The 57,671-nt window shown below is 63.3% G+C and carries 39 protein-coding genes, 2 tRNA genes and 2 pseudogenes; 22 read left to right on the top strand and 21 right to left on the bottom strand.

The features are described 5' to 3' along the window. The first annotated feature begins 675 nt into the window (after positions 1-675). Positions 676-1,098, top strand: coding sequence for a tetratricopeptide repeat protein (locus tag APH44_RS01530; RefSeq protein WP_054890932.1), 423 nt, complete (start codon positions 676-678; stop codon positions 1,096-1,098). Between the two features lie 168 nt (positions 1,099-1,266). Then, positions 1,267-2,640: a DNA recombination protein RmuC gene (rmuC, locus tag APH44_RS01525; RefSeq protein ID WP_177339363.1), complete on the top strand. Its 1,374-nt coding sequence runs from the start codon at positions 1,267-1,269 to the stop codon at positions 2,638-2,640. Here rmuC and APH44_RS01520 read toward each other — a convergent pair. Then, positions 2,612-6,088, bottom strand: a complete 3,477-nt coding sequence (locus APH44_RS01520; RefSeq protein ID WP_054890930.1) for a NahK/ErcS family hybrid sensor histidine kinase/response regulator — start codon at positions 6,086-6,088, stop codon at positions 2,612-2,614. The two genes, rmuC and APH44_RS01520, sit on opposite strands and share 29 nt — an antisense overlap. Positions 6,089-6,201: 113 nt before the next feature. Continuing rightward, positions 6,202-7,386: an MFS transporter gene (locus APH44_RS01515; RefSeq protein WP_054891090.1), complete on the bottom strand. Its 1,185-nt coding sequence runs from the start codon at positions 7,384-7,386 to the stop codon at positions 6,202-6,204. 163 nt (positions 7,387-7,549) lie between these two features. Here APH44_RS01515 and APH44_RS01510 point away from each other — a divergent pair, with 163 nt between their 5' ends. The 4 genes from APH44_RS01510 to APH44_RS01495 all read left to right on the top strand — a co-directional run bounded on the left by APH44_RS01510 (position 7,550) and on the right by APH44_RS01495 (position 11,892). Continuing rightward, positions 7,550-8,689 carry a TDT family transporter gene (locus APH44_RS01510; RefSeq protein WP_054890929.1) on the top strand — a complete coding sequence of 380 codons (1,140 nt, stop codon included), beginning with the start codon at positions 7,550-7,552 and terminating at the stop codon, positions 8,687-8,689. Positions 8,690-8,897: 208 nt separating this feature from the next. After that, complete coding sequence (locus APH44_RS01505; protein WP_054890928.1) at positions 8,898-9,629, top strand: GntR family transcriptional regulator; 732 nt, start codon at positions 8,898-8,900, stop codon at positions 9,627-9,629. 129 nt (positions 9,630-9,758) lie between these two features. Continuing rightward, the gene (locus APH44_RS01500; protein WP_054890927.1) at positions 9,759-11,033 is read left to right on the top strand and encodes an MFS transporter; all 1,275 of its coding nucleotides are present in this window, start codon (positions 9,759-9,761) and stop codon (positions 11,031-11,033) included. 16 nt (positions 11,034-11,049) lie between these two features. Then, positions 11,050-11,892: an amidohydrolase gene (locus tag APH44_RS01495; protein WP_371105621.1), complete on the top strand. Its 843-nt coding sequence runs from the start codon at positions 11,050-11,052 to the stop codon at positions 11,890-11,892. Positions 11,893-12,003: 111 nt separating this feature from the next. Here APH44_RS01495 and APH44_RS30600 read toward each other — a convergent pair whose 3' ends face one another. Together APH44_RS30600 and APH44_RS30595 are read right to left on the bottom strand one after the other, a co-directional pair. Continuing rightward, a complete protein-coding gene (locus tag APH44_RS30600; protein ID WP_371264423.1) occupies positions 12,004-12,867 on the bottom strand; it encodes a methyl-accepting chemotaxis protein in 864 nt (287 codons plus the stop codon). Continuing rightward, positions 12,859-13,923 (bottom strand): annotated as a pseudogene (locus APH44_RS30595) (methyl-accepting chemotaxis protein); the annotation flags it as partial. The pseudogene APH44_RS30595 and the gene APH44_RS30600, both read right to left, overlap by 9 nt. A gap of 268 nt (positions 13,924-14,191) precedes the next feature. On the opposite strand from APH44_RS30595, the gene APH44_RS01485 reads away from it, so the two are divergent. After that, positions 14,192-16,066: an MFS transporter gene (locus tag APH44_RS01485; RefSeq protein ID WP_054890924.1), complete on the top strand. Its 1,875-nt coding sequence runs from the start codon at positions 14,192-14,194 to the stop codon at positions 16,064-16,066. A gap of 16 nt (positions 16,067-16,082) precedes the next feature. Here the strand turns inward: APH44_RS01485 and sugE are convergent, their stop codons facing one another. From sugE to rdgC, 3 genes are all read right to left on the bottom strand, one after another. Beyond that, positions 16,083-16,400, bottom strand: a complete 318-nt coding sequence (gene sugE / locus APH44_RS01480; protein WP_054890923.1) for a quaternary ammonium compound efflux SMR transporter SugE — start codon at positions 16,398-16,400, stop codon at positions 16,083-16,085. Positions 16,401-16,628: 228 nt separating this feature from the next. Continuing rightward, positions 16,629-17,594: a bile acid:sodium symporter family protein gene (locus tag APH44_RS01475; RefSeq protein WP_054890922.1), complete on the bottom strand. Its 966-nt coding sequence runs from the start codon at positions 17,592-17,594 to the stop codon at positions 16,629-16,631. Between the two features lie 108 nt (positions 17,595-17,702). Next, complete coding sequence (gene rdgC, locus APH44_RS01470) at positions 17,703-18,623, bottom strand: recombination-associated protein RdgC (protein ID WP_054890921.1); 921 nt, start codon at positions 18,621-18,623, stop codon at positions 17,703-17,705. Positions 18,624-18,808: 185 nt separating this feature from the next. On the opposite strand from rdgC, the gene APH44_RS01465 reads away from it, so the two are divergent. Both APH44_RS01465 and APH44_RS01460 read left to right on the top strand, forming a co-directional pair. Next, positions 18,809-18,884 (top strand) — tRNA-Val (locus tag APH44_RS01465). A gap of 13 nt (positions 18,885-18,897) precedes the next feature. After that, positions 18,898-18,974, top strand: a tRNA-Asp gene (locus APH44_RS01460). 130 nt (positions 18,975-19,104) lie between these two features. Here APH44_RS01460 and APH44_RS01455 read toward each other — a convergent pair. Then, on the bottom strand, positions 19,105-19,485 hold the full coding sequence (locus APH44_RS01455; protein ID WP_054890920.1) for a hypothetical protein: 381 nt from the start codon (positions 19,483-19,485) through the stop codon (positions 19,105-19,107). A gap of 267 nt (positions 19,486-19,752) precedes the next feature. Here APH44_RS01455 and APH44_RS01450 point away from each other — a divergent pair, with 267 nt between their 5' ends. Further along, the gene (locus APH44_RS01450) at positions 19,753-21,459 is read left to right on the top strand and encodes a molecular chaperone HscC (RefSeq protein ID WP_054890919.1); all 1,707 of its coding nucleotides are present in this window, start codon (positions 19,753-19,755) and stop codon (positions 21,457-21,459) included. Here APH44_RS01450 and APH44_RS01445 read toward each other — a convergent pair whose 3' ends face one another. The 4 genes from APH44_RS01445 to APH44_RS01430 all read right to left on the bottom strand — a co-directional run bounded on the left by APH44_RS01445 (position 21,460) and on the right by APH44_RS01430 (position 25,873). Continuing rightward, entirely contained in the window at positions 21,460-24,138 is a 2,679-nt protein-coding gene (locus APH44_RS01445; protein WP_054890918.1) for a DUF805 domain-containing protein, read from the bottom strand. Next, positions 24,135-24,827, bottom strand: coding sequence for a DUF1266 domain-containing protein (locus APH44_RS01440; RefSeq protein WP_054890917.1), 693 nt, complete (start codon positions 24,825-24,827; stop codon positions 24,135-24,137). The genes APH44_RS01445 and APH44_RS01440 overlap by 4 nt, the downstream gene beginning before the upstream one ends. A gap of 69 nt (positions 24,828-24,896) precedes the next feature. Beyond that, a complete protein-coding gene (map, locus tag APH44_RS01435; protein WP_054890916.1) occupies positions 24,897-25,673 on the bottom strand; it encodes a type I methionyl aminopeptidase in 777 nt (258 codons plus the stop codon). Continuing rightward, on the bottom strand, positions 25,670-25,873 hold the full coding sequence (locus APH44_RS01430; RefSeq protein WP_054890915.1) for a ParD-like family protein: 204 nt from the start codon (positions 25,871-25,873) through the stop codon (positions 25,670-25,672). Before APH44_RS01430 ends, map begins: the two co-directional genes overlap by 4 nt. Before the next feature lie 334 nt (positions 25,874-26,207). On the opposite strand from APH44_RS01430, the gene APH44_RS01425 reads away from it, so the two are divergent. The 3 genes from APH44_RS01425 (at position 26,208) to nirD (ending at position 33,471) form a co-directional block, all read left to right on the top strand. Then, positions 26,208-30,236, top strand: coding sequence for a bifunctional nitrate reductase/sulfite reductase flavoprotein subunit alpha (locus APH44_RS01425; RefSeq protein WP_054890914.1), 4,029 nt, complete (start codon positions 26,208-26,210; stop codon positions 30,234-30,236). 320 nt (positions 30,237-30,556) lie between these two features. Beyond that, a complete protein-coding gene (gene nirB, locus APH44_RS01420; protein ID WP_054890913.1) occupies positions 30,557-33,109 on the top strand; it encodes a nitrite reductase large subunit NirB in 2,553 nt (850 codons plus the stop codon). Further along, positions 33,109-33,471, top strand: a complete 363-nt coding sequence (nirD, locus tag APH44_RS01415; protein WP_054890912.1) for a nitrite reductase small subunit NirD — start codon at positions 33,109-33,111, stop codon at positions 33,469-33,471. The genes nirB and nirD overlap by 1 nt, the downstream gene beginning before the upstream one ends. A gap of 561 nt (positions 33,472-34,032) precedes the next feature. Here the strand turns inward: nirD and APH44_RS01405 are convergent. The 5 genes from APH44_RS01405 to APH44_RS01385 all read right to left on the bottom strand — a co-directional run bounded on the left by APH44_RS01405 (position 34,033) and on the right by APH44_RS01385 (position 40,705). Then, a complete protein-coding gene (locus tag APH44_RS01405; protein ID WP_054890910.1) occupies positions 34,033-34,530 on the bottom strand; it encodes an Imm42 family immunity protein in 498 nt (165 codons plus the stop codon). Positions 34,531-34,898: 368 nt separating this feature from the next. Next, positions 34,899-35,168 carry a hypothetical protein gene (locus APH44_RS01400; RefSeq protein WP_054890909.1) on the bottom strand — a complete coding sequence of 90 codons (270 nt, stop codon included), beginning with the start codon at positions 35,166-35,168 and terminating at the stop codon, positions 34,899-34,901. Between the two features lie 6 nt (positions 35,169-35,174). Beyond that, positions 35,175-35,612, bottom strand: coding sequence for a hypothetical protein (locus APH44_RS01395; protein ID WP_054890908.1), 438 nt, complete (start codon positions 35,610-35,612; stop codon positions 35,175-35,177). Between the two features lie 19 nt (positions 35,613-35,631). After that, entirely contained in the window at positions 35,632-40,251 is a 4,620-nt protein-coding gene (locus APH44_RS01390) for an RHS repeat-associated core domain-containing protein (protein WP_082420913.1), read from the bottom strand. Positions 40,252-40,279: 28 nt separating this feature from the next. Beyond that, on the bottom strand, positions 40,280-40,705 hold the full coding sequence (locus tag APH44_RS01385; RefSeq protein ID WP_054890907.1) for a DcrB-related protein: 426 nt from the start codon (positions 40,703-40,705) through the stop codon (positions 40,280-40,282). 150 nt (positions 40,706-40,855) lie between these two features. Between APH44_RS01385 and pcaQ the strand changes: the two genes are divergently transcribed. From pcaQ to APH44_RS01360, 5 genes are all read left to right on the top strand, one after another. After that, positions 40,856-41,788 (top strand): pca operon transcription factor PcaQ, encoded by a 933-nt coding sequence (gene pcaQ, locus APH44_RS01380; RefSeq protein ID WP_054890906.1) that lies wholly within the window; start codon positions 40,856-40,858, stop codon positions 41,786-41,788. Positions 41,789-41,932: 144 nt separating this feature from the next. Next, positions 41,933-42,667, top strand: a complete 735-nt coding sequence (locus APH44_RS01375; RefSeq protein WP_054890905.1) for an FKBP-type peptidyl-prolyl cis-trans isomerase — start codon at positions 41,933-41,935, stop codon at positions 42,665-42,667. Positions 42,668-42,958: 291 nt separating this feature from the next. Further along, on the top strand, positions 42,959-43,399 hold the full coding sequence (locus APH44_RS01370; protein ID WP_054890904.1) for a YkvA family protein: 441 nt from the start codon (positions 42,959-42,961) through the stop codon (positions 43,397-43,399). A gap of 89 nt (positions 43,400-43,488) precedes the next feature. After that, the gene (locus tag APH44_RS01365) at positions 43,489-43,848 is read left to right on the top strand and encodes a helix-turn-helix transcriptional regulator (RefSeq protein WP_054890903.1); all 360 of its coding nucleotides are present in this window, start codon (positions 43,489-43,491) and stop codon (positions 43,846-43,848) included. Continuing rightward, positions 43,845-44,222 (top strand): hypothetical protein, encoded by a 378-nt coding sequence (locus APH44_RS01360; protein ID WP_054890902.1) that lies wholly within the window; start codon positions 43,845-43,847, stop codon positions 44,220-44,222. The genes APH44_RS01365 and APH44_RS01360 overlap by 4 nt, the downstream gene beginning before the upstream one ends. 2 nt (positions 44,223-44,224) lie before the next feature. Here APH44_RS01360 and APH44_RS01355 read toward each other — a convergent pair whose 3' ends face one another. Beyond that, positions 44,225-45,979 (bottom strand): bifunctional diguanylate cyclase/phosphodiesterase, encoded by a 1,755-nt coding sequence (locus APH44_RS01355; RefSeq protein ID WP_054890901.1) that lies wholly within the window; start codon positions 45,977-45,979, stop codon positions 44,225-44,227. Between the two features lie 120 nt (positions 45,980-46,099). Further along, on the bottom strand, positions 46,100-48,181 hold the full coding sequence (locus APH44_RS01350; protein ID WP_172964815.1) for a carboxy terminal-processing peptidase: 2,082 nt from the start codon (positions 48,179-48,181) through the stop codon (positions 46,100-46,102). Positions 48,182-48,322: 141 nt separating this feature from the next. On the opposite strand from APH44_RS01350, the gene APH44_RS01345 reads away from it, so the two are divergent. The 4 genes from APH44_RS01345 to APH44_RS01330 all read left to right on the top strand — a co-directional run bounded on the left by APH44_RS01345 (position 48,323) and on the right by APH44_RS01330 (position 55,480). Then, positions 48,323-49,285, top strand: coding sequence for an NAD(P)H-quinone oxidoreductase (locus APH44_RS01345; protein WP_054890899.1), 963 nt, complete (start codon positions 48,323-48,325; stop codon positions 49,283-49,285). 206 nt (positions 49,286-49,491) lie between these two features. Further along, the gene (locus tag APH44_RS01340; protein WP_054890898.1) at positions 49,492-50,751 is read left to right on the top strand and encodes a hypothetical protein; all 1,260 of its coding nucleotides are present in this window, start codon (positions 49,492-49,494) and stop codon (positions 50,749-50,751) included. Positions 50,752-50,842: 91 nt separating this feature from the next. Continuing rightward, complete coding sequence (locus APH44_RS01335) at positions 50,843-52,858, top strand: hypothetical protein (protein ID WP_054890897.1); 2,016 nt, start codon at positions 50,843-50,845, stop codon at positions 52,856-52,858. A 177-nt stretch (positions 52,859-53,035) separates the two neighbouring features. Next, positions 53,036-55,480 carry an autotransporter outer membrane beta-barrel domain-containing protein gene (locus tag APH44_RS01330; RefSeq protein ID WP_156343709.1) on the top strand — a complete coding sequence of 815 codons (2,445 nt, stop codon included), beginning with the start codon at positions 53,036-53,038 and terminating at the stop codon, positions 55,478-55,480. Positions 55,481-55,521: 41 nt separating this feature from the next. On the opposite strand, the gene APH44_RS01325 is transcribed toward APH44_RS01330, so the two are convergent. Then, on the bottom strand, positions 55,522-56,679 hold the full coding sequence (locus tag APH44_RS01325) for a hypothetical protein (protein WP_054890895.1): 1,158 nt from the start codon (positions 56,677-56,679) through the stop codon (positions 55,522-55,524). A 12-nt stretch (positions 56,680-56,691) separates the two neighbouring features. After that, a pseudogene (locus APH44_RS30000) lies at positions 56,692-57,671 on the bottom strand (hypothetical protein); the annotation flags it as partial.

Below are 57,671 nucleotides of genomic sequence, written 5' to 3'. Positions count from 1 at the left end.
GGTCCTGGTTTCAGCGGTGCTACCCGGGGAGGGTGGCCATTCGCAAGGACGTTGCGGCCAGAATTGACGTTCAGCTTGGTACTAACGGCGGCCACACTACTGGAAGGTTTGCGGCATGGCAAGCGTTTTTTGATTTTTCTTCAGCGAAGCCGATCATTATCTCTGTTTGCAGGTCATCTGTGAAGAAGTGAATTGCGGCGAAACGGCGCTGTTTTCCCGCCGTGGTGCAAGCCCGCGCACTTTGTTGGCGCACTTGTGCACACTTGGAGCATGACTTGTAACTGTTCTGCAACGTCTTCGCCGGGCGCCGCCAATGACTTGACTGAGCCCTTAAGTCAATGAAAAAAAACACTTATTTAGGCTGGTGAAAAAATCGTCAGTTTGACTGTAAGCCCCATTCCACAGGGGTTTGCGGGCGCCAAGGGGGGGTTGTCCACCGAGTTATCCACAGGTTCTGTGGATTGTCCCTAGGGCTTGCTCTAGGACGGGCGTGCCAGCTGTTTTCGGAAGGGTCCGACACCTAGCCATGGAAAATACTTACCGCCTTTCTCTGGGGTGAAAACGTCAAGAAAAGAACCATGAAATATTTTTTTCCGACGCCCCAATGTTGCCCCGGGCCTTTGTCAAAAAAATCGAGTAGAGTGGCGCGCCTCTCGAATCACCATCGCTGTTGTCATGAAGTTTCGTGGTAAATCCCCCGCCGGTTCCCCCGCCATTGCGCCGTTGGTTTCTCCCAAGCGCTTTTCCCTGAAAGTTGCCCTGTGGCTGCTCGACAACCCGCGCCTGGCTGACAAGCGCAGCGTCAAGCACCTCGCTGGGCGCATGCTCAAGCAACCCGCCCGGCAGGGCGTGGTGGTAGCGCAGAGTCGCCTGGGGCAGATGCTCTGCCGTGATTGTGGCACTGCGCGGGATCGGCGTATCGGCCATGAGCTGCTGCGCCAGGCCGCCCGCGCCGGTGACAGTCGGGCTCAGCTCGAATATGGCCGGTTGTGCCAGGCGCAGGATCCCGAGCAAGCGCGGTACTGGCTGGAGCTGGCGGCGGGGCAGGGTTCGCAGGAGGCGCGGCGGTTGCTTGGCCTGCTGCCTTCGGTGCAATAGCAGCGGCAAAAAACCTGTAAGCTGCGCACAATCTAAGCGTTGACCGGAGCAAGCATGGCAGTGGACCTGGCCAGTATTCTATTGGGCATCGTGGCTGCCGCGGTGCCGTGCCTGGGGTGGGTGTTGCAGGTCCAGCGTCGGCTCGCCGCCCGCCAAACCGAAACCGGCCTGATGCAGGAACGCCTGAGTGCCGCGCAGTTGGCCCAGGCTGGCCTGCAGGCGCAGCTCGAAGCCTGCCGCGACGAGATCAGCGACCTCAGCGAAGCCAACAGCCACAAACAGGCGACGCTTGCCGCGCAGAATCGCGAGCTGGAACTGTTGCAGATCGAGCGCGACAACGCGCGCGATGCCGCCCATGCCTGGAACCTGGAGCGCGCTACCCGCGAAGCCGAACTGCGTCGCCTGGAGGCTCAGGTTGCGCGGCTGGACGCCGAACTGCGCGAGCAGCAGGAAAGCCACGCCCAGCGCCTGGACGACTTGCAGGAAGCCCGCGATACGCTACGTGCCCAGTTCGCCGAGATGGCCACCAAGATTTTCGACGAGCGCGAGCAGCGCTTCGCCCAGACCAGTCAACAGCACCTGGGACAATTGCTCGATCCGCTCAAGGAGCGCATCCAGGCCTTCGAAAAGCGTGTGGAAGAGAGCTACCAGCAGGAGGCCCGCGAGCGCTTCTCGCTGGGCAAGGAGCTTGAGCGCCTGCAGCAACTCAACCTGCGTCTGTCTGATGAGGCCACCAATCTCACCCAGGCGCTCAAGGGCCAGAAGACCCAGGGCAACTGGGGCGAGTTGATTCTCGAGCGGGTACTGGAGCATGCGGGCCTTGAGAAAGGCCGCGAGTACCAGACCCAGGTCAGCCTGAAGAGCGCCGATGGCGAGCGTTTCCAGCCCGATGTGCTGATCATGCTGCCGGGGGACAAGCAGGTGGTGGTCGATGCCAAGGTCAGCCTCACCGCCTATCAACAGTTCGTCTCCGGCAATGACGAGGCGGCGCTCAAACAGCACGTGCAGTCCTTGCGCAGTCACGTCAAAGGCCTCTCCAGCAAGGATTACAGCCGGCTGGATGGCTTGCACAGCCTGGATTTCGTATTGCTGTTCGTACCCATCGAAGCGGCCTTCTCGGCAGCGCTGCAAGCGGAGCCGGGCCTGTTCCAGGAAGCCTTCGACCGACAGATCGTCATTGTCAGCCCCACCACCTTGCTCGCGACCCTGAGGGTCATCGACAGCCTGTGGAAGCAGGAGCGTCAGGGCCAGAACGCCCGCGAGATCGCCGAGCGTGCGGGTTGGCTGTACGACAAGTTCGTGCTGTTCATCCAGGACCTGGACGAGCTCGGTGCGCGCCTGCAGCAGGTCGACAAGGCCTACGCCGCAGCGCGCAACAAACTGTGCGAAGGGCGCGGCAATCTGATCAGCCGCAGCGAGCAGCTCAAGCTGCTGGGCGCGCGCGCCAGCAAGAGCTTGCCTGCCGACCTGCTGGAGCGTGCGCTGTCGGATGAGGCGCTGGCCGATGCAACGCTTACTGAACCAGGCTCAGATGCCGATTGAGCAACGCACGCAGGGCGGCGGGCTTGACCGGCTTGGCCAGGTAGTCCAGCCCTGCAGCATGCACCTGGGCGATGGTTTCGTTGCGCCCGTCGGCACTGATCACCACGCCTGGAACGGGTTCGCCCAGGCGCGTGCGTAGCCAGGCCATCAGGCCAGTACCGGTTTCGCCGTCGTCCAAGTGGTAGTCCACCAGCGCCAGGTGCGGGCGCATGCCCTTCAATAGCAGCGCCTCGCACTCGGCCTGGTTGCGTGCGGTCCAGACCTGGCAGCCCCAGCGCCCGAGCAGGCTGTTCATGCCGATCAGGATGCTGTCTTCGTTGTCCACGCACAGCACCTGCAGCCCGGCGAGCGGTTGCCCGCCCGGTTCCACGGGCGCTGCGGGCGCTGCCACCGGATGCCTGGCGATCGGCACGCTGACCCGGAACACGCTGCCCTTGCCTGGCCATGAGCGCACTTCCAGTCGATGCCCGAGCACCCGGCACAGGCCATCGGCGATTGCCAGGCCCAGGCCCAGGCCTTTTTCGGCGCGGGTCTGATGGCTGTCCAGGCGTTTGAACTCCTGGAAGATCACCTGCAGTTTGTCGTCGGCGATGCCCGGACCGCGGTCCCAGACCTCCAGCCAAAGGTGCTCGCCTTCGCGTCGAGCGCCCAGCAGGATCGGGCTCTTGCCGTAACGCAGGGCATTGGTGAGGAAGTTCTGCAGCACCCGGCGCAACAGTTTCATGTCGCTGGCGACTTGCAGCCGGCTGCCGCGCAGGCGGAATTCCAGGCCTTTCTCGGCCGCCAGTACCTTGAACTCGGCGCCCAGGGTGTCGAACAGTTCGTTGAGCGCGAAGGGTTTGATGTCGGGGGTGACCTTGCCGTTCTCCAGGCGCGAGATGTCCAGCAGGTCGCTGATCAATTCCTCTGCCGAGCGCAGCGAGCTGTCCATGTGCTGCACCAGTTGCTGGGCCTCTTCACTCAGGCCCTCGGCCTGTTGTGACAGGGCGGCGGAGAACAGCCGCGCGGCATTCAGCGGTTGCATCAGGTCGTGGCTGACGGCAGCGAGGAAGCGGGTCTTGGACTGGCTGACCGCCTCGGCATGGCTCTTGGCTTCCGACAACGCCTGGTTCAGTTGCGACAGCTCGTGGGTGCGTTCGGCCACGCGCTGCTCCAGGCCCTCGTTGGCGTCCTTGAGCGCCTGTTCGGCTTCGCGGAACGGGGTGATGTCGGTAAAGCTCATGACGAAGCCACCGCCGGGCATGGGGTTGCCGATCAGTTCGATCACCCGTCCGTTGGGGAACAACCGTTCCGAGGTGTGCGCCCGGCCCTGGCGCATCCAGTGGAGGCGCCTCGCCACGTGCACCTGCGCCTCGCCCGGGCCGCACAGGCCGCGCTCGGCGTTGTAGCGGATGATGTCGGCGATCGGTCGGCCGACACTGATCAGCCCGTCGGGGTAATTGAACAGTTCGAGATATCGACGGTTCCAGGCCACCAGATGCAGGTTCTGGTCGACCACACTGATGCCCTGGTTGATGTTCTCGATGGCGCCTTGCAGCAGGGCGCGGTTGAATTGCAAAACCTCGCTGGCTTCGTCGGCGATACGCACCACGTCTTCGAGCTGCATGTCGCGGCCTTCGATGGCGGCCTTGACCACCGCACGGGTGGAGGAGGTGCCGAGCACGCCAGCGAGCAGACGCTCGGTGTGTTCGATCCAGTCGCCGTCGGCGTTCTGGTTGGGGTTGAAGCCCTTGCCCTGGCGGTAGGCGAAGCGGATGAAGCTCTGCCGCGCGCGTTCCTCGCCGACGAAACGCGCGGCAAGGTTGAGCAGATCGTCGATCTGCACGGCCAGCAGGGGGCGGCTGCTGGGGCGGGCGCTGGTTTGCTGGCCGATGAAGCGCCCGGCCTGCCAGTGCTCGGAAACCCGGGTGCGCGACAGAATCGAGACCCAGGCAAAGAGCATGAAGTTGCCCGCCAGCGACAGCACCACCCCTTGTGTCAGCGGGGTGATCGGCAGGTCCAACGGGTTGCCGTGCAGCCAGGCAAGGCCGGGGAACAACTGCAGTGACCAGCCCAGGCTATGGGCGGCGATCGGCAGCACCAGGGTGTAGAACCACAGGAAGATGCCCGCAGCGAGGCCGGCGAACACGCCGCGGCGGTTGGCCTGCTTCCAGTACAGGGCGCCGAGCATCGCCGGGGTCAGCTGGGTGACTGCGGCGAAGGCGATCTGGCCGATGGTCGCAAGGCTGGCGGTGGAGCCGAGCAGGCGATAGCTGACGTAGGCCAGCAGCAGGATGACCACGATGGCCACCCGGCGCACCGAGAGCATCCAGTGGCGGAACGCCTCGAACGGGCGCTCGGCGTTGGTGCGTCGCAGCAGCCAGGGCAGCAGCATGTCGTTGGAGACCATGGTCGACAGCGCCACCGCCTCGACGATCACCATGCCGGTAGCGGCCGAAGCGCCGCCGATGAAAGCCAGCAGGGCCAGGCTCGGGTGGGCTTCGGCCAGCGGCAGGCTGATGACGAAGGAGTCGGAAATCACCGTGCCCGGCAGCAGCATCTGCCCGGCCAGGGCGATCGGCACCACGAACAGTGCCGCCAGCACCAGGTACAGCGGGAACACCCAGCGGGCCAGGCGCATGTCCTGAGGCTCGATGTTCTCGACCACGGTGACGTGGAACTGCCGCGGCAGGCAGATGATCGCCATCATCGCCACGGCGGTCTGCACCACCATCGATGGCCAGTTGATCGTCTCCTGCCAATAGCTTTCCAGGTGCATCGACTGGCGCGCCTGGCTGAACAGGTCGTCGAAGCCGTCATACAGGTTGAACACCACGAAGGCGCCCACGGCAAGAAACGCCAGCAGCTTGATCAGGGACTCGAAGGCGATGGCCAGCACCATCCCGCGATGGTGCTCGGTGACATCCAGGCTGCGCGTGCCGAAGACGATGGCGAACAGCGCCAGCACTAGCGACACCACCAGCGCCGTGTCCTGCACCCGGGTGCCGGTAGCGTCGGGAGTGGCCCCGATCAGCAAGTTGACGCCGAGCACGATGCCCTTGAGCTGCAGGGCGATGTAAGGCAGCACGCCGACCAGACAGATCAGTGCAACCACCACCGCGAGCGTCTGCGACTTGCCGTAGCGGGCGGCAATGAAGTCGGCGATCGAGGTGATGTTCTGCTGCTTGCTGATCAGCACCATCTTCTGCAGCACCCAGGGTGCGAAGATCAGCAGCAGCACCGGGCCCAGGTAGATCGGCAGGAACGCCCAGAGTTGCTCGGCCGCCTGGCCGACGGCGCCGAAGAAGGTCCAGCTGGTGCAGTACACCGCCAGCGACAGGCTGTACACCCAGGCGCGCAGGCGCGGCGGCAACGGCGTGCTGCGACGGTCGCCGTAGAAGGCGATGGCGAACATGACGGCCATATAGGCCAGGGCGACCACGGCGATCAGCCCGCTGGACAACGACATGCAAACTCCGGAGCAAAAATGAAAACGCGGTCCCGATCAATCAGTCTGGCACGCGGGCGCGGGTTCGTCAGCGCAGACGATGGTCGCAGTGGCAGGTGGTCGCAGGGGGCGCTCTAGACCTTCGCCCCCCGCGTCCCCAGGTAATAGAACAGTGCTGCCAGCACCACCGACAGCACCAGCAGGTAGAACACTGCCACCGGCACTACATACCCCAGGGCAAACCCGACCAGTACCGGCCCCAGTGCCGCGCCGAGGTTGGAGAGGTTCTGCGCGCCATAGTAGACGCCGCGCAGATGCTCCGGTGCGATCAGGTCGATGAACATGTACTCCGCCGGGATCACGATGATCTCGCCGAGGGTGAACACCAGCATTGCCAGGCACCAGCCCAGCACCGAGCCTGCCAGCGAGAAGCCCAGTAGCCCGGCGATGAACAGCGCCATCCCGGCCATCAGCCAGGGCATCAGGTACTGACGGCTGATGCGTCTGCCGATCAGGTATTGCAGGGCGATCACCGTCACGGCGTTGGTCGTCACCAGCACCCCGACCAACCGCGCCGCTTCGCTGGCGTGGGCCGTCACCACCAGGTATTGCGACAGGTAGGCGGTGAACTGGCCGAACACCACTGCACTGAGGGCGCCGCCCAGGGTGAAGCACACCAGGCGCCGGTCACGCGCCAGCCCGATAGCCACTTGCATGAAGCCGGCGCCGGGCAGTTGCGGCTCGCTGGGGCGTAACTGCCGATCGCCCAGACGCTGGTAGACCAGGCACATGAGCAGGCCGATCAGCGCCGAGACCAGGAACGGCAGATGGCCATCGAGCTCGATCAGCGCCACCCCCAGCAGCGGGCCGACGGCATAGCCGATGTTGCTGAGGGTGTACTTGATGGCGAACACCTCGGCGCGCTCCTCCACCGGCAGCAGGGCGCAGAATCCGGCCTTGCTGGCGATGTCGACCACCGCCAGGGCGAGGTTGATCAGCACCAGGCACAGGAAGAACAGCGCCACCGAGGGGCTGAACATGGCGACGGCGAACGACAGCGTGAACACCAGGGTTGCGACGATGATCACCGTATGGTTGCGCAGCGTGTCGACCAGATGACCGCCATACAGGCTCAACAACGAGGCGACGATCAGTGCCCCGCCGATCAGCAGGCCGATATGGCTGACCGACATCTGGAAGCTGTCCGACAGATAGACGACCAGATAGGGGAGGGTGATTGCGCGCGCCAGGGTCAGCACGAAGGTGGTGAGTAGCAGCAGGCGGACAGCGGAGGGGTAGCGTTTGAGTGCGGCGAGCATTGCCACGTCCTTGTTGTTGGAGTTGTCGCAGGCAGCAAGCATAAGCCACCGGCTCTGGCTTACGCTATATCTGCAAAATAGATAACAGATAGAGAAAATAACCGTTATATGGATATTCTTTGCAGGCATAAGATAATTCCACCTTACACGAGGAATCTTTGCCATGACCTGCCCACAGACTCGCGCTGCGTCCTTGCGGCCCTTCCACCAGTTGGCCCGCCCGCTGGAAGTGATCCGTCAGTTCACCCCGAACTGGTTTGCCGCGACCATGGGCACCGGCGTTCTGGCCCTGGCCTTGCGACAGTTGGAGATTCCGGCTCTGCACGGCGCGGCAGAGGGTTTGTGGTGGCTGACCATCGGCCTGTTCATCTTGTTCTGCGTCCTGTACGGCGCGCGCTGGCTGCTGTTCTTCGACGAGGCACGGCGGATCTTCGCCCACTCCACGATCTCGATGTTCTTCGGCACCATCCCCATGGGCCTGGCGACCATCCTCAATGGCGCGCTGGTGTTTGGCCTCGAGCGCTGGGGCGACGGCGTGGTGCCTTGGGTCGAGGCGCTCTGGTGGGTTGACGTGGCGCTGGCATTGCTGTGTGGCGTGGCAATCCCTTATCTGATGTTCACCCGCCAGGAGCACAGCATCGACCAGATGACTGCAGTGTGGTTGCTGCCGGTGGTGGCGGCCGAGGTGGCGGCGGCCAGTGGTGGCCTGCTGGCGCCGCACCTGGCGGATGTCCATGCGCAGTACCTGGTGGTGGTGACCAGCTACGTACTGTGGGCGGTGTCGCTGCCGGTTGCGTTCAGCATCCTGACCATCCTGATGCTGCGCATGGCGCTGCACAAGCTGCCGCCGGCCAACATGGCCGCATCCAGCTGGCTGGCGCTGGGCCCGATCGGCACCGGGGCGCTGGGCATGCTGCTGCTGGGCGGCGATGCACCGGCGGTGTTCGCGGCCAATGGCCTGGGGAACCTGGGTGAAGTGGCACGCGGGTTGGGGCTGGTGGCCGGGATGGTGTTGTGGGGAGCCGGCCTGTGGTGGCTGCTGACCGCGGTACTGATCACCCTGCGCTACATGCGCCAGGGCATGCCGTTCAATCTGGGCTGGTGGGGTTTCACCTTCCCGCTGGGGGTGTACAGCCTCGCCACCTTGAAGCTGGCGGCCTGGCTGGGCCTGGGTTTCTTCACGGTGTTCGGGCAGGTGCTGGTGGTGATGCTGGCGCTGCTCTGGCTGGTGGTGGCGAGCCGCACACTCAAAGGCGCTTGGCGTGGTGAGCTGTTCACCTCGCCCTGTATCGCAAATCGTTGAATGTGCTGACCTTTTAGTGGGTGGTCGCGCTCCCCGGTTACCTGGCAGTGCTTGAGAACGCTGCGTACCTGTGGGAGCGGTTTACCCGCGAAGAAGCCACCGTGGCTTTCAAGCCGATAGGCGGAGGATTGACAGCGTTCAGGGCAGCAGGAATACTCTCGGAAAAATTCATATATATGTTTATATAACAAGACGAGAGACAGGCCCCATGAACACACTGCCCGGTGATGCGCGTCTGCCCCGCTACCAACAGCTGCGCGACCATATGGTCGAGCAGATCGCCAACAACCGCTGGCGCCCCGGTGAGGCCATTCCCACCGAAGCGGCCCTGGCCAGCGAGTTCGACATGTCGGTCGGCACCGTGCGCAAGGCCGTCGATGTGCTGGTGACCGAGGGCGTGCTGGAGCGCCAGCAAGGCCGCGGCACCTTCATTCGTCGGCCGCAGTTCCATTCCTCGCTGTTCCGCTTCTTCCGCTTCGAGTCGGCCAACGGCGAACGTGCCGTGCCCGAGAGCCGCATCCTGTCCATCGAGCCAGTCCCGGCGCCCTCGGCGGTTGCCAGTGCCCTGGGCTTGGCGCCGGAAGCCGACGTCATTCACATCGTGCGCGTGCGTCTGCTCGGTGCCCAGCCGGTGTTGGCCGAGGAAATCTGGCTGCCACGGCAGACGTTCCAGCCACTGCTTGAGGTCGAGCTGGACCGCAAGGGCCCGCTGCTCTACCCGATCTACGAAGAGCTGTGCGGTCAGGTGGTGGCCTATGCCGAGGAGACCCTCACGGCCGAGTCGGTCGATGCCGTTCACGCGCGCCTGCTGCAGCTGCCGGAGGGCAGCCCGGTGGTGGTGATCGAGCGTCTGGCCCGTGACTACGCCGGCAAACTGTTGGAATGGCGCCGTTCGCGCGGCCATGCCGAGCACTTCCGCTACCGCATCGATATTCGCTGACCGGGCGTTTCACGCCCCGTTGTGACGTCCGGCGCCGTGCCAGCACGGCGCCGTGGCTCTGCCTGCCTGGCCGGCGTGCGTCCGGCTGCCCCCTGACCTCGCACACACGACATAGAAGGATAAGAAATAATGTTCAGTTGGTATCGCGAAATCACCTCGCGCGAACGCAAGACGTTCTGGGCCTGCTTTGGTGGCTGGTCGCTCGACGCCCTTGAAGTGCAGATGTTCGGCCTGGCCATCCCGGCGCTGATCGCCGCGTTTTCCCTGACCAAGGGTGATGCTGGGCTGATCAGTGGGCTGACGCTGGTCACCTCGGCGATCGGTGGCTGGCTTGGCGGTACGTTGTCCGACCGCTACGGCCGGGTGCGTACCCTGCAATGGATGATCCTCTGGTTCTCCTTCTTCACCTTCCTGTCGGCCTTCGTCACCGGCTTCTACCCGCTGCTGTTCGTCAAGGCCATGCAGGGCTTCGGCATTGGTGGCGAGTGGGCCGCAGGCGCGGTGCTGATGGCCGAGACCATCAACCCGAAATACCGCGGCAAGGTCATGGGTACGGTGCAGAGCGCCTGGGCCGTGGGCTGGGGCCTGGCGGTGGGGCTGTTTGCGCTGATCTATTCGCTGGTGCCGCAGGAGTTCGCCTGGCGGGTGATGTTCTTCGTCGGCCTGCTGCCGTCGCTGCTGATCATCTGGGTGCGGCGCAACGTACCCGAGCCGGACAGCTTCCAGCGCTTGCAGAAGGAAAAGGCCATTCCCGTCAGCTTCACCAAGTCCATGGCCGGCATCTTCCGTCCTGAACTGCTGCGCGTGACCCTGCTGGGCGGGCTGCTGGGTTTGGGTGCCCATGGTGGTTACCACGCGGTGATGACCTGGCTGCCGACCTTCCTCAAGACCGAGCGCAACCTCTCGGTGCTCAACTCCGGCGGCTACCTGGCGGTGATCATCTTCGCCTTCTGGTGTGGTTGCGTGGTCAGTGGCTTGCTCATCGATCGTATTGGCCGGCGCAAGAACATCCTGTTGTTCGCCCTGTGCTGCGTGCTGACGGTACAGGCCTATGTGTTCTTCCCGCTGAGCAATACGCAGATGCTGTTCCTCGGCTTCCCGCTGGGCTTCTTCGCCGCCGGCATTCCCGCGAGCCTGGGGGCGTTCTTCAACGAGCTGTACCCGGCCGATGTGCGCGGTGCCGGGGTGGGCTTCTGCTACAACTTCGGCCGGGTGCTGTCGGCCGTGTTCCCGTTCCTGGTCGGTCACATGAGCGAATCCATGTCGCTGGGGGCCGCCATCGGCATCGATGCCGGCATCGCCTACGGCGTGGCGGTGATCGCCGCACTGTGTCTGCCGGAAACCCGTGGTCGCAACCTCGAGGCCCCGGTCTCGCCGCAGGTTGCGGGTGTGGTCGCCAAGTAACCTTCAATCTTCCCGAATGAGCATCATGCCGCAAACCCCTGTATCCCCATTCACCGCGATCGACAGCCACGCCCACGTGTTCAGCCGTGGGCTGAACCTGGCAGCAGAGCGCCGTTACGCACCCACCTACGATGCGCCGCTAGGCGACTACCTGGCCCAGCTGGCCGGGCACGGTTTCAGCCATGGCGTATTGGTGCAGCCGAGCTTTCTCGGCACCGATAACAGCTACCTGCTGGCGGCGTTGCAAACCGCGCCCAGGCAATTGCGCGGCGTGGTGATGCTCGAGCCTGGCGTTGCGCGCGACACCCTTGAGCAGATGGCGCGCCTCGGTGTACGCGGTGTGCGCCTGAATCTGATGGGGCAGGCCCTGCCTGATCTGCGCGACGCCGATTGGCGGCCACTGCTGGAGCTGATCGGCGATCTGGGCTGGCATGTCGAGCTGCATCGACAGGTGGCCGATATACCGGCACTCGTGCGTGCCTTGCAGCCATATGGTGTGGATATCGTGATCGATCACTTCGGCAGGCCGGATGCGCGCCTGGGGTTGGGGCAGCCGGGATTTGCCGAGCTGCTGACCCTCGGCGGGCAGGGCAAGGTATGGGTGAAGGTATCGGGGATCTATCGATTGGGCGGCGCGCCTGGGCAGAACCTGGATTTCGCCCGCCAGGCCCTGTGCGCCCTGGAGGCGCACTATGGCGCGGACCGGTTGATGTGGGGCAGCGACTGGCCGCATACCCAGCATGAATCGGTGATGAGCTTTACCGCGGCGGTCGAGCAGTTCGATGCCCTGGGCTGCTCGGCGTCGCTGCGTCGGGCGCTGTTGGTGGACACCGCGCGGGGGTTGTTCGGGTTCGCGTGACCAGCCCGCTCCTACAGGGATTGGGCTGGTCTTTCGATTTTGAGCAGGACAGTTGCTCCTGCAAGCGTGTTTTTCGCGGGCAAGCCCGCTCCTACAAGGGAGCTCGGGCTGTCAGAGTTGGAACCGGCTGATCATCTGCTGCAAATGCCCACCCAGCCGTGCCAGTTCGACGCTGGACACCGAGGTCTGCTCACTGGCCTCGGCGGTCTGCTCGGAAATGTCCCTCACCGTCACCACGCTGCGGCTGATCTCCTCGGCCACGGCGCTCTGCTGCTCGGAGGCGGCGGCGATCTGCTGGTTCATCAACTGGATGCCCGACACCCGCTGAGTGATGCCCTCCAGCGCAACGCCGGCCTCGCGTACCAGTGCCACGCTGCTTTCGGTCAGGCTCTGGCTTTCTTCCATCAGGTCGCTGACCGAGCGCGTGCCTTGCTCCAGGCTGCTGATCGCCGATTCGATTTCTTCGGTCGAGGCCAGGGTGCGCTGGGCCAGGCTGCGTACCTCGTCGGCGACCACGGCAAAACCACGACCGGCCTCGCCAGCGCGGGCGGCCTCGATGGCGGCGTTGAGCGCCAGCAGGTTGGTCTGCTCGGCCACGGCCTTGATCACGTCCATCACCTTGCCGATGCGTTGGCTTTCGTTGCGCAGGGCGTCCATCGCCTCATTGGTGGCGTCGACCTGGCTGGCCAGGCGGCCGATCTGGGTCACGGCGCGGGTGACCACACTGTCGCCTTCGCGAGCCTCGAGATCGGTGGCGCTGGCGGCCACCGAGGCTTCGCCGGCATTGCGCGCGACTTCCTGCACGGTGGCGGCCATTTCCTGCATCGCAGTAGCGACCTGGTCGGTCTCCTGGCGCTGGCTGCTGGCGCCGGCGCTGGTTTGCGCGGTGATCGCCGAGAGCTCTTCGGTGGCACTGGCAATCTGCGAGATGCCGTCGCGCACGCCGCCGATCAGCTGGCGCAGCTTGGCAGTCATGCCATGCAGGCTGTTCTGCAACTGGCCGAGTTCATCGCGGCGATTGCTGCTGGGTTGTTCGCCCAGGTTGCCGTCGGCCACCTGCTCCATGGCGCGCAGCACCCGTTGCAGCGGCTGGCTGATCTGCCGGGCGATCAGTATCGCCAGCAGGGCACCGAGCAGCAGGGCGAGGGCGGTGGTGGCGAACTGCAGCGTCTTGGCGAACTGACTGTCATTGACCACGGCCACTGCCTGGCTGTCGAGCAATTGGCCGATCAGGGTGGTGAGGGTCGCGACGTCATTGCCCATGCTGGCGCGGTAGTCCATCAGTTTGCGGGTTTCGCCGCGGAAGGCCTCGACGGCGGCGGCGTAGGCGCGCACCTGTTCGTTCAGTTGGCGGAATTGTTCGGCGAATTGGCCATCGAATACCGCGGTCAGGGCTGGCAGGTCGTTCACCGTGGTGGTGATCTGTGCATTCATCGCCTGCTCGGTGTCGGTGTTGGTGTTGCCGGTGTAGCCACGCACCTGGTAGCGCAGCAGGATCAGGTTCTCGCGGATCTGATTGATCGCTTCGCTGCGCACGTAGCGCTGTTCGGCATCGGGCAACGCGCGGACCTGCTTGCGGATGCTGTCGATCGTGGCGAACGACTGGGTGGCAAGCCCACCCATCTCCTTTTGCGCGGCGCGCATGGTGCGGTACGACTGCAGGCTCTGTTCCTGGTTGCGGGCGTAGGCCTGCAGGGCCTGCTCGGCCTTGTCGAGGGTCTGCAGGTTGGTCGCGTTGCGCAGGATGCCGTGGAGTTTCGCCAGGGGGGCCTGGAAGGCCGCCAGTGTCTGCTGCAACGCCTTGCCTTGTTCTTCGTCACCATTGGACATGGCGTGGCGCAAGCGCGCCTCGCGCAGATCGCCCAGGGCATCGTTGAGTGCGGAGACGTCGCTGACCACTTCGCTGCGCCGCACCAGGCTGCCCAGGGCGTCCCAGCCGATCAGCGACTGGGCCAGGGTCAGCACGAGGACCAGGCCAAAACCGAGGCCGAGTTTGTGTGCGATCTTCAGATCGCCGAACCAGGTGAACATCTGCTGCTGTGCTCCTTTTCTTGTGCGTTGGAGGAGAGCCGAAGGCTGATCCTGTTACCGGATGTAGTCATCTATATGAATTATCGGCAGCCTTGCAACATTCTGAAAAGGGGTTGCAGAAAAAATAATGGCATATAGCCATTAATTGGTTCGTCGGCGTGATGCGCTTCGCAGGCCTGTTGCCAGGGGTGGGCAATCGCGTGCAGATTTGTGGCTTCTCGCGATGAGCGGACCTCCAATTGACAACGCCCTCTCAGGAACAAGGACGATGAGTCATTCCTCGCAATTCACCTTGCTCGGCAAGCGGCGCTTCCTGCCGTTCTTCATCACCCAGTCGCTGGGTGCCTTCAACGACAACCTGTTCAAGCAGTCGCTGATCCTGGCGATCCTCTACAAGCTCAGCCTGGAGGGCGACCGGTCGATCTGGGTCAACCTCTGCGCGCTGCTGTTCATTCTGCCGTTCTTCCTGTTCTCGGCGCTGGCCGGGCAGTTTGGCGAGAAGTTCGCCAAGGATGCGTTGATCCGTGCGATCAAGCTGGCTGAAGTGGTGATCATGTTGATCGGCGCGGTGGGCTTTCTCAGTGATCACCTGGAACTGATGCTGCTGACATTGTTCGCCATGGGCACTCATTCGGCGCTGTTCGGGCCGGTGAAGTACTCGATCCTGCCTCAGGCCTTGCGCGAAGACGAACTGGTCGGCGGCAACGGGCTGGTGGAAATGGGCACCTTCCTGGCGATTCTGGCCGGCACCATCGGTGCCGGGGTGATGATGTCCTCGGGCAACTACGCCACGGTGGTGGCCGGTGGCATCGTCGGCACTGCGGTGCTCGGCTACCTGGCCAGCCGCTGGATCCCGCGGGCGGCGGCGGTGGCGCCGCAGATGAAGCTGGATTGGAATATCTTCAAGCAGTCCTGGGCCACCCTGCGCCTGGGCCTGGGGCAAACCCCCGCGGTGTCGCGCTCGATCGTCGGCAACTCGTGGTTCTGGTTCCTCGGGGCGATCTACCTTACGCAGATCCCGGCCTATGCCAAGGACTGGCTGCACGGCGACGAGACCGTGGTCACGCTGGTGCTGACGCTGTTCTCGGTGGGCATTGCCGTCGGTTCGTTGCTGTGCGAACGCCTGAGTGGGCGCAAGGTGGAGATCGGCCTTGTGCCGTTCGGCTCTTTCGGCCTGACCCTGTTCGGTCTGCTCTGGTGGTGGCATTCGGGTGACGTGCCGGCCGCTGCTGCGCCGCACGATTGGCTGAGCCTGTTGGGCATGAGCCAGGCCTGGTGGATCATGGTCTCGATCGTCGGGCTTGGTGTGTTCGGCGGTTTCTACATCGTGCCGCTCTACGCCCTGATCCAGGCGCGTACGCCTGAAGACCAGCGCGCCCGGGTGATCGCCGCGAACAACATCCTCAATGCCCTGTTCATGGTGGTCTCGGCGATCGTCACCATCGTCCTCTTGAGCCTGGCCGACCTCAGCATCCCGCAGCTGTTCCTGGTGGTGTCGCTGCTCAACATTGCGGTCAACGCCTACATCTTCCGCATTGTTCCTGAGTTCACCATGCGCTTCCTGATCTGGTTGCTCAGCCATTCGATGTACCGCGTCGAGCACCGCGATCTCGATCGTATCCCTGACGAGGGGGCGGCGCTGTTGGTGTGCAACCATGTGTCGTTCGTCGATGCGCTGCTGATCGGCGGTGCGATCCGTCGCCCGATCCGTTTCGTCATGTACTACAAGATCTACAACCTGCCGGTGCTCAACTTCGTGTTCCGCACTGCCGGGGCCATTCCGATTGCCGGGCGCAGCGAGGACGAGGCGACGTACGAGCGGGCCTTTGCGCGCATTGCCGAGTACCTGCAGGCCGGTGAGGTGGTGTGCATCTTCCCGGAAGGCAAGCTGACCGCCGATGGTGAGATCGATGTGTTCAAGGGGGGCGTCAGCCGGATTCTCCAGGAAACGCCGGTGCCGGTGATTCCGCTGGCCTTGCAGGGGTTGTGGGGGAGTTTTTTCAGCCGTGATCCGGCCAAGGGCTTCCTGCGTCGATTGTGGTCGCGGGTGACCCTGGTGGCGGGTGCCGCCATCCCGGTGGAGGCGGCCCAGCCTGAAGCGCTGCGCGAGGAAGTCAGTGCCTTGCGCGGCGACTTGCGTTGAGGGAAGGGGTGGAAGGTCAGCTGGCGCTGACCTTCAGGCCGATCAGGCCGGCGACGATCAGCGTAACGCTGATCAGGCGCACCAATGCCATGGATTCGCCGAACAGGATGATGCCGGCGATTACCGTGCCGACTGCGCCGACGCCGGTCCAGATGGCGTAGGCAGTGCCCAGCGGCAATTCCTTCATGGCCAGGCCCAGCAGGCCCAGGCTCACGGCCATGGCGGCGACGGTCAGTGCAGTGGGGAGTGGGCGAGTGAAGCCATCGGTGTATTTGAGGCCGATAGCCCAGCCGACTTCGAACAGGCCGGCGAAGAACAGGATGATCCAGGACATGATGATTCTCCATCGTTGAAAGATGGGGCCGTCCCCGGATTGGTCACGCCTTGCGTCGTGAGGTCGTCCTCACAGTGCGCACTATATTGCACATCTGCCGGGTGACAAGCAAGTGGCGCCTGTCCGGGCCTCTTCGCGGGCAAGTCGCGGCGGCGAACCGCCGCTCCCAAACTCAAGACAGCTGTATACCTTGTGGGAGCGGGCTTGCCCGCGAAGAGGCCCGCTTGCTCAGCGCCCGACCTGCGCCTGTTCCTCCCCGGCACCGCGAGGCTCTTCCATGCGCCTGAACCAGGTCGAGAGCAAGGCCCCGGAGATGTTGTGCCAGACGCTGAACAGCGCGCTGGGCACCGCCGCCAGCGGTGAGAAATGCGCCGCTGCCAGGGCCGCGCCCAAGCCTGAGTTCTGCATCCCCACCTCCAGCGCCAGCGACTTGCGCTGGGCCAGGGGCAGCTTGCACAGCTTGCCGGTCAGATAGCCCAGCAGGAAGCCGAAGCTGTTGTGCAGGATCACCACCGCCATGATCAGCAGGCCGGACTCGGCGATCTTCGCCTGGCTGGCCGCGACCACCGCGCAGACGATCATCACGATGCTCACCACCGACACCAGTGGCAGCACCTGCACCGCCAGTTGCACCCGCGCACCGAGCAGCTTCTGCGCCAGCACGCCGAGCACGATCGGCAGCATCACCAACTGCAGGATCGACCAGAACATGTCCATGAACGAGACCGGCAGCCAGGCCGAGGCCAGGAACCAGATCAGCGCCGGGGTCAGCAAGGGCGCGAGCAGGGTGGTGACTGCGGCGATGGCCACGGCCAATGCCAGGTCGCCCTTCGACAGCCAGACCATCACGTTCGAGGCGGTGCCGCTCGGGCAGCAGCCGACCAGGATCACGCCCACGGCGATTTCCGGTGGCAGGTGAAACAGTTGGCACAGCAGCCAGGCAACGCCCGGCATGATCACGAAATGCGCCACCACTCCCAGCGCCACGCGCCAGGGTTGACGGGCGAGGGCGGCGAAGTCGTCGAGCTTGAGCGTAAGGCCCATGCCGAACATCACCAGCCCCAGCAGTGGCACGATGGCTACCTTCAGGGCGATGAACCATTGCGGTTGCAGGAAGGCCAGGCAGGCGAACACCAAGACCCAGAGGGCGAAGGTGTTACCGACGAAACGGCTGAAGGCGGCGAGGGCGCGCATGGGGGATTCCTTTTCTATTTATAGCTTTGTGAAATTCACTGGCCCTTTCGCGGGACAAGTCGGTGCTGGCGACCGCACAACCACCCAGCACCGGCTTTTCAACCTGAATCAGACCCCCTGCGGAATCTCTTCCCCACCCAGGGCTTCGAACAGCACCGGCAGGAATTCGTTGAGGGTCATCATCATCAGCAGGAAGCTTGCGTCGAACTGTTGCGCGGCTTCGTCGCCACCATCCTGCTCGGCCTGCTCCTGCAGCAATTCCTCGAACTTCAGGCGCTTGATCACCATCTTGTCGTCGAGCACGAACGACAGTTTGTCTTGCCAGGCCAGGGCCAGTTGCGTGACCAGCTTGCCGGTGCTCAGGTGCAACTGGATTTCCTCGCTGGCCAGGTCCTGGCGCTTGCAGCGCACGATGCCACCGTCTTCGGCGGTGTCGCGCAGCTCGCATTCATCCAGTGGATAGAAGCCTTCGGCAGGCTGCTGCGACTTGACCCAGTCGGTCATCGTCGCGGTCGGGGCGATCTTCACGGTGGCCGGGCGCACCGGCAGCGAACCCATGACTTCACGCAGCGTGGAGAGCAGGTCTTCGGCGCGCTTGGCGCTGGCCGAGTTGACCAGGATCAGGCCTTGGCGCGGGGCGATGGCAGCGAAGATCATCGAGCGGCGGATGAAAGCACGCGGCAGGAAGGCCTGGATGATCTCGTCCTTGATCTGGTCGCGTTCCTTCTTGTAGACCTTGCGCATCTGCTCGGTCTCGATCTCCTCGACCTTCTCCTTGACCGCATCGTTGACCACGCTGCTGGGCAGGATGCGTTCTTCCTTGCGTGCGGCAATCAACAGGAATTCACCGCTGACGTGTACCAGGGGAGCGTCTTCGCCCTTGCCGAACGGAGCGACGAAGCCGTAAGTGGTCAGCTCCTGGCTGGCGCAGGGGCGGGCCGGCTTGCTGGCCAAGGCGGTCTCCAGCGCTTCAGGCTCGAACGGGACATCCTGGGTCAGGCGGTAGGTCAGCAGGTTCTTGAACCACATGAGGGGGAATCTCTCCTTAATACATAAGGCGGGCATTATTCTCCGAGCAGTGGTTGCAGGCCAACCCTGTCAGAGGGCCAGCAGTGACTTATTCATAGGTCTTTGAAAGATCAGATAAAAAATTTGAAAAAAGTGCTTGCCAGGGTACAGGGTCCTCCGTAGAATGCGCGCCACACCGAGACGAAGGGTGATTAGCTCAGCCGGGAGAGCATCTGCCTTACAAGCAGAGGGTCGGCGGTTCGATCCCGTCATCACCCACCACTCGATGTATAGCGCAGCGGTAGTTCAGTCGGTTAGAATACCGGCCTGTCACGCCGGGGGTCGCGGGTTCGAGTCCCGTCCGCTGCGCCATATTCCAGCTTCCAGGGCCCACTGAACACCCGGAAGCCACAAAGAAAGCGACCTTAGGGTCGCTTTTTTTGTTTCTGTCTTGCACAAACACCACGGGGCTGTCCATCGATAGCCCCGTGGTGTTTCAGCTTCAGGGTTTGGCCACGTGCCAGACCTGGCCGACCCCTTCGCCGGTGGTATCGCCCGGCTTCTGGTCCTTGACCCAGCCGTACAGCGGCTGGTCTTTGTAAGCCCACTGCTTGCTGCCATCGTCGCGGGTAATCACGCTGTAGCCATCGGCGGCCTTTGCGTAGGGGCCGGCGGCCAGTGGCGGCCAATTCTGCGCACATTGACCGTTGCACGCCGACTTGCCAGCGCTGTCCTTGGTGAAGGTGTAGAGGGTCAGGCCTTTGCTGTCGACCAGGACCTTGCCCAGGGCGCTGTCGCCGACCTTCGCGGGGGCATCAGCCAAGGCCAGGCCAGACACGCAGGTCAGAGCCAATGAAAGAACGAGTGCGCTTTTCTTCAACATGAGAGATTCCTCTGGCGGTTATCCGAATCCGTTCGGGGGAATGATGGCCTTATGCATCGGCCATGCAGGGACAACGCCCCGGTGTCGGCTTCTATTCCCGTGTTCGATGAATATTTTTTCCGTCCCTGGTGCCGCCCTGGGTCAGCAGGCACGCCGGGTTCGCATCTACGCCTTCAACTCGCTGGCTCATTGCGTCAGAATCCCCCTACACGCCGGATGCAGCCAGCAGGCCGCGCGCCGGCTCTACCTTGCAAGCAGAGACCGACCATGCAGGATGCCAGCACCTCTCCAACGCCCACGCCGTCGACCCCACTGCTGGGTATCGACCTTGGGACCACCAACAGCCTTATCGCGGTCTGGCAGGACGGCAAGGCGCAGCTGATCACCAACGCCGTGGGCGAGGTGCTGACGCCGTCGGTGGTCAGCGTCGACGACGACGGCAGCATCCTGGTGGGCAGCGCCGCCCGCGCCCGCCTGACCACCCACCCCCATCGCACCGCTGCGGCCTTCAAGCGCTTCATGGGCAGTGACAAGCGCTTCGAGCTCGGCGAGCACCGCTTCACCCCGGAAGAACTCTCGGCTCTGGTGCTGGGCGCGTTGAAGCAGGATGCCGAGGCGTATCTGGGGTGCCCGGTCAGTGAAGCGGTGATTTCGGTGCCGGCCTATTTCAGCGACGAACAGCGCAAGCGCACGGTCTTCGCTGCGGAGCTGGCGGGGCTGAAGGTGCAGCGCCTGATCAACGAGCCGACCGCGGCCGCCATGGCCTACGGGCTGCACGAGCAGAAGTTCGAGCGCACCCTGGTGTTCGACCTGGGCGGCGGGACCTTTGACGTCACTGTGCTGGAATACGCCTTGCCGCTGATCGAGGTGCATGCCTCAACCGGTGACAACTATCTGGGGGGCGAGGACTTCACCGAGGCCTTGCTCAATGCCTGCCTGCGTGACTGGAACCTCAGTGCCGAAACCCTGGAGCCCCAGGCGCTGTCGAGCCTGCATGATGCGATCGAGCAGCTGAAACGCGAGGTGGGCGAGGGCAGTCGCACCCTGCACTGGAGCGGCGATGGCCAGGCCCGCGAATGGGTGCTTGACCAGACCCGGCTGCAGTCGATCTGGGCGCCGTTGCTGGCACGGGTACGGACCCCCATCGAGCAGGCCCTGCGTGATGCGCGCCTGAGCCCGCGCGAACTGGACAGCCTGGTGCTGGTCGGCGGGGCCACGCGCATGCCGCAGATCCAGCAACTGGTGGCCAAGCTGTTCGGCCGCCTGCCGTACCGCCACCTCGATCCGGACACCATCGTCGCTCTTGGCGCCGCCAGCCAGGCAGCCTGCAAGGCGCGGGATTCGGCGATCGACGAGTTGATCCTGACCGATGTCTGTCCTTACACCCTGGGGGTCGCCTCGTCCCGTGGCGAGGACGTGTCCGGGGCCTTTACCCCGATCATCGAGCGCAACACGGTGATCCCCACCTCGCGTGTGCAGCGCTTCTACAGCAGCCATCCCGAGCAGAAAGTGGTGCGCATCGCCGTGTACCAGGGCGAGCGGCCCTGGGTGCGCGACAACATTCTGGTCGACAGTTTCGAGATTCCGTTGCAGCCGACCGGCCAGGTGCAGTCGCTGGATGTGCGCTTCAGCTACGACATCAATGGCCTGCTCGAAGTGGACGTGACGTTCCTCGAAACCGGACACAAGCACAGCCACAGCATCGACCGCAGCCCGACCGGGCTGGACAGTGACGCCCGCCAGGCCAGCCACGAGCGTCTGGCGAGATTGAAGATCCACCCGCGCGACGCCTTGCCCAACCGCACCCTGCTGGCCCGCCTGGAGCGCGCCTGGATGCAGAGCCTGGGCGATGAGCGCGACCTCATCGGCAGTTGGCTGGACGCCTTCAATGCCGTGCTCGCTGGCCAGCAGGCCACCGAGATCAGTCGCCAGCGCCAGCAGTTGAGCCAGGCGCTGGACGAGCTGCGCTACTGATCAGGGATGGTTCAGGCGCCGCAGGGCCACTTGCAGGCCCAGTTGCAACTGGTCGGGGTCGTCCGGTGAAGGGCCATAGCGGTTGGCCAGCTTGTCGCCGGGTAGCCCCACCAGAAGCAGCGGTGCGAATGGCAGCAGGCGGCTGACGGCCAGCAACCCCACCAGTGCCCAGACGCCCTGGCCCAAGTCGCGCAAGCGCCGCAGGAAGGATGTCAACAGCAGCAACACGACAAGGGTCCAGAGCATCGGGCTCTTGGTCGCGGTAGTCAGCACCGTGCCCGCCAGCAGCATCACGATCACGTGGGCGATCAGGTCGCTGCGATTGAGGCGGCTGTCCAGGCGCCAGAATGCCCAGGAGGGTACCGGCGTCTGACTGACACGGGCCATCAGCAAGCGTTCGGCGCGAGCCAGTATCGCCATGCTGGCGCAGCGCAGGCCGGTGTCCTGGTCCGGGTCATCCTTGGCTTTCTGCAGGCGCATCAGGCTGCGCGTGCCTGGCGGGGATGCGGATTTGACCAGGTGATTGAAGGCGTCGAGGATCTCGTTAAGCAGCTTGCCGTCGACCTTCTCTTCCTGCTCTACGGCTTGGCGCGGCGGACGTTTGACCTTGCCGGCGATCAGGCCATCGCGCAGCGGGGCGAACCAGGGGCTGTTGTTGTTCAGCGCCTCGAGGCGATCGCGCAAGCGGGCGCGCTGTTGAGCATCGAGCTCTGGGTCGTGGTACAGCACTGCGCATAGCAGCATGTAGCCCAGTGGGTGGCCGTCGAGGGCACCGACGTCTTCTTCCAGGCATTCGAGCAGACGTACCGCGCTGGGCAGGCGAGTGCTGCCGAACACGTAACCCAGTGTGTGCAGGCGGCTGGCGACCAGGGCCTGCAGCGGGTCGCGGTCGTCCATCCAGCCGAGCAGGGCATTGTGTTCGTTGAACTGAGCCTGACGGGCGATCAGCACCTTGTGCAGGGGGGCGAACGGATGGTCGCTCGGGTAGGTGAGCTGGGCGGCCAGTTGCGGTGGCGCCAGGTCCAGCCAGCGTTGCGGCTGTTGCGCCGTGGCCAGCATGAACAACTGCTGGCGATGCCAGTTCCACAGTGCTTCGCCCTCCACCATCGGCGGCAGCTCGATGCCGTTCAGTGCCAGTTCTTCCATCAGCACCAGGCCGAATGGCACGGTGAACATGCGGCGCATGTCGAAATGCTCGTTCAGCTCGCCCAGCGCTCGTGGCGAATAAACCCGCATGCGCCGCAGCCACTCGCGGCAAGCCGGGTGCAGTGCGTCGGACTTGAGCGCCTCTGGCAGTTCCACCGGCCCCTCGTCACGTGCGCAATACTCCACCAGTGCACGCGCCACCGGTGAGTGTTCGAGCCAATGCAGTTGCTGCGCCGCCTGGCGCTGGAAGCCTTCGAGGATCAAGGCATCGAGCGGGTCGTTGCCCAGGCGCTCATCGACAATGGTGCGCAGCAAGCCGGCTTCGCCGCGTTGCAGGGCCCAGGCCTGCCAGTAGCGGCGGTGCAATTCGCGATCGTCCTGGTTGGGCAGCAGCCAGGCGAGCAGCGGCAGTTCGTCGTCGCCGTCCAGGCGCCAGTCGATGTAGGTGGCGGCGATACCCTCAAGGCCCAGGCGCGAGGCTTCGGACCAGCGCGCCAGTGTCTGCGGCGACTGTGCCGGGCTGCCCAGGACCTGTGCCGGATCGGCCAGGTCGGCGGGCCAGGTGTCGGGCGTGCTCTGCTGGTCGAGGGCCTGGATCAGCAGTGGCAGGCGCTGCGGCTGGTAGCGCGCGCAGAGGTCGAGCAGCCAGCGTTCGGCCTGCGGGTGGCGGTGTTCGCGCCACAGCCGTAGCCAGCAGTCCAGGGCTTGCTGCTCGGCGCCCAGGGCGTCGGCCTGGCGGGCCAGCAAGAACAGCAGGTCGACGTCGTCCGGCGCCTGCTGGTGCTGGAGCTGCAGGCGTGCATGCAGGGTGAGGCTGCCGATACCCACTTGGCTGAACTGTTCGGTCAGGCGCTGAACCAGATGCTCGTCGTCGGGGAACGCCACGCAGGTGTGGCAACCGGCGAACTGTGCGTACTCGAACAGCGGGCGCTCCTGATGGTAGTAGCCGAGGCTGCGGAAGTACCAAAGGGTTTCCAGTTGCGCGGCGGGGGACCAGCTGTGCATCAGGCGGGTGTCGAAGGGATCGGGTTCCTCGATGCGCTGCAGGAAGGCCTCTATCTCCTGGGCATCTTCCGGCGCCAGGCGCAACAACTGCTCGGCCCAGCCCATGCGCTGGGCCAGCAGGCGTGCGCACTGGTACGAGATCGGTCCGCAGTTGCGCAGGTTGTGCAGCAGTCGCCAGCTGAGGTCTTCCAGTTGCTCCAAGGGCAGTTCGTCGAGCTGGGCGATGTAGTCCTGCCAGGCTTGGGGTTCGTAACGGCGAGTGGAGTCTTCGAGCAGTGCATGGAACGCCTCGAAGGCTTCGCTGGTGGACGCTTCGGTCTGCCCTTCGGCTGCTTGCTGCTCGGGCGCCGCGCCGGTTTCGGCGTGTTCGCGGGCCAGGCGCTGTGCTTCCTCGTAGGCGGCGCGCAGGGCCTGGAAGCCTTCGGGATCGGTTTCCGGATGGTGCGTCGGCAGGCGGCCGCGGTAGGCCTGGCGGATGGTGTCGAGGTCCTGGGTCGGCTCGATGCCCAGGCGAATCCAGCAACTCATGACCAGCAGTCCTCTTCCAGTGATGTCGGGCGTTCCGGCTCAGGCAACGGCAGTTCCCAGGGCAGGTCGGCGAGCAGCGCGTTGGCGCCGATCCTCAGGTTCAGGGCAATGCAGCGATTCCAGTGTTCGTTGCCCTGACGCTCCAGGTTGGCGGCGAACGTTTCGTCGCTGCTGTCGGAGACATTCCACAGCGCCTTGCCGAACAGGTACCCGGCGATGTAGCTGTCCCAGCGGTTGTAGTAATGGCGAGCGCGCAAGGCCAGGCGATAGTGCAGGTAGAGGCTTTCGTCGCGGCTGATATGGCCCTTTTTCACCCCGGCGCGCAGCAGAAAGCTCATGCGTCCGATGTCCCAGGCGCGGGTTCCGCCCGGGCCGCAGTCGGGAAAGGTGCGGGCGGCGTAGTTGTACTTGACTTGGTCACGTGGTGTCAGCGTAGCGAGCAGTGCCTGCCACTGGCTTGGCAGGCAGCGCTGGAACTGCCAGTAGGCGTTGCTCATCTCGCTGGCGTGACCGTTGTCGGCCATGCCGAGCACGTCGAGCAACTGGGCACGGGTGCTGATGCCCCAGCCGCTTTCCAGGTCGGTCTGGTCTTCGCCTTCGAAGTATTCGGCGGCGGTGTAGCTGGCACCGTTGAGTGCGGCCATCGGGGCGGAGAGGGCATGCAGCCAATGCTGTGCGGATTCGTCCATGAAGAGTGTCCGGGGCGAGGGGTGTGGCGCGATTGTAGAGAGGCAGCAAGGGGGCCGTCTACGCAGGCCTCAACGCCGGCTTTCTTCCGCTCGCAGCGTCAGCACTTCATAGCCCTGCTCGGTCACCGCGACGGTGTGTTCCCACTGCGCCGACAGCCCGCCATCGCGGGTGATCACCGTCCAGCCATCTTTCAGCGTGCGCGTGCCGCGAGCGCCCTGGTTGATCATCGGCTCGATGGTGAACACCATCCCGGGCTTGAGTTTCAGGCCCATGCCGCGCTGGCCGTAGTGCAGCACCTGCGGCGCTTCGTGCATCTGCCGGCCGATACCGTGGCCGCAGTACTCGCGTACCACGCTGTAGCCCGCCGCCTCGGCGAACTGCTGGATGGCATGGCCGATATCGCCCAGGGTGGCGCCGGGGCGCACCTGTTCGATGCCTTTCCACAGCGCCTCGTAGGTGGTGTCGACCAGACGCCGGGCCTCCTCGCTGATTGCGCCGATGCGGTACATCTTCGATGAGTCGGCGATATAGCCGCCCTGTTCCAGGGTGATGTCGACGTTGATGATCGAGCCTTCCTGCAGCACCTCGTCAACCTTGGGCATGCCGTGGCAGACGACCTGGTCCACCGAGGTGTTCAGCGAATAGGGGAAGCCATACTGGCCCTTGCTCGCCGGGCGCGCCTTGAGCGTCTCGACGATGAAGGCTTCGGCGCGGTCATTGATCTGCATCGTGGTCACCCCGGCGCGGATGAAACCGTCAAGGTCGGCGAACACCTGTGCCAGCAACTGCCCAGCCCTGCGCATCAGTGCCAGTTGCTCTGGGTTCTTGAGTATCACCTCGCTCATTGCAGCAGCTCCTTGAGATTCGCTTGTTCCTGGCGCAGCAGTTGACGCAGCAGTTCCTGGTAGGTGGCCTGGGGGTGCAGTTCGGCGAGCATGCCGATGCGGATCCAGTGTTCGGCCTGGGCGTTGATCGAGCGCGACATCGCGGCGCTGGCGATGCGCAGGTCTTCGTGGAGGTCGTCGCAGATCTTGACGATGCCCATGGGAAGTCTTCCTGGTATATGAAACGTATACGAATCATATAGTCGGTTGGGCGTCGTGTCATCTTCTGGTGCGCGGCGGCATCAAGACGGGGCGGATATCGCGTCGATGTTTTCGCGGGGCGGTCCGCCCTCTGTGCTGCGCAGGCCTGTGGGTGCGGGTTGCCCGCGCCAAGGCCACCGCCATTGCGCAACTGGCCCGCAAATTGCTGATTCAGCTGCATCCGGACCCCTCAACGCCGAGGGGCCCTACATCTCACGACAAAGGCGCCGTGTTACCCCGCTTGCCCTGCAAGCCGGGTAGCCGGCGCCTTTTGCGTTTTCAGGGAGACCGCCCATGAGCAGCAGCGAGGTGCGCAGCGTTTGCCCGTATTGCGGGGTCGGGTGCGGCATTGTCATGACCGTGGCCGAGGACCAGGTGGTCAAGATCAGCGGTGACAAACAGCACCCGAGCAACTTCGGACGCCTGTGCACCAAAGGCCTCACCGCACATCTGCCGTTGTCCGCTGCCGGACGCATGGAGCACGCCTTCGTGCGCCAGCAGCGCAGCCAGCAGCCGGTGCGCACCGGCATGGACGACGCCATTGCGCAGTCGGCCGCGCGCCTGCGCGCGATCATCGACGAGCACGGGCCGGATGCCGTGGCGCTCTATGTGTCCGGGCAGATGTCGCTGGAGGCTCAATACCTGGCCAACAAGCTGGCCAAGGGCTTTATCCGCACCCGCCATATCGAATCCAACTCGCGGCTGTGCATGGCCAGTGCCGGCAGCGGCTACAAGCAGTCGCTGGGCGCCGACGGCCCGCCGGGCAGCTACCAGGATTTCGAGCGTGCCGAGGTATTCTTCGTCATTGGCGCCAACATGGCCGACTGTCATCCGATCCTGTTCCTGCGCCTGCTCGACCGAGTGAAGGCCGGGGCTCGGCTGATCGTCGTCGATCCGCGTCGCAGTGCCACCGCCGACAAGGCCGACCTGTTCCTGCAAGTGCGCCCGGGCAGTGATCTGGCTCTGCTCAACGGCTTGCTCTACCTGTTGCACGAGAACGGCCATACAGACATCGACTTCATCGCCCGCCACACCGAGGGCTGGGACGAGATGCCTGCGTTTCTCGCCGACTACGCCCCCGAACGGGTCGCGGCCCTGACCGGCCTTGCCGAGGCCGATATCCGTCAGGCGGCTGCCTGGATCGGTGGGGCGTCGGAGTGGATGAGCTGCTGGACCATGGGCCTCAACCAGAGCATCCATGGCACCTGGCACAGCAACGCGCTGTGCAACCTGCACCTGGCCACCGGCGCGATTTGCCGACCTGGCAGCGGACCGTTCTCGCTGACCGGCCAGCCCAACGCCATGGGCGGCCGTGAGATGGGCTACATGGGCCCGGGCCTGCCGGGCCAGCGTTCGGCGCAGGTGGCGGGCGACCGTGCGTTCGTCGAGCAGCAGTGGGGCCTGGCGCCGGGCGCGCTGCGCAGTGAAGGCGGTGAAGGCACGGTGGCGCTGTTCGAGCAGATGAAGGCCGGGCAAGTGAAGGCCTGCTGGATCATCTGCAGCAACCCGGTGGCCAGTGTCGCCAACCGCCAGCAGGTGATCGACGGCCTGCACGAGGCGCAGTTGGTGATCGCCCAGGACGCCTTCCTCGACACCGAGACCAACCGCCATGCCGATATCCTGCTGCCGGCCGCGTTGTGGGCCGAGGGCGAGGGTGTGATGATCAACAGCGAGCGCAACCTCACCCTGATGCCGCGTGCGGTCGCAGCGCCCGGCGAAAGCCTTGAGGATTGGCGCATCATCGCCCGCATCGCCTGTGCCATGGGCTATGCCGAGGCGTTCAGCTATGCCGATGCCGAAGCGGTGTACGACGAGATCCGCTGTTTCTGGAACCCCGCCACCGGCTATGACCTGCGTGGCATCGGCTACGCCGAGCTACGCGACAAGCCGCGCCAGTGGCCAAGTGCGCCCGGGCGCGCGGACGACCGCAGCCCGCTGCGCTACCTCAATGACGGCAGCAGCCAGGCGCTGCTGCACGACGCTCAAGGCGAGCGGCCCGCGCTGGCCTTTCCTACCCCCAATGGCAAGGCGCGGTTCTTTGCCCGGCCCTGGCTGGCGCCGGCCGAGCTGCCGGATGCCGACTTTCCGCTGGTGCTCAACACCGGCCGCGTGCAGCACCAGTGGCACACCCTGACCAAGACCGGCAAGGTGCCGAGCCTGAACAAGCTCGAGCCCGGCCCCTTCGTCGAGATCAATCCCGAGGACGCCCGACGCCTGGGCATCGCCGACAAGGACCAGGTGGCGATCCGCTCGCGCCGCGGCCAGGCCGTGCTGCCGGCACGCATCAGCGAGCGGGTGCTGGTCGGCAACTGCTTTGCCCCTTTTCACTGGAACGACCTGTATGGCGAGCAACTGGCGATCAACGCCGTGACCTGCGATGCCGTCGATCCAACCTCCCTGCAACCGGCCTTCAAGCATTGCGCCGTGACCCTGGAGCGGGTTGCAGGCGAACGCATCGAGGCACTCGAGCTGCCCAGCGCGATCCCTACGGAGTCTGCCCCCATGCCCACCGACACCCTGTCTCGCCTGCTGGGCCTGGACAGCCTGCCGGCCCCCGTCCTGGCGGACGAGGAGCGTCGTTACCTGCAGGGTTTCCTACTCGGCCTTGGGCAGGTGCGCACAGCGGGGGTGCCCAGTCTGCCGCCCGGTGCGCCGCTGGCGCCCGCCAGTCGGTTGTTCGTCGATGGCTTGATCGCCGGCCTGTTCGCCCAGCCGGTGGTGGCGCCGGTCGCCATGGCCGAGGTTGCCAGGCACCGGGTGCTGTGGGCCTCGCAGACCGGCAATGGCGAGGCGCTGGCCGAGCGCTGTGCGGCGCATCTGCGCGAAGCGGGCCTGGCCGTCGAGCTGAGCTGCATGGATGCCGTCAGCCCCAGCCAACTGCGTGGCGCCGCCAGCGTGCTGCTGATCACCAGCACCTTTGGTGACGGCGATGCGCCTGACTGCGCTTCGGCGTTCTGGCAGGCGTTGCAGGGCGAGGAGGGGGCACAGTGTGCGGCACTGCCCTTCGCGGTACTGGCGCTGGGTGATTCCAGCTACGACCAGTTCTGCGGCTTTGGCCGCAAGCTCGACCAGCGTCTGGCTGAACTGGGCGGCCGACGTCTGCTCGATCGGGTCGATTGCGAACCGGATTTCGATCCATCGTTCGTCACATGGCTGCAGGCGTTGTTGCCGCTGCTGGGGCCGACGGCCGCTGCGCAGGTCACAGCCAAGCCGGCGCCAGTGTTCGGCAGGCAGCAGCCCTGCCTGGCTCCCATCATCGAGAACCGTGTGCTCAATGCGCCCGGAGCGACCAAGGAAACGCGCCAGGTGGTGTTCGACCTGCAAGGCACCGGGCTGGTCTACGAGGCAGGTGACGCGCTGGGTGTCTGGCCGCGCAACTGCCCGGCGCTGGTCCAGGAGCTGCTCGAGCTGATGGGGCTCGATGGCCAGACGTGCGTGCAACTGCCCGACTTGCCGGTGATGCCGTTGGCCGAGGCGATGGAGCGGCACCTGGAGATCGCCCGGGTCACTTCGCAACAGCTTGCAGCCTTCAGCCAGGCGCCGCAGGCCGGTGAACTGCGTCGGTTGCTGCTGCCCGAGCACAAGGCCGAACTCAGGGGCTGGCTGTGGGGGCGGCAGTTGGCCGATGTGCTCGCTGCCTTCGCGCCGCAACTGTCACTGGAGCACTGGCTGACCCTGCTCAAGCCCTTGCAGCCACGCATGTACTCGATCAGCTCCAGCCCCAAGGCCCATCCACAGCAGGTGCACCTGACTGTTTCAACCGTGCGCTATGGCCAGCGAAAGGGCGTGAGCTCAAGCTTTCTCGCCGACCGCGCCGAAGCGCTGGAGGTGGCGATCTTCCCGCAGGTCGCGCGGCATTTCCGACTGCCGGACGACGATGCCACGCCGCTCATCATGGTTGGCCCTGGCACCGGTATCGCGCCGTTTCGTGCCTTTCTCGAAGAACGCGAAGCCAGCGGTGCGAGCGGCGGCAACTGGCTGTTCTTCGGTGAGCAGCATGCTGCCTTCGATTTCTATTACCGCGAGCAGTTGCAGGCCTGGGAGGCCAGCGGTCATCTGCGCCTGAGCACGGCGTTCTCGCGTGACCAGGCCGAGAAGCTGTACGTGCAGCAGCGCATGCTCGAACAGGGTGCCGAGCTGTGGCAGTGGCTGGAGGCGGGGGCGTACTTCTACATCTGCGGCGATGCCCAGCGCATGGCCAAGGATGTCGATGCCGCGCTGCGCCAGGTCGTGGCCGAGCACGGGCGGATGAGCGCCGAGGCGGCGGCGGTTTATGTCGAGGGCTTGAGCAAGAGCAAGCGTTATCGACGCGATGTGTATTGAGTGCACCGGGATGGGGAGCGGTGCACCGGCTTGAGGCGGTGCAGCATGCGGCGCTGTCGCGCGTCAGGCCCGCTCCTGCAGGTCGCGCAACGCTGCATCCCCTGTTGGCGCGGGCTTGTCCCGCGATAGCGCCAGCACCGATTGCACCTTGGCACGCTCCCTGCTTTTAACGATTTACAACACAGCCCCACTGATCAACGGCGATCAACAGGGGCCTCACACTGATGAGTACAGGCAAAGGCGCCTGGAGCTTCGGCTCCAGGCGCCTTTTTTTGTCTTTGCGTCGGGCAAGCCCCGCACACCGTGATCGAGGATCGGCTATGAAGGCAACAGCGAACGGCGGACAACGAGAGCGACTGGTCATTGTCGGCAACGGCATGGTCGGTCATCACCTGGTCGAGCAACTGATCGAGCGCGGCGCCCTGACGCGCTTCGAGCTGCGCGTGTTCGGCGAGGAGCGCCAGCGCGCCTACGACCGTGTGCACCTGTCGGAATACTTCGCCGGCAGCAGCGCCGAGGCACTGGCGATGTGCGAGCCCGAATTCTACGGTCAGCACAGCGTGCACCTGCACTTGCACGAAGCGGTGCTGGAGATCGACCGCACGCTGGGCGAAGTGGTCACTGCCCAGGGCCGCTACGGTTACGACCGACTGATCCTCGCCACCGGCTCCTACCCGTTCGTACCGCCGATCGAAGGCTCCACCGGTACCGCCTGCCTGGTCTACCGCACCCTCGACGATCTTGACGACATCCGCGCCTCGGCTGCCGGGGCGCGGCGTGGCGTGGTGGTCGGTGGCGGGTTGCTGGGCCTTGAGGCGGCCAATGCGCTCAAGTCGCTGGGGCTGGAGGCTCATGTCGTGGAGTTCGCGCCACGGCTGATGCCGGTGCAGCTTGATCATGAAGGGGGCGCGGCCTTGCGTGCGCAGATCGAAGCGTTGGGGGTCGGTGTGCATCTGTCTCGCGCCACCCAGTCGATCGATCCGGGCGAAGAGTATCGCCACCGCATGAAGTTCGATGGTGGTGAGTACCTGGAAACCGACCTGATCGTGTTCTCTGCCGGTATTCGTCCGCGTGACGCCCTAGGGCGTGCCTGCGAGCTGGAGATCGCGCCGCGCGGCGGTGTGGTCATCGACGGCAACTGCCGTTCCAGCGATCCAAGGATCTTTGCCATCGGCGAGTGCGCGTCGTGGAACGGCAGCGTATTCGGCCTGGTTGCCCCGGGCTACAGCATGGCGCGCAATCTCGCTGCGCTGCTGGTCGGCGAGGCCAGTGCCGAGTTCACCGGTGCCGACATGTCGACCAAGCTCAAGCTGCTGGGGGTCGATGTCGGCTCCATCGGCGACGCCCACGGCGCCACTCCAGGCGCGCGCAGCTACCGCTATATCGACGAGGCCAACGCCAGCTACCGCCGCCTGGTGGTCGACGCCAGCGGCAAGCGGGTGATCGGCGCGGTACTGGTCGGCGACAACAGCTATTACGACACCCTGCTGCAGTACGTACAGAACGGCATCGCCCTGCCGCAGGATCCGGCGGCGCTGATCCTGCCGCAGAGCGGCGGCGCGCCGACTCTGGGCGCCGATGCCCTGCCCGACAGCGCGACCATCTGCTCGTGCCACAACGTCAGCAAGGGCGCGATCTGCGCGGCCATCGACAGTGGCTGCGCGGACCTGGCGGCGGTCAAGAGCTGCACCAAGGCCGCCAGCGGCTGCGGCGGTTGTGCGGCGCTGCTCAAGCAGGTGTTCGAGCACGAACTGACCGCGCGCGGCGTGACGGTCGACAAGAGCCTGTGCGAGCACTTCGCCTACACCCGCCAGGAGCTGTACGCGCTGGTGCGGGTCGAGGGGATTCGTACCTTCAACGAGCTGCTCGAGCGCCACGGCAAGGGGCATGTCGGTTGCGACATCTGCAAGCCGACCGTGGGCTCGATCCTCGCCTCGTGCTGGAACCAGCCGATCATGGACCCTTCGCTGGTACCGCTGCAGGACACCAACGACACGTTCATGGCCAATATGCAGAAGAACGGCACCTACTCGGTGGTGCCGCGCATCCCGGGTGGTGAAATCACCCCCGACAAGCTGATCGTGATCGGCCAGGTAGCGAAGAAATATGATCTCTATACCAAGATCACCGGCGGCCAGCGCATAGACCTGTTCGGCGCGCAGTTGCACGAATTGCCGCTGATCTGGGGCGAGCTGATCGAGGCGGGCTTCGAGACCGGCCATGCCTACGGCAAGTCGACCCGCACGGTGAAGTCGTGCGTGGGCAGCACCTGGTGCCGCTACGGCGTGCAGGACAGCGTCGCCATGGCCCTGCGCATCGAGGACCGCTACAAGGGCCTGCGCTCGCCGCACAAGCTCAAGTTCGCGGTGTCCGGCTGCACCCGTGAATGCGCCGAGGCGCAGAGCAAGGATATCGGTGTGATCGCCACCGACAAGGGTTGGAACCTGTACGTTTGTGGCAACGGTGGCATGCGCCCGCGCCATGCCGAACTGTTCGCCACCGATCTGGACGACGACACCCTGATCCGCCTGATCGACCGCGTGCTGATGTTCTACATCCGCACCGCCGACAAACTGCAGCGCACCTCGGTGTGGCGCGAAGGGCTGGACGGCGGGCTGGACTATCTCAAGGCGGTGATCCTTGACGATAGCCTGGGCCTTGCCGAAGAGCTGGAAGCGCAGATGCAGCATGTGGTCGACCGCTACGAATGCGAATGGGCCAACGCCTTGAAAGACCCGGAGAAGCTCAAGCGCTTCCGCACCTTCGTCAACGACCAGCGGCCTGACCCGGATGTGCATTTCGTGCGTGAGCGCGAACAGCGTCGACCGGCTACGCCGCTGGAGTTGATCCCTACCGTCGAGGAGCTCGTTTGATGAACCTGTCCAATGCTGTCGCTGCACCACAGGATATCTGGCAGTCGGTGTGCCGGGTCGATGATCTGATTGCCGATTCGGGGGTGGTGGTCTGGCTCGATGGCGAGCAGGTCGCGCTGTTCTACCTGCCCAGGCAGGAGCAGACACTGTATGCCGTGGACAACCGCGACCCGCGTTCAGGGGCCAATGTTATCGGGCGGGGATTGATTGGCAGCCTGCAAGGCGAGCTGGTGGTGGCGGCGCCGTTGTACAAGCAGCATTTCAGCTTGCGTGATGGACGTTGCCTGGAGGATGCGGGGCAGCGGTTGCGGGTGTGGCCGGTGCGGATGGAAGGGGGGCAGGTCGAGATTCGCTGTTTCTAGCAGGTATGGCTCCTGCCCGGCCTGTGCAGTACCTGTGGGAGCGGGCTTGCCCGCGAACACCGGCAAAGCCGGTGCCATCTACCGCAGTGTTTGCTTCGCGGGTAAACCCGCTCCCACAGGTACCGCGTAGACCTCGGGTCTGGCTCACTTTTGCAGGTCCTTGGATAAACGTGGCTCCACGGCTTTCAACTACCGCTGCGCGCACATTTGGCTTGAGGGGCACTCGCGGGAGCGTTGGTTTCAACGGCTGTCCTGAATCATAAGTCCTGCCACCTCACGCTTAGCGAATTGATATTGATGGTGAGTGTTCGCCTAAGTGATCCGGACATGATGTCGCATGAGATCTCGTCCTCGTCAATCGAAAGGCAATGCAGCCCGCTGGCGTAATTGAACGCCAGAAGCCTATCGTCAAGATACAGCGATGTCGAAACAGTACCGTCCAGTGAGTAGACCAACTCCAACCAGAGGGGTTCTGCGGTGAGCTTGCAGCTCCATTGTGCATACTCTGGATCGAAATCTGCGACGAGCCCGAGCACCTCGAGCAATGTGGTTTCGAAAGAATCAATCATGGTTTTTGGGCGGGCTGAAAAAATTTATCACATCGTTCAGTGTGTTTTTTACGTATCCAGGAGGCAGGAAAATTTCTCGCACCACGTCATCGTCATGAGCTCTCCAAATGACCCGGTCCGTTGTTTCAAGCATGAGCAGAACCACGACATCGCCATCAAGGCAGGGCGTCAGGTTCAGCGACAGGAACAGCGCACCAATTTTGCTGGAATCAATCCAGTTTTGAGAGTGCTCGTACCCTTGCTCGATCTGGGAAATCACGGCTGATTTGTCCAGATTTCTTAGGGAGTCAGCGTAATCGAGATCATAATTATCGAATTTGACATTGATCATGTTCAGAAAGGTATCGATCTGCGTGATCTCTTCAGTTGCACCAATGAGATGATTGTCTAAAGATAGGTTCACGGCCATCCAACCCGACTTGAAGTTTGGCGCGCAAGTCGAGCAACAGACTGAAAACAACTCCATGTTGCCCGCGTTGTAGTAGCTCATGCTGCCGGCCTTTCTTCGCATCGATGAGTGTACAGAGCAGAGTGCGAACCATCGCCACGATTCAAATACCTTTTGATGGCAGAGCCGACCTGACGATGTGCATTTCGATGGCGTGCTCATCGTCGCGCAGCGATATGATGAAATCGGGATCAGTCCCCAAGAAGGTATGAAGCATATTTTTGTACTCTGAGTGTCAGAAGTTTGTTACTCAGGATGTGATTCATTTTTTATGCGCGGGCGTTCTTGATTAGTTGCAAGCATTTGTTGTCTTTTTTGGTGGCTCAAGAATTTTGCATTTTTATTATTTTTAGCATGTCGTATTTCTAAGGGTGCTCGCGCTCAAAGGTGTTCACGGCGCATTCGTCAAGTTATTCTTCTTCGTGTGCCCAAGAGATTAAATATTCCTGCAGGTGCCTGCTCAGGTTCAAATGTGCGGGCGTGAGGTTTGAAAGTGATAAGCTATTGGGCTCGGCCTGTCTTATCAGGTGGCTCGCACTGAGTTTGGCAATCATCTCAGTATCGGTGTCTGAGATTTTTGCTAGAGCACTCATGTCTTTATACTGCGAAATCAGAGATTCGTGCATACGCCATGCACTTATCTCTGACAAATCAGCTTCCGCTGCGATGTCTTTCTGCATGGAAAATTACTCAAGAGCGTATTGATAGCTGCCGGCGATGATCTCGACGTAGCTGTCGTACCCCGCGACGATGTAATGCTTCAATGAAAGAAAGTTGGCGGGGTCATAGAGCGAATTCTTTTCTGCCAACAGCGCTGATTCGACGACTTCATAGAATTTTGGGTCAGGATGAAGTCCGGTCTCACGCCAAGTTTTTACTTCATCATCTTGATTGCCCAGGATTTCGTAGTTTTGATACTGGTGCTCGAAAAAATTGAGTGTTATACAGCGCAGTTCAGCGACGCGTTCGAAAACAAGCGTCGCCATGGCGTAGGTATTCTTTTCGATGTGTTCGAGTCGCTGAGCCTCAACCTGAATCGATGCAACACCTATTTCGTCGTAGCTTGCGTTGAGTTGAGTGGTGTTGATTAGAAAGTCAACGTTCTGGGGGAGAAGTTTTATCATACCGATGATCTCGTGCTGTTCATGGACAAGGTGATACGCGCGTCACGAGTCCTGACCCATCTTTGTTGCGGGTCAGATCAATCGACTTCGAGGGCGGTTTATTTTTGAAGTCCTTTGTGAGGTGAGGAGGAGCATGCTGGTAGGGAACGAATATCGCATATTTTGGATATTTGTTTGCGCTTACGAGCGCAGCGAGCCCACGGTTGTTGAGTGTTACATACTTGCCGCTGACGGGATCTTTCGTATAGGCGATCAGCAGCTTGTCGGGAGACAGTTTATTAGTTCTTAGATCATCCGCTACGTCAAGAACAGGTCTACCTGCAATTTCAGGGACCTGGGCACCAATGGAGCTGAACTGGGGCGCAGCCCTGTTCTGGCCAAAATGCAGATCTTTCGGGAAATCCGTGAGTTCACCATGCTCGAATGGGTCGAATCCGCTCAGTCCCAGTGGGTCAATGCACGATGCGGTATTCGCCCCGTATTGATATAGGTTCACCCCGCCGATCAACCCAATCGGATCCTGCTGCGTAAACCGCCCCACCTCCGGATCATAGAACCTGAACGTGTTGTAGTGCAGCCCCGTCTCCCGGTCCAGGTACTGCCCCTGGAACCTCAGGTTCTGCTGACGGTTCTGCCCGGCATGGTGCCATTCTTCCCGACACTTGCCCCAGGTCTCGAACTCACCGTGCCACACGGTCACGCCGTTTTCATCGGTGAGCTGCTCGGGCAGCCCGGCGAGATTGGTGTGGAAGTAGTGCAGCTGTTCGGCGCCGGGTGCGCCGTCGAGGCGGGCGAGGGGGTCGTAGCTGTCGCTGTCGGCGTAGACGTACAGGCTGGGCTTGTCGTCCTGGATTTCCTGCAACAGGCGCAGACCCTGCCAGAGGAAAAGGGTCTGGCTGACAGGGGTCGGGAGATCGTTACGGTAGAGGCGCTTGGCGGTTCTGCGGCCGAGCGGGTCGTAGTCGAATTCCACCCGCTCGTGCACCGGCCCGCGCTGCTGGTGTACGCGTACCAGGCGGTGCTCGGCGTCGTATTCGAAGCGCTGGATCAGGTGCGCGCCAGTACGTTTTTCGCTGAGGCGGCCAAAGCGGTCGTAGCGGTAGCGCTTGTCCTGGTAGACCTTCAGGCGGTTGTGCCGTACGTAGCCCTTGATCGGGTAACCGTCGAGCAGGTTGCCGGCTTTGTCGTAGCCGTAGTGCTCGACCTGTTGGCCATTGCGATGAGGCTGTGTGCGGCTGGCGCCATGGATGCGTTCTGTCGGGCCATAGTCGTAGCGAACCTGGCCGCGCTGGACGTTGCCGCTGGCGTCGGTGCCGAACAGGCGACCGATGATCTGGGCGTGCGTGGTCGGCTCGCCGTCGCGGGCTCGCCGACACTGGATGAAGTCCTCGCCGATCAGGTTGTCACTGTCGTCATAACGATACTGCTTGCTCAGCAGGGCCAGGCTGCCGGGGCCTGCGCCCTGTACATGCAGGGCTTTTTCCAGCAGGCGCCCGGTGCTGTCGTAGCGGGTCCGGGTCTGGATCCGGCCTTGTGTGCGCAGGACTTCGGCATGCAGCTCGTCGCGCTCGAAATCGCAGATCACACGGCCGTCGAGGTTGAGCTGATGCAAGTGGCCGCTGCCGTAGTACAGATGGTTGAGGCGTCGGCCATCAGGCAGGGTCAGGGTCTGCAGGTTGCCCAGTTCGTCATGTTCGTAGGCAAGCCGGCCCGCTTCACCGGTTTCGCTCAGCAGTTGCCCGAGGGCGTCATGGCTGAAGGCGAGCCGTTTTGGCTCGCTCTGCAGGTTGGTGAAGGTGATCGCCAGCAGGTTGTCGGCGAGGTCATATTCGTAGTCGGTGACGCCGTCGTCGGTGCGCTTGCGCAACAGGCGCCCGGCGTCGTCGTACTCGAAGTATTGCGACTGTATCGACGCTTCGGGTTCCGGCGGGCTGCCGGGGAACGTCGGCTCGGCGTCCGGGGCCGGGTGCAGCCTCGCCTCGATGACATTGCCCGCTGCATCGTAGCGATAGCTGTGGCCGCCGCCATCGAGATTGTGCTGGGCGGCCAGGCGGTCCAGGGCATCCCAGTGGAAGGCGTAGTGCTCGCCGTTTTCGTTTTCCAGACGCTGCAGGCGGTCATGCGCATCCCAGGCGAAGCGAAGGGTGAGCCCCATGGCGTCGGTGCGTTGGCTGAGGCGCCCACGCTTGTCATAGTGCCATTGAGTGAGCTGCTGCCCAGGGTCGATGTGCTGGGTCAACTGCCCCGACAGGTTTACCTGGTAGCGGTCGACGCGCCCGTCTGCGCGGGTGCTTTCCAGCAGGTGGCCACGGGCGTCAAAACGATAGCGGGTGCGGTTGTTGCGACCGTTGAAGACTTCGCTCAGGTGACCGCGCTCGTCATAGCGCCAGAGGGTGGTGCGGTTGGAGCAGTCGCTGTAGCGAATCAGTTGCCCTCGGGCGTTCCATTCCAGCTGGCGGGTCTTGCCCTGTGCGTCGGTGACCTGTTCCACCCGGCCTTGTCGATCGTGACGGTAGCGCGTGGTGCGCCCCAGCGGATCGGTGGTACTGATCAGGTTGCCGCGAGTGTCGTAAGCGTTGCGATAGGTGCGGCCTGCGCCATCGCTGATGTGCGTGGGCAGCGCCCAGTGCTCGGTGTAGGTGGTGCGCTCGCAACGCCCCAGCGGGTCGTGGCTTTCTATCAGGCGCCCGAGTGCATCGTAGTGGTATCGCCACTCGGCGCCTTGCGGGTCGATGCTCGCCAGCAACTGGCCCTGGACGACCTCTTCCTGCCAGCGCTGGCCCAGTGGATCTACATACACCAATACCTCGTGCAACGGGCCCCACTCGAAATGGTCCTTGCGACCTAGGCTGTCGGTGACCTCGGTATGACTCTGCGCCAGGTCGTAGTGGAAGTGGTAGTCCTCGCCGTCTTCGCTCCAGTGACGGATCACCCGCCACTCATGGGCTGGCTGCGGCTCGAGCAGCGGCGGCAGGTTCGGTGTCGGACGAGGGACGGCGGCGAAGCGCTGCCACTGGTAATGGAAGGTCGCACCGCTGGCCAGGGTGTGACTGGCCATCAGGCCTTCAGGGGTATAGCTGAAGCGTCGCAGCACCTGGCCGCCCGGCTCGTGTACTTCGCTCAGTTGACCGGCAGGGGTGTAAGTGTAGGTGGCGAGGGTTTCACGGCGTTCGACCATAAAGTCGTTGCCCTCGCGCAGGAACAGACGTTGCACCTGGCCGACGCGGCGAGGGTGCACGCTGTGGTAGAGCAGTTCGACCACCGTGCGGCCAAAGGTGTCGACCAGGTACTGCAGGCGGCCGTCGTTGTCGTAGAGCAGGTCAAGGCGGTTGAGGTTGCGATCCCCCAGTTGCACCAGGCGTGAACGACTCGAGTCGTGCGGGTCGGTGCGCAGCACCTGGTACTGGCCGCTGTAGATGTCCTCGACCACGGTGATGCCGGCATCCTGATGGAAGAACGCCAGGCCGTCGAGGCTGCTGACCAGCGCGCTGCCTGGCTGCATGCGTCCCAGTTCGATACGCGTGCCTTCCTCGTCGACATAGATCCACAGCTCGCCCCCTTCAGGGTGGGGGACACGCTCGATGCACACTTCATAAGGCAGGCTCCAGCCCAGGCCGAACACGCCGTCGCCGCGCGTGTCGTTACTGTCATAGCGCCGGGCCCACTCGATCGGCAGCAGGCCGGGGAGGGCGAAATCCAGGTCGTCAGGGCCATCGAGCAGCTTGGCACCGCTGGAGACGATCACCGGATGGCCCTTGCACTTGGGAATCATCGACTTTGGCTTGGGTGCCTTGCCTGGGCGTGAGCGGGCCTTGCCACCCCGGCGCGAGAGGAGCATGCCGGCGACGATACCGATGATCTTCGCCAGCGCGCTCTTGCCGTCGCGGATATCGCGCACGGTCAGGGTGCCGCCGCCGATGCGCACATTGGGTGAGAAGGTCATGCCCACCGGGCCGTCGCAGGTGGTCTTGTCGCCGACCCGAACTGCGGGCTGGCCGTTGATGAAGACCTTGTCCGAACCCTGGGCGAGGAAGTTCTTGGCCGGGTGCTTGCTGCAGGTGATGGTATCCTCGCCCCTCTCCTGGGTGCCGGGATCGGCGGGTGTAGTGATCGGCGGGTTGAAGATGCTGGCGATGTCCTGGGCCATGCCGATGATCGGGAGCATCATCGAGGCGCCCAACATGGCGTAGGCACCTACGTTCTCCAGGATGGAGGGGGGCTCGGGGGTGTCGGGCGAAGCCTCGACGCCCAGGCTGATGCCGGCAGCACGGGCAGCGGGCACGCCATTGATATGGACGTTGGCGGAGCCGGTCAGGATGGCGCCATAGGGCTCGGGCGGGAACAACGAGTTGCCCACCCAGTCACTGAAGTCGGAAATGTGTTCGCCGATGCTCTTGTCGCCGCCGCCGGGCAGCGAACTGGCCGCGCCTACCAGCAGGCCGGCGGCCACCGGCACCAGTGCAGCCGCCGCACCGCCGGTGCCGATGGTGGCGGCGACGGCGGCGCCCAAGGCCGCACCCACTGCGGCCGTGGCGGCCGCATAGACCACCGCCTCGGTCAGCGCGCTGGTGAGCTCGGCCATCAACGGTGGGTGCAGTATCAGGTCGTCCTTGCGGGCGGCGTGGAGGTCCTGCGCCATGAATCCGGGCTTCCTTGCTGGAGGGGTGTCAGCGTATCTGCAGGCTCGCCTTGATGGCTTGCCAGTGCATGAGGTCGTTTTCCGTCAGCGGTGTCTCCTTGCTGTAGCTCAGCACCATAAGACGCTGTGCCTGCACATGGGGATAGGCCAGTTGACGCTGGTGCGAGCGAATTTCGCCACGCTGGAACTGCAGGCCGACTTCCAGGCCCTGGATGGCTTGCGCCATGCCGCAAGTCGTGGCTTGAGGCTCGGTGATGTGTGCATCGAGGCGACTGCGCAGTTGTTCGAGCTGCTGGCGGTAGACGATGTCGAAGGACTGGTCTGCGGGGAGTGGGCTGCGGGCGATCACCAAGGTGGTGCCGCGCTCGGGGAACGTCAGCATGTTCATGCTGCTGTCCTGCGGCAGCTCTGCGCCCAGGTCTAGTGATAGGTCCTGGGTTTGGTAAAGCGACATCGGTTGGCTCCTTGCCGGGGAAAGCTGCACCCTACAAAGCCAAGCGCCTTGAGGGCAAGCTGCGCATTGTCAGAATGGGATCGAGTCGTTGTAGGAAAGGGTATTCACAGACGACTTGCAGCCCCCATGCACATAGTTACACTGCCGTGCATGAACCTCGATACCCGCATCAAGTACCGCCATTTGCTGTGCTTTCTGGAGATCGCCCGTCAGGGCAGTCTGGCCAGGGCGGCCGATGTCCTGGCGATCAGCCAGCCGGCCATTTCCAAGACGCTCAAGGAGCTTGAGGACTTGCTCGAGACGCGCCTGTTCGAGCGCACCCGACAAGGCGTCGAGCTGACCTCGGCGGGTACCCGCTTCATGCGTTACGCCGGACCCAGCGTGCAGGCGTTGCGCGAAGGCGTCAGCACGGTGCGCGGCGAGGCGCGGGCGCCGTCGCAGGTGCGCATCGGCGTGCTGTCGACGGTCGAGGGATTGTTGATGCCGGAGGTGCTGTGTCGCCTGCACCAGCGTCATGAAGCGTTGATGATCAGTGTGGCTACCGGGGTCAGTGCCCAATTGCTGGGGCAACTGCGCCTGGGCGAGCTGGAACTGGTGGTCGGGCGGATGACCGACAGCCCGCAGATCCAGGGCCTGTCGTTCGAGCACCTGTACAGTGAATCCATGAGCCTGGTGGTGCGTCCCGGCCATCCGTTGCTCGCGCGTCACCCCCTGGACCGAGCGCGGGTTGGCGACTACGCACTGGTGCTGCCGCCAGCAGGCACCACCATTCGCCAGCACGCCGATAGCCTGTTCGTGCAGTGCGGTATCCAGATGCCGGGGCAACGCCTGGAAACCCTGTCCCTGGCTTTGAGTCGGCGCTACCTGCTGGGCAGCGATGCGGTGTGGGTGGCACCGCGTGACGCCGTGCTGATCGACCTGCAGCGTGGTGAGCTGGTCGAGCTCGACCTGGATGTACGCGAACCGGGAGGCTCGGTGGGTATCTGCCGCAACGCGGCCCTGCCGCAGGGGCTGGCCGCCCAATGGCTGTGCGAGGTATTGCGGGAAGTGGCAGGCGAATACCGGGCCGGCAGCTACCCTTGATTTTCACGGTGGGATGAACATCCCTTCATACAGGAACTTCCTGCCACAAACCCGCTCCTATGCCGGTAGCCATTGGTCATGGCCGCCTGATAAGCTCGCGGCTTTACCCTGATTGCCCTCATGGCGCATGAACAAGGAAATAGCATGAAACAGCATCGTTTGGCGGCTGCGGTTGCCCTGGTAGGCCTGGTCCTGGCTGGCTGCGACGCTCAGACCAGCAGCGTCGAGCTGAAGACTCCAGCACAGAAGGCCTCCTACGGTATCGGCCTCAACATGGGCAAGAGCCTGGCGCAAGAAGGCATGGATGACCTGGACTCCAAAGCGGTGGCCCTGGGTATCGAGGATGCGGTCGGCAAGAAAGAAGCCCGTCTGAAGGACGAAGAGCTGGTTGAAGCCTTCACCGCCCTGCAGAAACGCGCCGAGGAGCGTCTGGCCAAGGCCAGCGAGGAAGCGGCCGCCAAGGGCAAGAAGTTCCTTGAGGACAACGCCAAGAAGCCGGGCGTGGTTACTACCGCCTCGGGTCTGCAGTATGAAGTCGTGAAGAAGGCCGACGGCCCGCAGCCCAAGCCGACCGATGTGGTTACCGTCCACTATGAAGGTAAGCTGATCGATGGCAAGGTCTTCGACAGCTCCATCGAGCGCGGCAACCCGATCGACCTGCCGGTCAGCGGCGTGATCCCAGGTTGGGTCGAAGGCCTGCAACTGATGCACGTCGGTGAGAAGTACAAGCTGTACATCCCGGCCGAGCTGGCTTACGGCGCCCAGAGCCCGAGCCCGCTGATCCCGGCGAACTCCGTACTGGTGTTCGACCTCGAGCTGCTGGCCATCAAGGACCCGAGCAAGCTGGACGCCGAGCCTGCCGAAGCGCCGGCCAAGTAATCTGGCAACCGCGACACCTGACGCCCCGTTTCGACGGGGCGTTTTCATTTTGGCCGCACGCTTGACGCGAACGTCGCGGGTGTCTCACTGTCTGAGCATGAGGTACCTTGAAGCGTACCCAACCGCACGCCTGAAGCAAATCGTTTGCCTGTCTGAAACGGTTGTGTAAAAAACGCCCGATCTGAGCGGGACCCTTGCCCCGTGGGCGCCTAGCGCCTGAAAATGCTGCCCTGTTCACAAGGTTATCCACAATAAATGTGGATAACCTTCCTGGCTGATGCTGGAGACACCATGAGCGCACCCTGGAGTTTTGCCCGTTTCCTGCCGCTGGCCGAGCGCCTGCTCAGCCGTGGCCGCCTGCCGGCGCTGCTGTTCGCCGTGGCCCGCAAGGGCCCCAAGCTGGGCCAGTTGCGTGACGACCTGCGCCTGATGCAAGGCCTGTGTCTGGCCTGGTGGCGTGGCGAGTACCGTGCTGTAAGCCCCAAGGCGCTGGTGACCATCGTCGCTGGCCTGCTGTATTTCGTCAGCCCCCTGGATGCCATTCCGGACTGGATCGTCGGTGTCGGCTTTCTCGATGACATCGCCGTGCTGGGGTGGGTGCTGAAGACCGTCGGCGACGAGCTGGCGCGCTTCAAGGCCTGGCGCGACAGCCAGTCGCCCGAGCGCCTGCGTGTGGTCGAGCGTCTGCCGGACAGCCCGGAAGCGTTGCGCCTGGAACGTCCTCACCCTTGATTTTGGCCTGACCTGCACAGACTCCTGCACTTGGTCATATAATTGGCATAAGCATTATGCCGACGGATTACATGCAGTGAGGGGGTTGTATGGGTATTCAGGTCATCAGTCGGGACGGTCAGCCCGAGTATGCAGTTGTTCCCTGGGCCCAGTACCAGGCGCTGCTCGCGGCAGCCGGGCATGCGCCAGCCAATAGCGATGAACCTCAGGCTGCAGTCACTGAAGGCCGTGGCGAAGTCATCGAGCAAAGCGCCAGCTTGCCCGCCCTGGGTGAGCTGGCGCAGTTGCGTCAGGCCAAGGGCCTGGCCCCCGAGCAACTGGCCCGCAGCGTCGGCATCAGCCCCTCGTACCTGGCCATGATCGAGTCGGGCGAGCGTGTGCCTGATGCGGCGATCCAGCGTAGCCTGGCGTGGCACCTGGGAATCGCCGGCTGGAGCGAGCCATCATGAGCCAGGTCAGGATCAGTCGTCAGCAATGGCAGCGCCTGCTGGACGAGCTCGACCTGGCCCGCCGTCAACGCCACCTGCTCACCTACAGGGCGCTGCTCGAGCGCCTGGAGTTGCCCACCCCCGCCATGCAAACCCTGACCGCCGCCCTGGAGTACCTGGCGCTGCTCGACGCGCGCGCCGAGCAGCCGCTGCGCAGTTCGCTGGTGATCAGCCAGGGGGCCAGCCGCCTGCCGCGTACCGGCTTCTTCGAGTGTGTCGAGCGCCTCGGGCGGTTTTCCGGGCCGGTCGATGGCATGGAGGCGGCGTCGTGGCATGCATCCGAAGTGGTGCGGGTGTTCGAGTTCGCTTACCCCGAAGAAGTGACGGCAGGGTAGGGCTACAGCACCCCGGTATCGATCAGGCTCAGACTGGGCCCGGCTGTATCCTTGGCCTGGCGCTTTGCCTGCGAAGCGAGATCGGCCAACTGCGCCGCATCCAGGCTGGCACAGCATTCCGGTCGCAGCAAAACCACGCCGATCGACAGCGACAGCAAGGGGAAGGTCTCCCGCTGCCCTTGGCGGTTGTGGGCGATGAAGCAACCGGCCTCCAGGTGCTCGCTGCGGTAGAAGCGTCGACATTCGCGTAGAAAATCATCGATCAGCTGGTGCAGGCGCTCGCGCCAATCGACCGACCCCAAGACCAGCATGAAATCATCACCGCCGATATGCCCGACGAAGTCGCGGCGCGGATCGACGCTGTCGTTCAGGCACTGGGCCAGGCACAGCAACACCTCGTCGCCGCGGGCATAGCCATAGATATCGTTGAAGGGTTTGAAGCTGTCGATGTCGACGTAGCACACCGCCGCTGCACGCTGTTGCTCCAGCAGGCGGGTCAGGCACTGGCGGATTGGAACGTTGCCTGGCAGCAGGGTCAAGGGGTTGGCGTAGCGGGCCTGCTGGATCTTCTGCTCGGTGATCAACTTGAGCACATCGATCACTCGACCCAGTCCTTGGTAGCGACCACCGTGGGTGATGATGAAATCTTCCTCGATGCGCTGTCGTGCGCGGCTGGTGAGCAGGCGGCTGACCTGCTGCAGCGACTGGCTGCGCTCGACTGCGAGGAAGTCTTCGTTCATCAGTCGGCTGATCGGCTTGCGGGCGAACAAGTCGGTGCCGAACGGCTGGAGCAGAACGTCGGACAACGAATGCCGATGGACGATACCGCAGGGGTGCCCCTGGGCATCGAGCACGGCCAGGGAGTTGAGATTGGCCTGGCGGCGAAACGCTTCCAGCACCTGCTGGGTCGGGGTGTCCAGCGCAACCGCAGGCTGCTCGATCAGCAGCGCGACGAGGTCGCTTCCTTCCTCGTTGATCATCAGTGCGCTGCCGTGCGCCGGGGGCAGCAGATTCAGGCCCTCGCGCGGGGGGAATTCCTGAGGGCGGCCGAGCAGGTAGCCTTGCAACAGGTCGACGCCCATGTCGGCCAGTACCGTCAGCTCCTCGCCCAGCTCGATGCCCTCGGCAATCACCTGGGCCTTCGAGGCGCGGGCGATCTGCAGGATGGAACCAACGAATTCGCGTTTGAGCGGATCCTGATGGATGCCGTCGATGAAGTGTCGGTCGATCTTCACGTAGTTCGGACGCAGCTCCGACCACAGGCGCAAGCTCGAATAACCGGCACCCAGGTCGTCCAGCGCGATGGAAAAGCCCATGTCCCGATAGTGATGCAAGGCGTTGGACAGCAATTGGAAGTCGTCGGTGGGGGTTTGCTCGGTCAGCTCGATCACCACACGGCTGGGTTGCAGACCGACCTGCTCGAGCATTTTCAGGGTACGCCCGGAAGGGTAGTGCGGCTCCAGCAGCGACTCGGGCGAGACATTGAGGAACAGCTTGCCTTCGAGCCCCAGCTCGCTGAAGCGTCGGCATGCGTTCTCCCGGCACAGCACTTCCAGCTCGCTCAGGCGCCCCGCCTGGCGGGCGATGGCGAACAGGTTCAGGGGCGAATGCAGAGGGCTGTTGGACGGTCCGCGGCTGAGCGCCTCATAGCCGAGGATGCGTCGCTCGGAAAGGCAGATGATCGGTTGGAACAGGCTGTGAATGCTGCGTTGAGCCAGGATGGCGCTCAAGGCACTGAGCTGTTCGGTGACGGTCATGGACTGCTTCCTGAAAATGAAAAGGCCGGACGTTTTGGCGTCCGGCCCTTCTATTTCACGACAGTGCGATGACTGTTTGATGACAGGTCACATTAATCTGCCATCACCTTATCGAGTCGCTTACTTCTTCGCCACTTGCGAGCTCAGGCGCAGGTAGTCGAGCAGAATGCGACCGGTTTCGGCCAGGTACGCATCATCTTCTGGCTTGGCGTCGTCCTTCTCCTCCGGCAGGGCGTCTTCGTCGACCTTCTTCAGTTCCTTGAGCGGCTCTTCGCCCTTGGCCTTGCGTCGGGTGTTCTCCAGCGCCAGTTGCTTGGCCTCGATTTCGTCGTGGCGGGTACGGCGATCCTGCTCGTTGAGGCTGACGGTCTTCTCGTTCATCAGGCGCTGGGTCAGCGCCAGGCGGTCGCGGATGTAGGTGAACTCGGCATCCTTGACGCTACGGGCTTCATGCTGCGCCTTGAGCTGAGCCAGGAATGGCTTGAACGGATCGGCTGCCGGTTTGACCACCGGGCGGATGGTGTCCCATGGCATGGCTTCGGGCAGCGCGCTCTCGCCGATTTCCTTGGTGTCGATGATCGACGGGTAGTCGATGTCCGGCAGTACGCCCTGGTGCTGGGTGCTCTGGCCGGAGACTCGGTAGAACTTGGCCAGGGTGAGTTTCAGCTCGCCATGGTTGAGCGGCTGGATGGTCTGCACGGTGCCCTTGCCGAAGGTCTGGCCACCGATGATCAGCGCGCGGTGGTAGTCCTGCATGGCGCCGGCGAAGATCTCCGAGGCCGAGGCCGAGAGGCGGTTGACCAGCAGTGCCAGCGGGCCCTTGTAGAAGGCGCCGGGGTTCTCGTCCTCGAGTACGTCGACGCGGCCGTCGCTGTTGCGTACCAGCACGGTCGGGCCTTTCTCGATGAACAGGCTGGTCAGTTCGGTGGCTTCCTGGAGCGAGCCGCCGCCGTTGTTGCGCAGGTCGATGACCACGCCGTCGACCTTCTCCTTCTGCAGTTCGGTGAGCAGTTTCTTCACGTCGCGCGTGGTGCTCTTGTAGTCCGGATCGCCAGCACGGTAGGCCTTGAAGTCGAGGTAGAAGGCCGGGATCTCGATGATGCCGAGCTTGTAGTCGCGACCGTCCTGCTTGAGCTTGAGCACCGATTTCTTCGCTGCCTGCTCCTCGAGCTTGACCGCCTCGCGGGTGATCGAAACGATCTTGGTCGTCTGGTCGTTCGGTGCGTTGCTGGCCGGGATGATTTCAAGACGTACCACCGAGCCTTTCGGGCCACGGATCAGCTTGACCACTTCGTCCAGGCGCCAGCCGACCACGTCGACCATTTCCTTGTTGCCCTGGGCGACACCGATGATCTTGTCGGCAGGGGCGACCTGCTTGGTCTTGGCGGCAGGGCCGGCCGGTACCAGGCGCACGATCTTGACCTGGTCGTTGTCGCTCTGCAGCACCGCGCCGATGCCTTCGAGCGACAGGCTCATGTTGATGTCGAAGTTTTCGGCGTTGTCTGGCGACAGGTAGTTGGTGTGCGGATCGTAGGACTGGGCGAAGGTGTTGATGTAGGCCTGGAAGATGTCTTCGGCACGGGTCTGGTCCAGGCGCGCCAACTGGTTCTTGTAGCGCTTGGTGAGCGTTTCCTGGATCTGCTTGGGATCCTTGCCGGCCAGTTTCTGGCGCAGCACTTCATCTTTGACGCGCTTGCGCCACAGGTCGTCGAGCTCGGCCTCGTTCTTCAGCCACGGAGCGTCCTTGCGGTCGACCAGCAGGTCTTCCTTGACGGTGAAGTCGATCTTGTCGACGCCCTTGTTCAGTTCGGCCAGGGCGAAGTCCAGGCGCGATTTCACGCGGTCCAGGTAGCGCTTGTAGATGGTGAAGCCAGGGTCGAGGTTGCCGCTCTTGAGGAAGTCGTCGAACTGCGTCTTCCACTTGTCGAATTCGGCGATGTCACTGGCCATGAAATAGCTGCGTGATGGATCGAGCAGTTTGATGTAGCTGTCATAGATGATGACCGAGCGGGCATCGTCCAGCGGAGGCTTGCTGTAGTGATGGCGCTTGAGCAGCTCTACCACGTTGAGGCTGGCGACGATCTCGTCGCGGTCCGGCTGCAGGCTGTCCCATTTGTTGGCGGCGGCCGCATTGCCACCGAGCGTGAGGCTGCCGAGGCCGACCATGAGGGCGAGGGCGGTGCTGGGGAGGAAATGCTTCATGCTGATTCGACGTGGGGGCAATTGATCACGCATAGTAGGCCGTCTTTTCCGTACGCCGGTTCCATGAAACCGGCTGAATACTGCAAAAAACCCGGGACATGGCGATCCCGGGCTCAGTCATGACTCAACTATGGAGGCACTGTGAAGGCATTGCAAGGCGTTGACGGACATGTAGCCTGGGTCGAAGCCGAACGTCCGGTTTGCGACGCGGGGCAGGTACGCATTCGAGTGGCTGCGGCCGGGTTGAACCGCGCCGACCTGTTGCAGATGAAGGGTTTGTACCCGCCGCCACCCGGCGCCAGCCCTTACATGGGGCTGGAGTGCGCCGGGGTGATCGAGGAGGTGGGTGCGGGGGCAGATTGGCGCGTGGGCGATCGAGTCTGTGCGCTGCTGGCCAGTGGCGCCATGGCCGAAGAAGTGGTCGTGGATGCCCGCCATGTGCTGCCGGTGCCCGAGGGCCTGAGCCTGCACGAGGCGGCCGCGCTGCCTGAGGTGTACGCCACGGCCTGGCTGAACATCTTCCAGCTCGGGGCGGCCAAGGCGGGTGAGAAGGTACTGGTGCACGCTGGTGCCAGCGGTGTGGGCTCTGCGGCCATCCAGTTGGGCAAGGCGTTTGGTTGCCCGGTATGGGTCAGCGTCGGCTCCCAGGAGCGCCTGGACTATTGCAAGGCACTGGGTGCTGCAGGAGGTGTGGTGCGTAACGAGAACCTCGATGCGCTCAAGGGGTTCGGGCCGTTCGATGTGATCCTCGACCCGGTAGGCGCGAGCTATGGCCCGCTCAACCTGGAGCTGCTGGCCCGCGACGGCCGCTGGGTGATCATCGGCCTGATGGGCGGGCGCAAGTTCGAAGTGGACATGGCGCTGGTGCTGGGCAAGCGCCTGGAGATCACCGGTTCCACCCTGCGCAATCGTGACGATGGCTTCAAGGCCGAGTTGCTGCGCGACCTGCAGCAGCAGGTGTGGCCGCTGTTCGCCGAAGGGCGGTTGTCGCCACAGTTGGTCGATACCTATCCGGTGGAGTTCGCCCAGGCGGCGTATGCGGAGCTTGAGAGCAACCAGGTGTCGGGCAAGCTGGTGATGGTGATCGACCCTGCTCTGAGCTAGTTCCTGGTGTAGTGCGCTCATGAGCCCGGCCACCCCATGCGTGGCCGGTTCTGTTTTATCCCCTACTCAAACAGTGCTCTGCGGCAAAGTTCGCATGGTTTTCGTGTTCCCGCACCTAGCATTTCTACCAGTAGGCAGCTTCGATTCGTGCGTATTGAATAGGCGTCAAGCACAACACCTTGACAACCTATTCAGGACGCACCGGCATGGCAAATCGCGAAATCCCATCGCTCGGTCCCAACGCGGACTTGAGTCATTTCGCCCCTCTGGACGCCCCTGGCATACCCGCTGTTATCGATCCGGATGACCCGGACGGATTGTTGCGTGCAGGTGAATGGGAAAATGGCCTCGATGTAATCGTGCCCATGTGGCCGGTACCTCCCCCCGATGGCGAAACTGACACGCTGAGGCTGTTCTGGGGCACGCCTGCCGTCGAAGTGGCTTGCCATCCCGTCACCGGGCCGGTCGACCCAAGTGTTGTCGAGTTTCCGCTCCAGGTTCCCAAAGCCTTCCTGGACACAGATGGTCGCTTTGACGTGAGCTATAAGGTCGATCACTGGTCAGGCGTGCCAGTAGACAGCATCCCTCGTACCGTCACTCTGGATAGCCAACCACCCGGCGCTGGCCAACCCCTCGAAGCCCTGCTGTTGCCAGTCGACCTCGAGCATGGGCTGATCGACCAGGCTTATCTGGATAGCCATGGCGGCATCGTCGAACTACGGCTGCCGCTGCCTGTTTATGTCGGGGCTGAAGACGGCGATGTGCTTTCGCTGTACTGGACGCAGACCCTCCCGCCGACCAATGGGGTACTCAAGACCAAGACCATTACCCAGGCCGAACTCGATGCCCAGGACGTTCGCGTGCAGCTGCTCGCCTCCGAGATTGCTGCGCCTGGCACGGACGGGGTGTTCCATGCCGTCTACACGGTACGTGATCTCGCTGGCAACGAGTCGCCGTACTCCCGGGAAACGGTAGCGGCCGTTGTCCTGGGTCAGGGGCAGGGCACCTACCCGGAAGCAGCGTTCCCCGATGCCGACCGCAATGGCTACTACCTCTGTGAGCACAAACCCTGGGAAGGCATCAGGGCGCGCGTGCCACTGACGAGAGGGTTCGATTTAAACGACCGGGTGATCCTGCTATGGGAAGGCTTTGAATCCTTCAACGGCGTCGGTCCTATCGCCGGGACCAAGGGGCGCTTCGAGGACCGCGTCGAAGCGGCCGACCTGTCGGCAGGGTTTCTGGATATCAGGGTTCAGCCCTACACACCTTACATCGAGCCGATCGTGGCCGGATCGGCGATCGCTCGCTATGTGGTGATCAAGGCCACCGGTCTACCCGGCCTTTCTCGACCGGGGCTGGTGAAGATCGATCGCCGCTTGCCTGATGGCAGCCGCTGTGGCCCTGCGCGCTCGCAGCCCCAGGCACGTGAAACGTTATGGCGCAGGTTTAGGCGCGCCTTTGAATAATGCCTCGCCGCTTCGGCGGCGAAGTGTAATGAGCGCAGTGGATTCGCGACCCGGCCAGCAGGTCAGGCCCGTTTATGACAGGAGTGAAATCATGAGCAAGAAAAAAGACGCACGCAATCGCATTGAATATGCCCAAAAGGTCAGGCAGGCACAGCGTACCCCTTCGACACTGCAGCAAGACCCACCACCAACGCTTTCGCCACCCATTACGCCGGTTTGGTGGGGAGGGGATCCGGACTTTGCCGGGCTGGTGCCCAAGGAACAGCAAGGCGAGAACATCCAACTCAGCATCGATATATGGCCTGGTGCTTCGCCAGTATCCGATGAAGTCGACAAGTTCACATTCGAGTGGAAGCGCTCAGACGCGACGGCCTGGAGTTCTGATTCCACAAAAGACATCCCTGGCCCTCACGACCCTGGCGATCAAGTTTCTGTCGAGTTCGACATGAAATACTTCGAGCGGCATGGCACCTACAACCTGCGTTATCGGGTTGAAAGTTGGACTGGGCAAGAGTCGCTGTCGCATCCAACCGATATCATCATTGACAGGGAACCGCCCAACCGCAATCAAGCGCCGTCCCCGGCGCAATACGATGCCGAAGCGGCTGCGGGCATCACTGATCAGTATCTGAAAGACAATGGCAACATCGTGTGGGTAACCATTCCTGATTACGAAGGGGAAGCGAAGGGCGACACCGTCCAGGCGAAACTCTCCAATGCAGGAGGGCCTATTTCTGGCTGGGCTTACGATGGCGAGTTGCAGGCAGACAGGAAGATCCCTATCGACGGTAATCTGCTGCGCAGGCTGCCGGACGGCAACCTGTACCTGACCTATCAACTTTCCGACAAGGTCACCAACCAAGGGCCACCGAGCCCTGAAGTCACCACCTCCTTGTTGCTCAAGGCGCTACCGGTCGTGCCGATGCAGGCTCCCCGGATCGAGCTGGCCGAGGTCGATAACCTTATCGACCTTGAAGACGTGCGCAGTACGCTCCTGTTGGTCGCTGTCCCGCTTTATCAGAACTGGCAACCGGACGATAACATTTATGTGACTTGGGGAGGTGTTGAAACGCCTTCGCCTCACAAAGTGGGGGCGACTCCAGGGCAGTGGATCTACATCCTGATTCCGTTCGATGAGGTGCTCAAACCGGCTTATGACAGCACGCCGGGCAACGGCCCCAAAGACACTGTGGTGAAATACCGGGTAGAGCGCGGCAGTGCACCGTTCGAATCGGCTGACGCCCCCGTCTTCAAGACTGACCTCTCCGTGCCTGGCCCGGAAAACCCGGATCGACCTGGGCCGGAGAACCCCAACTTGCCTGCGTTGCTGGTGCGCGGTGCCACGGATACGGACCCGACTCCAGCCAGACCTAACGAATTGGTGGCTGCGGATGTCGGTGGGGATGTCACCATTGAGGTGGACCTCTACGCTCCGATTGGCGCCAATGAGAGCATTTGGTTCTACTGGGCGGCTGCCGACAACCTGGTAGGTACGTATTCGCCGCCGCTGGGGGATGAAGGCAAACCCTATAAGTTTGAAATCACATGGGACAAGGTCGCATCTCACGCGTCAGCAGATCAGGTGCCTGTCTACTACGAAATCGGTCTGACCGCCGGCGGCAACCGTGAAAAGAAAACCAGCCAGGTGGACATCAGTAAAGCTCTGCCTGTGGTTCTGGCGGCTCCAGAGTTCCCTGACGCAGGTACCACTTCCGGTGGCCGACCGATCCTGAACTGCCTGTCGTACAAGCCAGACCCCGAGGGTGCACCGACCGACTATTACGTGCGTGTGTTCTTCCCTGCCAACCCCGGGAACTTGAGCAATGGTGACGTTGTAACCGTCGAATTCCAGGCCTACACCGATGTGGGCGGTACAACTCCATTGCCGGACGCCTTCACGGTCGAGCACACATTAAGCGGTACCGATGAGGTGGAAGGTTTTACCATCAACGTTACTGAGTACGCCAAGCACATCGAACCCGTCGGCCTTCTGGGCTCTGGCAAGGCTTCCTATGCCAAGAAAGGTGCGACTGCACAGGGAAGCACAACCATCTGGGTCACTTCCATGAACGCGGGTGGGGCTTGCTTCATTAGTCCAGCCCCGTGATGCAACGCAGCAGGCAGGCCACTTCGGTGGCCTGCCTGCTGCCTCGAGGGCTCGCTTGAACACCGCGGGCCCTAGCGCTGCAGGAATTCTCCCGTCTATTAGTTGACTTTTCCTGCATAAAAAAAGAGAGGAGATCGCTACCTTTCGCGCCATTTTGCACACAACTTGGAGGTTGAGATGAGTAGATCCCAATTGCCTGTCAATTGGAGCGCGGTCGTCGCCCTGAGCCTGACAGCGTTAGCCCCGATGGCTCAGGCGGCCGTGGTCGAGCCAGGGGAAACCGTCGATCTGGCGCCGGGTGACCCAGTGGACAGCTGGACCCTTGGCACGGGCGCTACCTTGAACGTAAACGGCGCAACTACGCAAGCTATCAACGCTACCTCGAGCGTTTTTCTCAATATCAATGCGGGCAGCACCACTGGCAGCATCCAACTGTCCGGTGGCGGTGCCGATGCCAGGATCACCAGCAGCACCATTGTCGGCGAAAGCGGGGCCGCGAGCGGTTTTGGCATCACCAGCGGCACGGCTGACATTCGCGATTCGCATATCAGCAATGACAGGGTAGGCATGGCCCTGGCCAGATTCACGGGCCAGAGCGGCGCGGTGGTCAGCATGATGGGAGGCTCTGTCACGGGGGGCACTGGCGGTGTATCGGTTTCGAACGGCAGTGAGCTGACGCTCGATGGGGTGGTCGTGCGCGGGACATCGAGCGCCAGCTACGGCCTGCGTGCGTTCAACGCCGATGTGACGGCGCGCAACAGCAGCATTTCCGGCGGTCTCAATGGCATCCAGTACGAAGGCAACCCCGGTAGCAGCAACCTGGGCACGTTGGTCCTGGACAACACCCAGGTGCAAGGGCAGAGCGGCGCCGCGCTGTTGGTCAGTGGCCAGTTCAGCCCTGGCACCCGTACCCGGGTCGAACTGCGCAATGGCTCGACCCTCGAGGGTGGCAATGGCAATGCGCTGGAAGTCGATAACGATGCCCATGCCGACGTGCTGGTCAGCGCCAGCCGGCTGACCGGCAACTTCGCGGTGAGCAATGGCAGTTCTGGCCAGTTTACCTTCGACTATGCCTCGCTGACCGGCGATATCACGGCCGACGCGAGCAGCTCCGGCACCCTTGCACTTGCCAACAGCTCACACTTGAAGGGCAATGTCAGCAACCTGTCCAGCGTGACCCTTGATGGCAGCAGCCTGGAGGGTGATATCGGCGTGACCGATGGCCGTGCGGCCCGTGTGCAGTTGAGCAACGGTTCGCAGTTCACCGGCCGTCTGCAGGGCGTGCAGAACATGGCCATCGAATCGGGCTCGGAGTGGAAGCTGGTCGACCACCAGCAACTGGAAAACCTTTCGCTCGACCAGGGCAGGGTGACATTCGGCGATGAGGGGCAGTTCTACACGCTGACGGTGGACACACTGTCCGGCAACGGTACCTTCGTGATGGACGTGGACTGGGCGAGCAATCAGCACGATGTGCTTGATGTTACCGGCACCGCCACGGGCAGCCACGTGCTGGCGGTTGCCGGCTCGGGGGTTGACCCGCGCGACCCCCAAGCCTTGACCCTGGTGCAGGCGGCTGCCGGCGATGCCTCGTTCAACCTGGCGGGCGACCAACCGGTGGACGTCGGTACCTATTCCTACAAGCTGGGTTCCCGCAGCGACGGCACTGGCGGCACCGAATGGTTCCTGGACCCGGAGTCGAAATCCATCAGCCCCGGCACCCGCTCGGTGCTGGCCTTGTTCAACACTGCGCCCACGGTCTGGTATGGCGAGCTGACCTCGCTGCGCAGCCGCATGGGTGAAATGCGTTTCAACGGTGCCAAACCCGGGGTCTGGACGCGCGCATACAGCAACAAATACAGCGTCTCGGGGATGTCGGGCGTTGGTTACGATCAGGTGCAGAGCGGCTTCTCGCTGGGCGCCGACGCACCGCTGCCGTGGGGTGACGGCCAATGGCTAGTGGGGGTGCTCGCCGGCCACAGCCGCTCCGACCTGGATCTGACCCGCGGTAGTTCGGGTACGGTGGACAGCTATTACGCGGGCCTCTACACCACCTGGCTCGATCAGGCCAGTGGTTACTACTTCGATGCCGTGCTCAAGGCCAACCGTTTTCATAACAAGGCCAAGGTCAGCATGAGCGACGCCACCCGCGCCAAGGGCGACTATGACGCCACCGGCCTGGGTGGCTCGGTGGAGTTCGGCCGGCACATCACTCTGGCTGACAACTGGTTTGTCGAGCCTTACGGCCAGTTGTCGGCAGTAGTGATCGGAGGCAAGGACTATGACCTGAGCAATGGCATGCGCGCTGAAGGCGACCAGACCCGCTCCCTGCTGGGCAAGGTTGGCAGCGTGGTCGGCCGTAATCTGCAGTTGGCCAACGGTACCCAGGTACAGCCCTACGTCAGGGTGGCGGTGGCCCACGAGTTCGCCAAAGCCAACCGGGTGCAGGTCAACGACAACCTGTTCAACAATGACCTGTCGGGATCGCGCGGCGAATTCGGCGCGGGCGTGGCCGTGGCCTTCAGCCAGGCGTTTTCGGCGCATGCCGAAATCGACGGCATGAAGGGGCAGGACATCGAGCAGCCATATGGGGTGAATGTTGGGCTGCGTTACAGCTTCTGATCGATCGGAGCCCACCCGGCAACGTGTGCCGGGTGGTTTTTTCATTTCTGTGTGGTCGGCGCGCTGCTCGTCGTCGCATCACCGACGATGAAAACTGACGTAGGCCAGGAAGGCGAGACAGGGTCGTTATTGGCGGGATGCAGTGTATACGACGCAATCACGTCCTTGTTCGCACCCTCGCGCACGATCCGGTTGGGGATGGACACCTCATACTTGTAGGGCAGGTTGTCGATCAACTGCGCCTTCTCATGGGCGGGCACGCCATTCTGCTGGATTGCCCAGCTGATGATCACGGTATCGCCGAACTTGAAGACCGGTGAGCGGGCTTCGAACTCCACGGTCGCGTCCTTGTCGCCAAGCATACCCAGGTCGACCTTGCCATCCCGGGCTTCCTTCACCACCGGAGGGGTGAGCCTGGTGATGCTGCTGTCCACGCGTACATACCGCTGCAGCGAGCGTTTTTCAGAAACGTTGCCCACTTCGTCAGTGACGTCGTATTCGAGCAGCAGTTTTGCCGAATCACCCACCGCCAGAATGGTCGCCTTGTCCACCGTGATGGTGATGGGGTCGCGCCCGGCAGCCTGCTCCTCGGTCAATTCATGGGGGGGGATTGCTCTCCCTCCCCAGAACAGCCGTATGCTGTCCCAGGCCGAACGGTAGTCATACCAGCCGATGGCGAGGGGTACGCCGCGCTCTGTCCACCTGGCGTCCACGCCGCCGTCGATGATCTCTTGAGGCGGAAGGGGGGCCGGTAGCTGCGAATGCCCGGGCAACGCTGGGTTCTGATCGTGGCCCCCGGGCAGTTCACGCTTGATGCGCAGGCGCAGTGGGGGCGAGTCTTCGAAATCTTCGGGGGGGCTGCCTGCGCGGGTCAGTCGGCAGAACACCTTTTCCACCCAGCCGGTCTGCATCAGGGTGGTATCGAGGAACATGAATATTCGGTCATTCAACTCGTCGGGTTGCACCTCGTGATCAGCCAGGCTGACACCGTCCCACAGGACTTCCAGCCGGTCCTTGAGCTGCATGCCGAGGTAGGGGTCGATCGCCACCAGCAAACCCTCTTCGAATTGCGTCAACAGTTTGCAATTGATACCGCCATCCGCATCACGCACCGGCGTGACCATGCCGGCGATCACCAGTGGGGTAAGGGCCTTGCGGGCAAGCGGTGGAAAGTAGCTGTTCAGTTCGTCTCTGATCATGGTTTTCCTCAATCATGGCAGTCGGTTGCCTCGGAGCAGAGGCCGTGGGTGGCGGCCGGGGCTCCGATGGCAAGCTGGTCGGCCGGGTCGTAGCTGAAAGGGGGGGCGGGTGTCGTTCAGGTTCATCCGCAGCAGTGGCAGGAAGTGATCGGTACGGGTGTAGTAATCGTGCTGGATGAACTGCGCCTGGAGCAGGGCGTTGCTGCCAGTGGCATAGAGCACTGACTCCAGCGGGATTTGCGTGGGGATGTCGTCGGGCCAGGCCGCCATCATGATTTCGTTGTGGTCGGATCGGTTGGGTAGCAGGCCGCGCACGTCAATGCTCAACTGATACTGCTTTGCGCCGTTACCGAAGGCGCAACTGTTTGCGGGGTTGCCAATGTGCTTGGCACGCCAGGCGTCGACCGTGTCGATGCCGAGCTTTTCGCACTCGCCCTTGAAGGTACAAGGGTCGCTGCTACCGGAGGTGCCGGCGTTGTAGGGGTAGGCGCAGCGCAAGGTCGGGCGATGGGCGGCAGGCGCTGCCAATTCGCGAAACGTGAACGCATAGTTCCCGCGGATCTGTCGCAGGTTCACATCGGCACGCACGTAGCTGAACGAGACCCCGTTGTTCTTGTGTGAAGCCGGGCTCGGGTTCCACGCCGGAAACGCCGGGGTTGCCTGGTTGTTGCGCAACAGCACGCCATTGCAGAAATACGCGGCGCGGCCGTCCGCGCAGGCCGACGCGGTGCTGGTGTAGCGCTGGTTGAGCTTTTGCGCCAGCTGATAGCCGATGTACTGCTGATCCTGCAGGTTGAAGCCGAACACTTGGTCAGCGGGCTGGCTGGGGTCGATGCGCAGCACCGGCAGCCATTGGCCGGTGGCGTCGAACCAGTCTCGCTGGTCCTGCTGCGCGGCACGCAGCCCGCCCTGGCTGCGGCTGTCGTAGACCAGCGCCTGGATCGCCAGGCGCGCCGGGGCTTGCGCATCCCAGTTGCGCACCAGCAGCTCGA

Origin of the sequence: Pseudomonas sp. NBRC 111143 (genome assembly GCF_001320965.1) — a bacterium.
GTDB lineage: Bacteria > Pseudomonadota > Gammaproteobacteria > Pseudomonadales > Pseudomonadaceae > Aquipseudomonas > Aquipseudomonas machongensis.
The sequence above is the reverse complement of the archived record's forward strand: the minus strand, read 5'-3'. Positions and strand labels throughout refer to the sequence as shown.

Excerpts from the sequence above, each read along its gene's own strand:
- rdgC (WP_054890921.1), bottom strand. The coding sequence starts at position 18,623 with ATGTGGTTCAAGAACCTGCTGACCTACCGCCTGACCCAGGATGTCCCG.
- APH44_RS01325 (WP_054890895.1), bottom strand. The coding sequence starts at position 56,679 with ATGATCAGAGACGAACTGAACAGCTACTTTCCACCGCTTGCCCGCAAG.
- APH44_RS01405 (WP_054890910.1), bottom strand. The coding sequence starts at position 34,530 with ATGAGCTACTACAACGCGGGCAACATGGAGTTGTTTTCAGTCTGTTGC.
- APH44_RS01375 (WP_054890905.1), top strand. The coding sequence starts at position 41,933 with ATGAAACAGCATCGTTTGGCGGCTGCGGTTGCCCTGGTAGGCCTGGTC.
- APH44_RS01390 (WP_082420913.1), bottom strand. The coding sequence starts at position 40,251 with ATGGCGCAGGACCTCCACGCCGCCCGCAAGGACGACCTGATACTGCAC.
- APH44_RS01515 (WP_054891090.1), bottom strand. The coding sequence starts at position 7,386 with ATGCTCGCCGCACTCAAACGCTACCCCTCCGCTGTCCGCCTGCTGCTA.
- APH44_RS01350 (WP_172964815.1), bottom strand. The coding sequence starts at position 48,181 with ATGAAGCATTTCCTCCCCAGCACCGCCCTCGCCCTCATGGTCGGCCTC.
- APH44_RS01430 (WP_054890915.1), bottom strand. The coding sequence starts at position 25,873 with ATGGGCATCGTCAAGATCTGCGACGACCTCCACGAAGACCTGCGCATC.
- APH44_RS01360 (WP_054890902.1), top strand. The coding sequence starts at position 43,845 with ATGAGCCAGGTCAGGATCAGTCGTCAGCAATGGCAGCGCCTGCTGGAC.
- APH44_RS01395 (WP_054890908.1), bottom strand. The coding sequence starts at position 35,612 with ATGATAAAACTTCTCCCCCAGAACGTTGACTTTCTAATCAACACCACT.
- APH44_RS01340 (WP_054890898.1), top strand. The coding sequence starts at position 49,492 with ATGGCAAATCGCGAAATCCCATCGCTCGGTCCCAACGCGGACTTGAGT.
- APH44_RS01330 (WP_156343709.1), top strand. The coding sequence starts at position 53,036 with ATGAGTAGATCCCAATTGCCTGTCAATTGGAGCGCGGTCGTCGCCCTG.
- nirD (WP_054890912.1), top strand. The coding sequence starts at position 33,109 with ATGAACCTGTCCAATGCTGTCGCTGCACCACAGGATATCTGGCAGTCG.
- APH44_RS01425 (WP_054890914.1), top strand. The coding sequence starts at position 26,208 with ATGAGCAGCAGCGAGGTGCGCAGCGTTTGCCCGTATTGCGGGGTCGGG.
- APH44_RS01475 (WP_054890922.1), bottom strand. The coding sequence starts at position 17,594 with ATGCGCGCCCTCGCCGCCTTCAGCCGTTTCGTCGGTAACACCTTCGCC.
- APH44_RS01445 (WP_054890918.1), bottom strand. The coding sequence starts at position 24,138 with ATGAGTTGCTGGATTCGCCTGGGCATCGAGCCGACCCAGGACCTCGAC.
- APH44_RS30600 (WP_371264423.1), bottom strand. The coding sequence starts at position 12,867 with ATGACTGCCAAGCTGCGCCAGCTGATCGGCGGCGTGCGCGACGGCATC.
- APH44_RS01500 (WP_054890927.1), top strand. The coding sequence starts at position 9,759 with ATGTTCAGTTGGTATCGCGAAATCACCTCGCGCGAACGCAAGACGTTC.
- APH44_RS01455 (WP_054890920.1), bottom strand. The coding sequence starts at position 19,485 with ATGTTGAAGAAAAGCGCACTCGTTCTTTCATTGGCTCTGACCTGCGTG.
- APH44_RS01335 (WP_054890897.1), top strand. The coding sequence starts at position 50,843 with ATGAGCAAGAAAAAAGACGCACGCAATCGCATTGAATATGCCCAAAAG.
- APH44_RS01510 (WP_054890929.1), top strand. The coding sequence starts at position 7,550 with ATGACCTGCCCACAGACTCGCGCTGCGTCCTTGCGGCCCTTCCACCAG.
- APH44_RS01365 (WP_054890903.1), top strand. The coding sequence starts at position 43,489 with ATGGGTATTCAGGTCATCAGTCGGGACGGTCAGCCCGAGTATGCAGTT.
- APH44_RS01530 (WP_054890932.1), top strand. The coding sequence starts at position 676 with ATGAAGTTTCGTGGTAAATCCCCCGCCGGTTCCCCCGCCATTGCGCCG.
- APH44_RS01385 (WP_054890907.1), bottom strand. The coding sequence starts at position 40,705 with ATGTCGCTTTACCAAACCCAGGACCTATCACTAGACCTGGGCGCAGAG.
- sugE (WP_054890923.1), bottom strand. The coding sequence starts at position 16,400 with ATGTCCTGGATCATCCTGTTCTTCGCCGGCCTGTTCGAAGTCGGCTGG.
- nirB (WP_054890913.1), top strand. The coding sequence starts at position 30,557 with ATGAAGGCAACAGCGAACGGCGGACAACGAGAGCGACTGGTCATTGTC.
- APH44_RS01440 (WP_054890917.1), bottom strand. The coding sequence starts at position 24,827 with ATGGACGAATCCGCACAGCATTGGCTGCATGCCCTCTCCGCCCCGATG.
- map (WP_054890916.1), bottom strand. The coding sequence starts at position 25,673 with ATGAGCGAGGTGATACTCAAGAACCCAGAGCAACTGGCACTGATGCGC.
- APH44_RS01485 (WP_054890924.1), top strand. The coding sequence starts at position 14,192 with ATGAGTCATTCCTCGCAATTCACCTTGCTCGGCAAGCGGCGCTTCCTG.
- APH44_RS01400 (WP_054890909.1), bottom strand. The coding sequence starts at position 35,168 with ATGCAGAAAGACATCGCAGCGGAAGCTGATTTGTCAGAGATAAGTGCA.
- APH44_RS01505 (WP_054890928.1), top strand. The coding sequence starts at position 8,898 with ATGAACACACTGCCCGGTGATGCGCGTCTGCCCCGCTACCAACAGCTG.
- APH44_RS01495 (WP_371105621.1), top strand. The coding sequence starts at position 11,050 with ATGAGCATCATGCCGCAAACCCCTGTATCCCCATTCACCGCGATCGAC.
- APH44_RS01450 (WP_054890919.1), top strand. The coding sequence starts at position 19,753 with ATGCAGGATGCCAGCACCTCTCCAACGCCCACGCCGTCGACCCCACTG.
- pcaQ (WP_054890906.1), top strand. The coding sequence starts at position 40,856 with ATGAACCTCGATACCCGCATCAAGTACCGCCATTTGCTGTGCTTTCTG.
- APH44_RS01520 (WP_054890930.1), bottom strand. The coding sequence starts at position 6,088 with ATGTCGTTGTCCAGCGGGCTGATCGCCGTGGTCGCCCTGGCCTATATG.
- APH44_RS01370 (WP_054890904.1), top strand. The coding sequence starts at position 42,959 with ATGAGCGCACCCTGGAGTTTTGCCCGTTTCCTGCCGCTGGCCGAGCGC.
- APH44_RS01355 (WP_054890901.1), bottom strand. The coding sequence starts at position 45,979 with ATGACCGTCACCGAACAGCTCAGTGCCTTGAGCGCCATCCTGGCTCAA.